The 56,711-nt window shown below is 61.6% G+C and carries 53 protein-coding genes (2 of these 53 running past the window's edge); 13 read left to right on the top strand and 40 right to left on the bottom strand.

Annotated features, from left to right (window positions below):
- The 3 genes in view from pcaF to HHL26_RS02280 are tightly spaced (at most 16 nt apart) and all read right to left on the bottom strand, a layout consistent with a single transcriptional unit that may run on beyond the window.
- Positions 1-583 carry the 5' end (the start) of a 3-oxoadipyl-CoA thiolase gene (gene pcaF, locus HHL26_RS02290; RefSeq protein WP_066562275.1) on the bottom strand. The gene continues 626 nt to the left of window position 1, outside the view, so 583 of the gene's 1,209 nt are visible here — the first part of the coding sequence; its start codon is at positions 581-583; its stop codon lies beyond the left edge, outside the window.
- 12 nt (positions 584-595) lie between these two features.
- Complete coding sequence (locus tag HHL26_RS02285) at positions 596-1,237, bottom strand: 3-oxoacid CoA-transferase subunit B (RefSeq protein ID WP_066563732.1); 642 nt, start codon at positions 1,235-1,237, stop codon at positions 596-598.
- Positions 1,238-1,253: 16 nt separating this feature from the next.
- Positions 1,254-1,943: a 3-oxoacid CoA-transferase subunit A gene (locus HHL26_RS02280; RefSeq protein ID WP_066562273.1), complete on the bottom strand. Its 690-nt coding sequence runs from the start codon at positions 1,941-1,943 to the stop codon at positions 1,254-1,256.
- A 102-nt stretch (positions 1,944-2,045) separates the two neighbouring features.
- Here HHL26_RS02280 and HHL26_RS02275 point away from each other — a divergent pair, with 102 nt between their 5' ends.
- Positions 2,046-2,816: an IclR family transcriptional regulator C-terminal domain-containing protein gene (locus HHL26_RS02275; RefSeq protein ID WP_066562272.1), complete on the top strand. Its 771-nt coding sequence runs from the start codon at positions 2,046-2,048 to the stop codon at positions 2,814-2,816.
- 64 nt (positions 2,817-2,880) lie between these two features.
- Here the strand turns inward: HHL26_RS02275 and HHL26_RS02270 are convergent, their stop codons facing one another.
- The 5 genes from HHL26_RS02270 to HHL26_RS02250 form a co-directional block, all read right to left on the bottom strand.
- On the bottom strand, positions 2,881-3,672 hold the full coding sequence (locus HHL26_RS02270) for a class II aldolase/adducin family protein (protein ID WP_066562271.1): 792 nt from the start codon (positions 3,670-3,672) through the stop codon (positions 2,881-2,883).
- An 82-nt stretch (positions 3,673-3,754) separates the two neighbouring features.
- Entirely contained in the window at positions 3,755-4,699 is a 945-nt protein-coding gene (locus HHL26_RS02265) for an ABC transporter substrate-binding protein (protein WP_206377305.1), read from the bottom strand.
- Positions 4,689-5,945 carry a TonB-dependent receptor gene (locus HHL26_RS02260; RefSeq protein ID WP_066562266.1) on the bottom strand — a complete coding sequence of 419 codons (1,257 nt, stop codon included), beginning with the start codon at positions 5,943-5,945 and terminating at the stop codon, positions 4,689-4,691. Before HHL26_RS02260 ends, HHL26_RS02265 begins: the two co-directional genes overlap by 11 nt.
- A gap of 347 nt (positions 5,946-6,292) precedes the next feature.
- Positions 6,293-6,628, bottom strand: a complete 336-nt coding sequence (locus HHL26_RS02255) for a hypothetical protein (protein ID WP_066562264.1) — start codon at positions 6,626-6,628, stop codon at positions 6,293-6,295.
- A gap of 1,125 nt (positions 6,629-7,753) precedes the next feature.
- On the bottom strand, positions 7,754-7,927 hold the full coding sequence (locus tag HHL26_RS02250) for a DUF6771 family protein (RefSeq protein ID WP_169575794.1): 174 nt from the start codon (positions 7,925-7,927) through the stop codon (positions 7,754-7,756).
- Positions 7,928-8,463: 536 nt separating this feature from the next.
- On the opposite strand from HHL26_RS02250, the gene HHL26_RS02245 reads away from it, so the two are divergent.
- Complete coding sequence (locus tag HHL26_RS02245; RefSeq protein WP_066562932.1) at positions 8,464-9,684, top strand: cytochrome P450; 1,221 nt, start codon at positions 8,464-8,466, stop codon at positions 9,682-9,684.
- Positions 9,685-9,795: 111 nt separating this feature from the next.
- Here the strand turns inward: HHL26_RS02245 and HHL26_RS02240 are convergent, their stop codons facing one another.
- Complete coding sequence (locus HHL26_RS02240) at positions 9,796-10,638, bottom strand: NAD(P)-binding domain-containing protein (protein WP_066562934.1); 843 nt, start codon at positions 10,636-10,638, stop codon at positions 9,796-9,798.
- Between the two features lie 129 nt (positions 10,639-10,767).
- Positions 10,768-13,227, bottom strand: coding sequence for a TonB-dependent receptor (locus HHL26_RS02235; protein ID WP_082749131.1), 2,460 nt, complete (start codon positions 13,225-13,227; stop codon positions 10,768-10,770).
- Between the two features lie 453 nt (positions 13,228-13,680).
- Between HHL26_RS02235 and HHL26_RS02230 the strand changes: the two genes are divergently transcribed.
- On the top strand, positions 13,681-14,565 hold the full coding sequence (locus HHL26_RS02230) for an AraC family transcriptional regulator (protein WP_145907668.1): 885 nt from the start codon (positions 13,681-13,683) through the stop codon (positions 14,563-14,565).
- Between the two features lie 103 nt (positions 14,566-14,668).
- Here the strand turns inward: HHL26_RS02230 and HHL26_RS02225 are convergent, their stop codons facing one another.
- On the bottom strand, positions 14,669-15,892 hold the full coding sequence (locus tag HHL26_RS02225) for a cytochrome P450 (RefSeq protein ID WP_066562938.1): 1,224 nt from the start codon (positions 15,890-15,892) through the stop codon (positions 14,669-14,671).
- 116 nt (positions 15,893-16,008) lie between these two features.
- Here HHL26_RS02225 and HHL26_RS02220 point away from each other — a divergent pair, with 116 nt between their 5' ends.
- Entirely contained in the window at positions 16,009-16,374 is a 366-nt protein-coding gene (locus tag HHL26_RS02220; protein ID WP_066563889.1) for a hypothetical protein, read from the top strand.
- A 35-nt stretch (positions 16,375-16,409) separates the two neighbouring features.
- On the opposite strand, the gene HHL26_RS02215 is transcribed toward HHL26_RS02220, so the two are convergent.
- The 3 genes from HHL26_RS02215 to HHL26_RS02205 form a co-directional block, all read right to left on the bottom strand.
- Entirely contained in the window at positions 16,410-17,210 is an 801-nt protein-coding gene (locus HHL26_RS02215) for an SDR family oxidoreductase (RefSeq protein WP_082749133.1), read from the bottom strand.
- Between the two features lie 78 nt (positions 17,211-17,288).
- On the bottom strand, positions 17,289-19,682 hold the full coding sequence (locus HHL26_RS02210) for a TonB-dependent receptor (RefSeq protein WP_169575793.1): 2,394 nt from the start codon (positions 19,680-19,682) through the stop codon (positions 17,289-17,291).
- A gap of 149 nt (positions 19,683-19,831) precedes the next feature.
- Complete coding sequence (locus tag HHL26_RS02205; RefSeq protein ID WP_066562941.1) at positions 19,832-20,710, bottom strand: AraC family transcriptional regulator; 879 nt, start codon at positions 20,708-20,710, stop codon at positions 19,832-19,834.
- Positions 20,711-20,954: 244 nt separating this feature from the next.
- On the opposite strand from HHL26_RS02205, the gene HHL26_RS02200 reads away from it, so the two are divergent.
- A complete protein-coding gene (locus HHL26_RS02200; RefSeq protein ID WP_066562942.1) occupies positions 20,955-22,244 on the top strand; it encodes an MFS transporter in 1,290 nt (429 codons plus the stop codon).
- Between the two features lie 53 nt (positions 22,245-22,297).
- Here HHL26_RS02200 and HHL26_RS02195 read toward each other — a convergent pair whose 3' ends face one another.
- The 3 genes from HHL26_RS02195 to HHL26_RS02185 all read right to left on the bottom strand — a co-directional run bounded on the left by HHL26_RS02195 (position 22,298) and on the right by HHL26_RS02185 (position 25,138).
- Entirely contained in the window at positions 22,298-22,693 is a 396-nt protein-coding gene (locus HHL26_RS02195) for a hypothetical protein (protein WP_066562944.1), read from the bottom strand.
- Positions 22,690-23,538, bottom strand: a complete 849-nt coding sequence (locus HHL26_RS02190; RefSeq protein ID WP_066563895.1) for an NAD(P)-dependent oxidoreductase — start codon at positions 23,536-23,538, stop codon at positions 22,690-22,692. The genes HHL26_RS02195 and HHL26_RS02190 overlap by 4 nt, the downstream gene beginning before the upstream one ends.
- 127 nt (positions 23,539-23,665) lie before the next feature.
- The gene (locus HHL26_RS02185) at positions 23,666-25,138 is read right to left on the bottom strand and encodes an MFS transporter (protein WP_240962273.1); all 1,473 of its coding nucleotides are present in this window, start codon (positions 25,136-25,138) and stop codon (positions 23,666-23,668) included.
- Here HHL26_RS02185 and HHL26_RS02180 point away from each other — a divergent pair, their 5' ends adjacent.
- On the top strand, positions 25,139-25,411 hold the full coding sequence (locus HHL26_RS02180; protein ID WP_066562946.1) for a PRC-barrel domain-containing protein: 273 nt from the start codon (positions 25,139-25,141) through the stop codon (positions 25,409-25,411). It begins immediately after the preceding gene.
- 70 nt (positions 25,412-25,481) lie between these two features.
- On the top strand, positions 25,482-26,111 hold the full coding sequence (locus HHL26_RS02175; protein WP_066562947.1) for a TetR family transcriptional regulator: 630 nt from the start codon (positions 25,482-25,484) through the stop codon (positions 26,109-26,111).
- Here the strand turns inward: HHL26_RS02175 and HHL26_RS02170 are convergent.
- From HHL26_RS02170 to HHL26_RS02115, 12 genes are all read right to left on the bottom strand, one after another.
- Positions 26,076-26,648 carry a VOC family protein gene (locus HHL26_RS02170; RefSeq protein ID WP_066562950.1) on the bottom strand — a complete coding sequence of 191 codons (573 nt, stop codon included), beginning with the start codon at positions 26,646-26,648 and terminating at the stop codon, positions 26,076-26,078. The genes HHL26_RS02175 and HHL26_RS02170 overlap by 36 nt on opposite strands.
- Positions 26,645-27,913 (bottom strand): hypothetical protein, encoded by a 1,269-nt coding sequence (locus tag HHL26_RS02165; RefSeq protein ID WP_066562952.1) that lies wholly within the window; start codon positions 27,911-27,913, stop codon positions 26,645-26,647. Before HHL26_RS02165 ends, HHL26_RS02170 begins: the two co-directional genes overlap by 4 nt.
- Positions 27,910-28,686: an SDR family oxidoreductase gene (locus HHL26_RS02160; RefSeq protein WP_066563898.1), complete on the bottom strand. Its 777-nt coding sequence runs from the start codon at positions 28,684-28,686 to the stop codon at positions 27,910-27,912. The genes HHL26_RS02165 and HHL26_RS02160 overlap by 4 nt, the downstream gene beginning before the upstream one ends.
- A 16-nt stretch (positions 28,687-28,702) precedes the next feature.
- Positions 28,703-29,896, bottom strand: a complete 1,194-nt coding sequence (locus HHL26_RS02155) for a sulfotransferase (RefSeq protein ID WP_066562954.1) — start codon at positions 29,894-29,896, stop codon at positions 28,703-28,705.
- Between the two features lie 121 nt (positions 29,897-30,017).
- Entirely contained in the window at positions 30,018-31,148 is a 1,131-nt protein-coding gene (locus HHL26_RS02150) for a phosphotransferase family protein (RefSeq protein ID WP_169575792.1), read from the bottom strand.
- Positions 31,149-31,150: 2 nt separating this feature from the next.
- Positions 31,151-32,233, bottom strand: coding sequence for a TIGR03857 family LLM class F420-dependent oxidoreductase (locus tag HHL26_RS02145; protein WP_066562959.1), 1,083 nt, complete (start codon positions 32,231-32,233; stop codon positions 31,151-31,153).
- A gap of 60 nt (positions 32,234-32,293) precedes the next feature.
- The gene (locus tag HHL26_RS02140; protein ID WP_066562961.1) at positions 32,294-32,749 is read right to left on the bottom strand and encodes a nuclear transport factor 2 family protein; all 456 of its coding nucleotides are present in this window, start codon (positions 32,747-32,749) and stop codon (positions 32,294-32,296) included.
- Positions 32,750-32,760: 11 nt separating this feature from the next.
- On the bottom strand, positions 32,761-33,954 hold the full coding sequence (locus HHL26_RS02135) for a DUF1214 domain-containing protein (RefSeq protein WP_237230090.1): 1,194 nt from the start codon (positions 33,952-33,954) through the stop codon (positions 32,761-32,763).
- Between the two features lie 93 nt (positions 33,955-34,047).
- On the bottom strand, positions 34,048-34,812 hold the full coding sequence (locus HHL26_RS02130) for a tyrosine-protein phosphatase (protein WP_066562965.1): 765 nt from the start codon (positions 34,810-34,812) through the stop codon (positions 34,048-34,050).
- Positions 34,813-34,816: 4 nt separating this feature from the next.
- Complete coding sequence (locus HHL26_RS02125) at positions 34,817-35,329, bottom strand: VOC family protein (protein ID WP_102999864.1); 513 nt, start codon at positions 35,327-35,329, stop codon at positions 34,817-34,819.
- A 33-nt stretch (positions 35,330-35,362) separates the two neighbouring features.
- The gene (locus HHL26_RS02120) at positions 35,363-36,154 is read right to left on the bottom strand and encodes an SDR family oxidoreductase (RefSeq protein WP_066563899.1); all 792 of its coding nucleotides are present in this window, start codon (positions 36,152-36,154) and stop codon (positions 35,363-35,365) included.
- 122 nt (positions 36,155-36,276) lie between these two features.
- Positions 36,277-37,155, bottom strand: coding sequence for an AraC family transcriptional regulator (locus tag HHL26_RS02115; protein WP_066562968.1), 879 nt, complete (start codon positions 37,153-37,155; stop codon positions 36,277-36,279).
- Between the two features lie 150 nt (positions 37,156-37,305).
- Between HHL26_RS02115 and HHL26_RS02110 the strand changes: the two genes are divergently transcribed.
- The 3 genes from HHL26_RS02110 (at position 37,306) to HHL26_RS02100 (ending at position 39,547) form a co-directional block, all read left to right on the top strand.
- On the top strand, positions 37,306-38,595 hold the full coding sequence (locus HHL26_RS02110) for a sulfotransferase (RefSeq protein WP_066562970.1): 1,290 nt from the start codon (positions 37,306-37,308) through the stop codon (positions 38,593-38,595).
- Positions 38,596-38,685: 90 nt separating this feature from the next.
- Entirely contained in the window at positions 38,686-39,003 is a 318-nt protein-coding gene (locus tag HHL26_RS02105; RefSeq protein WP_066562971.1) for a 2Fe-2S iron-sulfur cluster-binding protein, read from the top strand.
- 40 nt (positions 39,004-39,043) lie between these two features.
- Positions 39,044-39,547, top strand: a complete 504-nt coding sequence (locus tag HHL26_RS02100; RefSeq protein WP_066562972.1) for an ester cyclase — start codon at positions 39,044-39,046, stop codon at positions 39,545-39,547.
- Between the two features lie 32 nt (positions 39,548-39,579).
- Here the strand turns inward: HHL26_RS02100 and HHL26_RS02095 are convergent, their stop codons facing one another.
- Entirely contained in the window at positions 39,580-40,233 is a 654-nt protein-coding gene (locus tag HHL26_RS02095) for a TetR/AcrR family transcriptional regulator (RefSeq protein WP_237230091.1), read from the bottom strand.
- A 78-nt stretch (positions 40,234-40,311) separates the two neighbouring features.
- On the opposite strand from HHL26_RS02095, the gene HHL26_RS02090 reads away from it, so the two are divergent.
- The 3 genes from HHL26_RS02090 (at position 40,312) to HHL26_RS02080 (ending at position 43,483) form a co-directional block, all read left to right on the top strand.
- Positions 40,312-41,250 carry a Rieske (2Fe-2S) protein gene (locus tag HHL26_RS02090; protein ID WP_066562974.1) on the top strand — a complete coding sequence of 313 codons (939 nt, stop codon included), beginning with the start codon at positions 40,312-40,314 and terminating at the stop codon, positions 41,248-41,250.
- 14 nt (positions 41,251-41,264) lie between these two features.
- Positions 41,265-42,338, top strand: coding sequence for an aromatic ring-hydroxylating dioxygenase subunit alpha (locus tag HHL26_RS02085; RefSeq protein WP_066563901.1), 1,074 nt, complete (start codon positions 41,265-41,267; stop codon positions 42,336-42,338).
- A 62-nt stretch (positions 42,339-42,400) separates the two neighbouring features.
- A complete protein-coding gene (locus tag HHL26_RS02080; RefSeq protein WP_066563903.1) occupies positions 42,401-43,483 on the top strand; it encodes an LLM class flavin-dependent oxidoreductase in 1,083 nt (360 codons plus the stop codon).
- A 182-nt stretch (positions 43,484-43,665) separates the two neighbouring features.
- On the opposite strand, the gene HHL26_RS02075 is transcribed toward HHL26_RS02080, so the two are convergent.
- From HHL26_RS02075 to HHL26_RS02030, 10 genes are all read right to left on the bottom strand, one after another.
- Positions 43,666-45,321 (bottom strand): FAD-dependent oxidoreductase, encoded by a 1,656-nt coding sequence (locus HHL26_RS02075; protein ID WP_066562975.1) that lies wholly within the window; start codon positions 45,319-45,321, stop codon positions 43,666-43,668.
- 73 nt (positions 45,322-45,394) lie between these two features.
- On the bottom strand, positions 45,395-46,315 hold the full coding sequence (locus tag HHL26_RS02070) for a TIGR03619 family F420-dependent LLM class oxidoreductase (protein WP_066563905.1): 921 nt from the start codon (positions 46,313-46,315) through the stop codon (positions 45,395-45,397).
- Between the two features lie 213 nt (positions 46,316-46,528).
- A complete protein-coding gene (gene npdG / locus HHL26_RS02065; protein WP_066562976.1) occupies positions 46,529-47,185 on the bottom strand; it encodes an NADPH-dependent F420 reductase in 657 nt (218 codons plus the stop codon).
- The gene (locus HHL26_RS02060) at positions 47,182-48,012 is read right to left on the bottom strand and encodes an SDR family oxidoreductase (RefSeq protein WP_066562977.1); all 831 of its coding nucleotides are present in this window, start codon (positions 48,010-48,012) and stop codon (positions 47,182-47,184) included. The genes npdG and HHL26_RS02060 overlap by 4 nt, the downstream gene beginning before the upstream one ends.
- Entirely contained in the window at positions 48,009-50,348 is a 2,340-nt protein-coding gene (cofH, locus tag HHL26_RS02055) for a 5-amino-6-(D-ribitylamino)uracil--L-tyrosine 4-hydroxyphenyl transferase CofH (protein ID WP_066562979.1), read from the bottom strand. The genes HHL26_RS02060 and cofH overlap by 4 nt, the downstream gene beginning before the upstream one ends.
- Positions 50,345-51,346: an LLM class flavin-dependent oxidoreductase gene (locus HHL26_RS02050; RefSeq protein WP_240962272.1), complete on the bottom strand. Its 1,002-nt coding sequence runs from the start codon at positions 51,344-51,346 to the stop codon at positions 50,345-50,347. The genes cofH and HHL26_RS02050 overlap by 4 nt, the downstream gene beginning before the upstream one ends.
- A 105-nt stretch (positions 51,347-51,451) precedes the next feature.
- Positions 51,452-53,833: a TonB-dependent receptor gene (locus tag HHL26_RS02045; RefSeq protein WP_066563907.1), complete on the bottom strand. Its 2,382-nt coding sequence runs from the start codon at positions 53,831-53,833 to the stop codon at positions 51,452-51,454.
- A 190-nt stretch (positions 53,834-54,023) separates the two neighbouring features.
- Positions 54,024-55,118, bottom strand: a complete 1,095-nt coding sequence (locus HHL26_RS02040) for a CaiB/BaiF CoA-transferase family protein (protein WP_066562981.1) — start codon at positions 55,116-55,118, stop codon at positions 54,024-54,026.
- A complete protein-coding gene (locus HHL26_RS02035) occupies positions 55,118-56,047 on the bottom strand; it encodes a 3-keto-5-aminohexanoate cleavage protein (protein ID WP_066562982.1) in 930 nt (309 codons plus the stop codon). Before HHL26_RS02035 ends, HHL26_RS02040 begins: the two co-directional genes overlap by 1 nt.
- An 83-nt stretch (positions 56,048-56,130) precedes the next feature.
- Positions 56,131-56,711 carry the 3' portion of a LuxR C-terminal-related transcriptional regulator gene (locus HHL26_RS02030; protein ID WP_237230092.1) on the bottom strand. The gene runs 2,101 nt beyond the window's last position, so the window shows 581 of its 2,682 coding nt (coding positions 2,102-2,682); its start codon lies beyond the right edge, outside the window — the gene reads right to left on this strand; the stop codon is at positions 56,131-56,133.

The following is a 56,711-nucleotide window of genomic DNA, read 5'->3' as shown; positions in this document are numbered from 1 at the left end:
CAGCACCGGCGCGCTGCTGGCTGCGCAGGGCGAAGGCGTCCTGATCCTCGCGGCTGATGCCATGATCCTGCGCCACATTCTCGCCCGTGCGCGGCATCGTCTCCGTGCCGTAGAGCGCATCGAGCGCCGGGTTGACGAAGCGCCAGCCCATCGTCGTATCCTCCAGCTTCTGGGCGCGGCCGAAGGCGCTGTCCGACTTGCCCATGACGAAGGGCGCGCGCGACATGCTCTCGACGCCGCCCGCGACGGCAAGGGCCATTTCGTCGCTGCGGATCGCCCGCGCCGCCGCACCCACCGCTTCCAGGCCGGACGCGCACAGGCGATTGAGCGTAACGCCCGGCACTGTATGAGGCAGGCCTGCCAGCAGCAGGCTCATGCGGGCGACGTTGCGATTATCCTCGCCGGACTGGTTGGCGCAGCCATAGAAGACTTCCTCGATGGCCGAGGCGTCGAGACCGGGATTGCGCTCCAGCAGCGCCTTCATCGGCATCGCCCCCAGATCATCGGCGCGAATCCTGGCCAGGCCACCGCCATAGCGGCCGATGGGGGTGCGGACGGCATCGCAGATGAAGGCTTGCGTCATCCGAAAATCCTTTCAGGCGGAGAGATCGAGCGACAGGCCGGTGAGACGGCGCAGCTCTTCAAGGGTGAGACCATCGACCAGTTCGGTCGCGCGCGCGCCCTGCGGACCGACGTCGAAGACGGCAAGGTCGGTGTAGACCCGCGACACGCAGGCAAGGCCGGTGAGGGGGTAGGTACAGCGTTCGACCAGCTTGGGTTCGCCCTGTTTGGTCAGCAGTTCCATCATGACGAAGGTCTGCTTGGCGCCGATGGCAAGGTCCATCGCCCCACCGACGGCGGGAATCGCGTCCGGCTCTCCGGTGTGCCAGTTGGCAAGGTCGCCGTTGACGGAAACCTGGAACGCCCCCAGCACGCAAATGTCGATATGACCGCCGCGCATCATCGCGAAGCTGTCGGCATGATGAAAGAAGGCGCCGCCGGTCAGCAGGGTCACGGCCTGCTTGCCCGCGTTGATCAGTTCCCAATCCTCCTCGCCGGCGGCGGGTGCCGGCCCCATGCCGAGCAGGCCATTCTCGCTCTGCAGGAATATCTCGCGTTCCTGTGGCAGATAATTGGCGACCTTGGTGGGGAGACCGATGCCAAGGTTCACATAGGCGCCCTCTGGAATGTCGCGCGCAACGCGCTGCGCCATCTGGTCACGATTGAGACGGTTCATGGAATATCTCTCCGGTTCAGGCTGCATCGGCATGGACGGTGACGGAATCGATCTGGACGACGCGCTGGACGAAGATGCCCGGCGTCACGATCACTTCCGGGTCGAGCGCGCCCAGCGGCACGATCTCACTGACCTGCGCGATGGAGGTGCTGGCGGCCATCGCCATGATCGGGCCGAAATTACGGGCCGTCTTGCGATAGACGAGATTGCCCCAGCGGTCGCCCCGCTGTGCCTTGATCAGCGCGAAATCGGCGTGGATGGGATATTCCAGCACATGGTTGACCCCATTGATCTCTCGGGTCTCCTTGCCCTCCGCCAGCAGCGTGCCGTAGCCGGTCGGGGTGAAGATCGCGCCCAGCCCCGCACCGGCAGCCTGAATACGCGCGGCAAGATTGCCCTGTGGCACCAGTTCCAGCTCGATCCTGCCTGCGCGATAGGCCGCGTCGAAATGGTGCGAGTCAGACTGGCGGGGGAAGGAGCAGATGATCTTCCTCACCCGGCCTTCACGGATCAGCGCAGCGACACCCTGCTCGCCATTGCCCGCATTGTTGTTGATGATCGTCAGATCGCCCACGCCGCGCGCGATCAGCGCGTCGATCAATTGGTCGGGCATCCCCGCCGTGCCAAAGCCGCCGATCATCACGGATGCGCCGTCGAAAATGTCGGCGACCGCCGCCTGTGCCGACTCGATGCTTTTGTCGATCATGATCCTCACTCCTGATGGCGGGGATGTGCGACTGGACAGGAAGAGCGTCAACCGATAAACGATCATATAACCGATAATCGGTCAATATATGGAGGACGGACCATGGGCGAATTCGGCGAACTGGATCGATCCGGAGACCCGGAATTCATGGCATCGCTGGCCCGTGGCCTGGCGGTCATGCGCTGCGTCGCGGAGGCGCAGCGGCCAGTCACCATCGCCGATGTCGCGCGGCGCACGCAGCTCAGTCGGGCGTCGGTGCGCCGCTGCCTCTATACGCTCGCGATGCTCGGCTATGTGGGACAGGACGAGCATGGCTATGCCGTCCGGCGCAAGGCGCTGGTGCTGGGCCATCCCTATCTTTCCCTGAACGCGCTCGCCGCGCGGGCGCAGCCGTTGCTGGATGCATTGCGCGACGAACTGGGCGAGTCCTGCTCGCTCGGCATCATGGAAGAGGATCAGCTTTATTATGTGGCGCGCGGCGAAGCGATGCGCATCATGTCGGTCGGCCTGCGGGTCGGCAGCCGCCTGCCGCTTTATTGCACCTCCATGGGCCGCGTGCTGCTGAGCGGCCGGTCGGACGAGGAGCAAGAGGCCTATCTGGCCCGCACGGACATCAAGGCGCTGACACCGCGCACCGTCACCGATCGCGCGCGACTGCTAATCCTGTTCCGCAGTGTGGGTCGGGAAGGCTATGCGCTGGTCGATGAGGAACTGGAAATGGGTCTTCGTTCGATCGCGGTCCCGGTGACGGATCGCGGCAAGGTGGTCGCCGCGCTGAATATCGGCACTTCAGCGCAACGCATTTCGGTCGAGGAGATGCGGCAGCGCTTTCTGCCGGCATTGCAGGCGACCGCTGAACGATTGAGGTTGTGAACGACGCTTCGCAAACCCCATTCCGCCCTCTGCGGCGGCGATACTTTTTGTCCGCTTGTGTCCTTCAGGCATCGAAGCCGGGCGATTGGCGCTCCGCCTTGCGAAGCGCCGCTTCCCAGACGATGTCATAGTGCGGCTTGGCACCCTCGGCGGGCTTGCGTTCGCGGCTCATCTGGCGGCGGACTTCCTCCTGAGCGGCTTCCGGGGCGATCAGCACCTTGTCGCGGCCGGCGGCAAGGCTGCGGACCTGCGCCTTGCAGGCTTCCTCCAAATGATAGATGCCGCTGAACGCCTCGCCCGGCGTCGATCCCAGCGCCAGCGTGCCGTGATTGCGCAGCAGCATGACCTTGGTATCACCCAGATCGGTCACCAGTCGTTCCCGCTCGTCCAGGTTGAGCGCCACGCCCTCATAATCATGATAGGAGAGACGCGGGATAAGGCTGAGCGCCCGCTGGTTGAGCGGCAGCAGCCCTTCGGCATGGGCCGACACCGCCACGCCGTCGGCGCTGTGGAAATGGGCGATATAGTGCGCATCTTCCCGTGCGCCGTGGATCGCGCTGTGGATCACATAGCCCGCATAGTTGATGCCGTAATCGCTCTCCCCGATGACATTGCCGTCGAGGTCGACCTTGACCAGGCTGGACGCCGTGATCTCATCGAACATCAGGCCGAAGGGGTTGATCAGGAAATGATGTTCCGGCCCCGGCACGCGGGCGGAGATGTGGGTGTAGATGAAATCGTCCCAGCCATAGAGGGCGGAAAGGCGATAGAAAGCGGCAAGATCGACGCGGACCTTCCATTCCGCTTCGCTGATGCCCGACTGGCGGAAACGGTCATCCTTCAAGACTGTAGCCATGGCGATGCTCCTTTGCGCGGGATTTTAGGGAAGCGGCAGGGCGCCGCCCAATGAGAATGGCTGATGAATGGATTGGCGCTGCTCATACCGGGAATATGCCCGCGTCCACGATCGAGGCGACATCGATATGGGCGGGCAGTTCGCCATCGGCATGGAAACGATCGACCACCCGTTGCAGCAGCTTCACCACCGCCGCGTCGGGCGCGATCAGCAGCGGGTTCTGTCGCTCTACGATCAGGGCGGCGAGCTTCGGGTCAACCTTCGTCTGCCGCGCGAAGAGGCAGGCATAGTCGGCGGGATGCGCCCGCGACCATCGGCCCGCCTTGCGGAGGCGGCCAAGGACGTCGCGCAAGGCTTCGCGCTTCGCCGGGTTGTCGAGCGCGGCCTGGGACGCGGCGATCAGGGTCAGGCCGCTATTGATCCCCTCTCCGTCGCGCAGCACCCGAGCGCCGCGTTGTTCCGCGGCAAGCTGGTAGGTGCCGAAGGTCGCCCAGGCTTCGATCCGCCCGGCGGCAAAGGCGGCGGCGGCGTCATTGGGCAGCATGAAGCCGATATCGACCTTCCGCCGGTCGAGCTTCGCTTCCTTGAGCGCTTCGAGCAGCAGATAATGGGATATGCTGCCCCGCGCGCTCGATACGATCACGCGCTTGCCCGCCAGCCCGGCAACCGATCGGATCGGAGAGTCGGCGGGGACGATGATGGCGATATCCTTGGTCGACGAAATCGAGCCCGCAATGATCTTCAGCGGCACCCCTGCCGAGGCCGCCAGCACTACCGGCAGGTCGCCTGCCGGAGCGGTATCCACCGCTCCCGCGTTGAGCGCCTCCAGCAGCGGCGCGGCGCCAACGAAATTCGCCCACTCGACATCATAGGACAGGCCGTTCAAGGCGCCTGCCGCCTCCGCCTTCGACTGGAGGAGGTGGACCTGATCGCCCAGCACCAGCTTGGTGCGCCCGCCCTGCCCCGCGCAGGCGGTCAAGCTAAGCGCAGCGGCTCCAGCAAGGAAGGTACGGCGATCAGAAAGCAAGCGCGATCCGTCCATAATAATAGCCTCCCGCCGGATTGAAGGGCGACGGACCATAATAGCCCTGCCCCGTCTGGGGATTGCCCGGCCCGTTGGTTTCGGGGCGGACGTCGAACAGGTTGGTGGCACCGGCCGAAAGCGTGGCGAACTTCGTCACTTTGGCGCTGATGCTGGCGTCGGTGATGATCTTCGCGCCGAAATGCCGGTCGTCGCCCGCCGCCGTGCGCTGCGTATATTTGCCATAGCGGGTGGCGGTGAGGCTGAGGCCGAAAATGCCCTTGCTCCAGTTGAGCGTACTGACCAGCTTGCTATGCGGCTGGAGCACTTCCAGTTCACCGATCTTGTCGCCGCCGAAGAAGACCGATCCCGCGCCCAGCAACGAAGCGCCGGTGGGGCCGAACAATTGCGACGGGGTGGCGACGACATCCGTCACCTTCGTCTTCGAATAGTTGAAAGCGAGGGTCAGGCCCAGCTTGCCCAGATCGCCAAGGCTCTTCGAATAATCGGCGACCAGATCAAAACCCTTGGTCGTGGTGTCGGCGGCGTTGATGAAATATTCCGCCTGCTCGATGTCCGACAGACCGTTGGCGGCAAGGATGGCGGAAATGCCCGTGCCGAACAGGCGGCCGGTACGCTCGATCCGGTTCTTGATGCGGATATAATAGCCGTCGAGCGTCACCGACAAGGACGGCGCAGGCGTGAAGACGAAACCCAGCCCTGCATTCCAGGTCTTTTCCGCCTTCAGCGGCTTGGCGCCGAGCAATTGGCCGACGGTGGAATCCGCCGTCACCAGCTTTGCTACGGTGGGCCGCAATTCCGTCTGGCCAGTCGCCGCGTTGAAGAAGGAAGAGGTGCGCCCATCGGTCTGGGCATAGCCGATCTGCGTCAGCGACGGCGCGCGGATCGCGGCGCCGATATACCAGGCGTCGAGCGGATAGATTCCGTGATCGATATAGCCCGCATAGACTTTGCGGCTGATGTCGGCTTCATCGGCGGGCGACAGAACAATCGCCCCCTGCACCACGGGCGAGGCCGTGACGCCGACATTCCAGTCATATTGCTGGTCGCCGGGCCGGAAGCTGTAGGTCGCCGGTTGATAGGCCAGCGGGTCGCCCGCAAAGGTACGAAAACGGTCGAGCCGATATTCGCCGCCGATGGAGATTTGCAGCGGCTTGGCCAGACCGATTTCGACTTCCCGGTGCAGATCGACATTGTGGGTCCATTGCCGGGATACTAAATTTCGACGCACATGGTTGAAGATTAAAGATTTGCAAAATTCCAAAATTTGCAGATCCAACAAGATTACCAACAACCTTATGGAACCTACTTCGACTTCTATAAATCCCTTGGTTCTTTGGGTCAATACCAACAAATTTTCGTTCTTGTCGAGGTGATGGACGAATCCCGAATTTAGACCTAACTTCCAAGCCGGGGGACTTGATGCCGAAGATCTAAATCTCGGAAGGCTACGCCCAACAGACCAGCTAGACCGCTTTGAATGAAACGCAGCTGGCGCAACGATACTCGCCCGTCGCGATCTCGATTGGACTTTCCCGGGCCGGGCCACATCGTCAACCCGATGGAGCGCTAAGTGCCTCATGCACTTGGTCGGCTGATGATCAGTACGCTCATCGATCCGATCTGGCGCGGAACATAGACATCGTCGACATAGACGGCCAGCACCGGTTCCTGGATAGGGTCGCTTTCGCCCACGCTGGTGAGATTGCGCTGCTCCAGCAAGTCGGGCGTGAAGGCCGAAATGGCGATAGCTGTCTTTTGCAGATCAGTCGCCCGGCGTTCAGCGGTGACGATGATTTCACCCCTGGCATGAGCATTGTCTGTGGGCTGTAGCTGGGCTTGGGAGGTTTCAAGGACCATAGGAAACAAGACACATAGGGTGCCCGCCAGAAGAAGCTGATCGGAAAATTTCATACTTTGCCCTGCCAAAGCTGCCCCGCGCAGCACAAATTATCTACTATATTAATAGACAATTTGGTCAATTGATTCGTGGCGGTTCACCCATAAGCTACGCTCAAGGTTGCGCGGGTTAGCCGATGCCTTCGCCATTCTTGGATTTAATGTAATTTTGGTCCCTAGCAAGCGACCGATGATGTTTTTCGCGTGAGCGCAAGTTTCTAGGAGTGGCGGTCAGCTTAGGCTTCCCTCGCGCGCAAGCGGAGGTCGCGCTCGTTCGTGATAAACGTCAGTCATAGGTGGAACGCAAGACCGCAGCCGAAATCGCGAAATTCACTAAATCTTAGAGACGAATTTCCGCTACTGGCTGGGAACGCAAAGTCTTCCGCACAATCGCAGGACGGCGAGACCGTATGCCAGCGACTGGGCAGCGATGTGGCTGAAACAACAGTATTAGACTTCCTGAAACGTCTTGAGACGGAGGCAGTATTCAAAAACGCACGTACATCGCTGCATATTCAAAATAAGTTAATAACATTAAATGTCGAGACCAACAAAATATCCAAGAACTATATTGTACTCTTAACGAGCTAATGAAGCCACATGATACCGAAGTCAATATTTTCTCGCTCCACGTTTTTCACGAATGGATTTTTGATATCCACCGATACTCAAAATCCGTCTCCCAATTTCTTTGATCGATTGCAAACCTCTGGATCGCAACGGCGCCCGGTTTGGAGATTTCAAGAGATCGCCTCGCCGGCACCCGCATGATCAGATGGCGTCCCACGACCCCCAGTTCGCCGCGATCCACACGCTACAATGTATCAAACCACGAAATCTCGCCATGGCTCATCTCCACCACCGTCATAAGCGCGTCCTCACTGCCAAATCGTTGCCCTAGTGAAGAGCCCCTCCGCTTCAATAGCAATGGCATTGTGCCTAAACGAATGATCGCCCGCTCTCCATCGATCCGCAGCAGAAAGCGTCGCTGCTGAGCGCATTCGACCTGCAAAGCCACCGCCGATCTTGCTGCGACTGGGTGAAACGGGAATAAGAGCAGTGCAGCCATAACGGAGCAGAGAAATTGCCTGGAACCGACCACTACTCGCACCTTTCATGGCTTCGAAATAGCGTGTCGCCTTAATCCCCAGACGTTTCAGGGGTGCCATTCGCCAATGCATCCGTAATCATGGCTGCCAAGGTTTCTTCTGCTCGACTGCGTACGCCGACGTCCTTGGAAAGCAGGTCGCTGCGCACCCATTGTGGCGCACGCTCGACCACGCGCAATATTATCGCCTGTGTCTGATCGCCCATTTCCTACGCCTATGGCCGCATGGCGTGCTTGACGCAACAAGGCATTACTATTCAAACCAAAAGACATCCGCAAATCTGCGATCGCCTCGGCCCTTATCGCCGAAAGCTGCTGACCACAGGCTCCCACTCATTTTATCCAGCGCGCCCGCAAGGACCGCGTCTGTCGAGATATTATAGCCCATAAGAACGAATCAGTGGCCCGTGCGAGAGTTAGCTCGATGCCAAGCTGCGCCGTACAGAGGATAACATCCATGACGAGCTTTACGCTGTGACCACTCCAACCGGTAGCCAGCTTTTTTGGCGCTTTCGAGACAGCCTGTCATGCTGAAATATATTGTCGCGATTTACGGCTTATCGGGCACAATCTATGATCTGCGTGAGGCAGCAACGACGTTTCCCAGTTTGCATTGCCCACTTTGTCTCGTGAGAGATACTGAGGCAAAGGTGACATTGGAGAAAATGGTACCGTTAGCTCTATATTGAAAATAATCTGATGAAATAATATATATTCAGTTATAATCAAAGAGGTAAATTCGATGTCAAATTGCGACTATGATCTCATTCCTCCCCATGTCGCCGAAGAAGCGGCAATATCCCTTCGACTATTCGATCGTGTCACAATTTCGGAATGTCCGCAGGAAACCCTTATTCCCCAAATACATGAAACTTTAGGTCCTATTACTTGGGTAACCAATATCTTTATGGCTCATCAAGGGGGCTGGCTGCTGACCCGCATGGAGGACATACAGACAATTTTGCGGGATGGAGAGAATTTCACAAAGCGTGGGATGGGCAAGTTCGCGCAATCCATTGGCGAAGACTGGCTGGTCATCCCTACCGAGACAGACCCGCCCGCTCACGGGCAGTATCGCGAAGCGCTCAATCCCTATTTCGCGCCCCAACGCATGGCCGCGATGCGCGACAATCTGCACGAGCGTGCCATCACGCTGATCAACAGCTTCAAGGATCGCGGCCATTGCGATTTCGTGCATGAATTTTCCGAAAAATTTCCGATTTACATCGTGCTCGATTTACTCGGCTTGCCTCAAGAAAGATTGGAGGAGTTCCTTCAATGGGAGAAGGAGATTCTGCACACCAAAACGCTGGAAGCCCGTGCGAGCGGCGTGCGTAAGGTAAAGGCCTATCTTGAAGAACAAATCGCCGACCGGCGCGCTAATCCGCGCGATGATTATATCAGTCGCATTTTCGACTATGAGATAGACGGCCGGAAATGGAATGATGCCGAAATTTTCGGCCATTGTTTCAACCTTTTTATCGGTGGACTCGACACGGTTACCTCGATGCTCGGCAATATCTTCACCTTTCTTGCCCGTTATCCGGACCGGCAGGAAGAACTGCGTGAAAATCCAGGCAAGATCGTGCTCGCCGTCGAGGAGTTTTTCCGCGCCTTCGCACCGGTCAGCGTTTTCCGGATCGCGGCGCGCGAAATGGAAATCCACGGGCAAAAGATCATGCCGGGCGATTATGTGGCGGTTTCTACGCCCGTCGCGGGACGCGATCCAAACTTCTACGACAATCCCAATGAAATCCGCTTCGATCGCCGTGGTCAGCATATTTCATTGGGCTATGGCATCCACAAATGCCTGGGCATGCACCTCGCACGACTGGAGCTTCAAACCGCCCTTGAGGAATTTCTCAAGGCGATCCCACCATTCCGTATCAAGGACGGCTTCGAGGTCGGCTATTTCGTCGGAAACATTCTTCATGTCCCCGAGCTTCATCTTCAGTGGGACTGAAAGTGAGATAGCGATCATTCAAAATGAATAAAACGCTGCCGGCTTCATGGCCGGCAGCGTTTTATTCATTGAACGAAAACTCTCTAAATTCGCGGCCGATTTTGGTAAAATCTAGCTCTCGCAGATTGCAAGCAGCGTCTTCTTGAGCAGCGTCTTGGTATGGCTGGTGATCGGCGATACCGCATCGGCGCCCGCCGCCAGTTCTTCAGCCAGCGCGAGGTCCTTTTCGCCGATGCCGGCTTGGCTGGCGAAGAAGGCACGCCGGGCTGCATCCCCCGGATTATTGCGGAAGTCGACGAAACCCGCCATCGGCGGGGTGAGATTGCCGTTGCGCTTCATCACGGTGAGCAGCTTGTCCATCGGCACGCCCGACGCCTCCGCCACATTGGCAACCTCTATACCCAACATGATGCCGCACCAGGAAACGAGGTTGTTGCAGATCTTGAGGGCCATTGCCGATCCGAGCGGACCGATATGCATCGTGTTCGTCGAAAAGGCGTTGAGCACCACCTGGACGCGGGCGGCGACGGACTCCTCGCCACCAGTCATGCAGAAGACGAAGGGACCGTCCTTGCTCATTTCGGTGCGCGTAACCGGAGCATCGATGACGTCGATACCCAGGGGGGCAGCGCGCTCGGCGATATGCTGCGCGGTCTTCGGCTTGATCGTGCTGTGGATGAGCAGGATCGCTCCCCGCTTCATCGCGGGCAGCAGTGCATCGACGCATTCCAGTACCTGCGTGTCGTCCCGCACGCAGATGCCGACGGCGTCGGCATCCTCGCCGACCTCCGCCATGGAAGCGGCGAGCTTCGCGCGGCCCTCGAATTTCGCCAGTGCCTCGGGAAACACGTCGTAAACGGTAAGGTCAAGCGGCAGTTTGGCAAGTTCCCGCGCCTGATCGCCGCCCATGCTGCCCAGACCGATGAAACCAATTTTCCTGATAGTATCTGTCATGAAATATCCCTCAGGCCTTCTCCAAGTTCGCGAATGAGGTAACCACTCCGAACGACCTTCGTAAATCCCAAACGGGGGCTGCATGAATGCCAAACCATTGCGGAAGCGCCAAAGCCGGTCGCTCCGGGACTAGCTTTTCGGTCCGAAACGAAAGGTCGCGCCGATACCCCACGTAAAGGGATCGCCGATATAATCGATCGCCGTGCCCAGTGTCGGCAACTGATCGGCGAAGGCACGGGTTACATATTTCTTTCCGCCAATATTGCGGCCAAAGATCGACAGCTCAAGATTGGGATCTTCGATCTGCAAGGCGATGCGCCCACTCAAAAGCCCATATCCCGGAATGCTATTGATCCGGTTGGCAATGGCAACCGCATCACGATAGGCTTGCGGACGCCGCGGATCGGCGGTGAACAGACCGAAATTCTGTTTGCCGATATAGGCGTAGTTTGCGTAGATCGAGAGTTCGCCAAATGGGGTCGGCACCTTCTGCGTGGCCGATATGCCGAACTGCTTCTTGGGCATTTGCGGCAGAGCCTCGCCGCTGCGATCGACCGAACAGCGGACCGAACCTGCGGCGGTGCCGGCGACGCAATCCGACACGTTGGCGCCGGCGACGGGAACGAACTGCTGCTGTTCGACGAAAGTGCCGGAGACATATTTGCCGTCGAGCAGGGCGAGATTGCCGGAGAGCAGCATCCCTTCCCAGGGAACGGCGCTTATTTCAAGTTCGCCGCCATAGACACGCGCATCGCCCGAGTTGCGGAGGAATTGCGTGGTTGCACAGGCAAGCGCGCCCGGTGGGGTGATGCAGTCGGAAGCATTGCGCTGAACGTCCGACTGCCAGGAATGGAAAGCGGCGGCATTGATGCGCAACCGGTTATCCAATGTGCTGAACTTGACGCCGAGTTCAACGTCCCTGACCTTCTCCGGCTTGAACGGCGGTGTCGCGGCCGAACCATTGCGCATATTGAAGCCGCCGGCCTTGGATGCGGCGCTCGTCTTCACATAAGCAAAAAGGCTGTCGGTGATTTCCACATCGATACCCGCCGTCCAGGCGGGGTAATTATATTTGACCGAACGTGGCAGGCTGCAAGGCGCAACGAAGTCGGGATTCGAGACCAGTTCGGGCGCGCAGGTGTTGGCGGCAAGGTTCGTTCTGTTCATCAGAACAACCTCCCGCTTATCCCATGTCCAGCGGACGCCGCCGGTGAGACGGATCTTGTCGGTCAGACGGTAATAGCCCTGGCTGAACAGGCCGACCGAGACATTCTTCACTGTGCCGTAATTCAGGCCGAAACCGAAATTGGGTGCGGGGGCTGCGGGTGCAAACGACCCGAAGGTCTGCGATACGGACGATTCACGGCCGCTTTCCGTCGAATAATAGCCGCCGAGAATATAGCTGAAGCGGTCGCCCAATTCCCCGGAGAACTGAAGTTCCTGCGAATATTGATCGGACTTGTAGGCGCTTTCGGCCGCCAGAATCTGGGCAGGAGTGCCATCGAGTTCGTTCAGGCCGATCGCGTTGCTGTAACGATAGGCAGAGATCGATTTCACGGTGACGGAACCGATTTCGCCATCGATCGTGAGATTGCCGCCATAGGCTTCCAGCCTGTTATAGGCGTTTCGGCCGCCTGCGGTCAGAAAACCGTAATTGGACCCGACCGGCGGATTGGTGCTGAATGGAATGCCATAGGCATCGTACCAATGGGCTTTGCTGTGCAGATAGGGCGCGAGGGGGGTTGCGGCGTTGATGGCGCTGATCGCCGCGCTCGCGCCCGGATTGACCGCTGCAAGACCGACGAACTGGCCATGATCCTTGATGATATTATAATCGCCGCTAAGCGTGGCGGACCAGTTGTTGCCGGCGGGCGCCCAACGTAATTTGGCGCGGGCATAATGGCTGTTGCGGTCCTTAAGTTCGCTGTTCGAGGTCAAATTCCGGGCATAGCCGTCGTGATCCACGAAATCATAGACGAAGCGCGCCGCCAACTCCTCGCCCATCAATGGCACGTTGAGAACCGCGTCGACATTGCGATAATCATAGTTGCCGCCCTGAATGCGGAAATGCCCTCCGAAATCGCCCGTAGGATTGGCCGTGACGATGTTGAGCGCGCCGCCGGTGGTGTTGCGACCGAACAACGTGCCCTGGGGGCCACGCAGAACCTCGACCCGCTGCAGGTCGATGAGATCGGCCGAACCCTGCGAGGGGCGCGGAATATAAACGCCGTCGACATAGGTTGCGACGGAAGGATCGTTGGCGACGCCCGGATTCAATGCCGGCATGCCGCGGATGGAGATATAGACGAAGCCCGAACCGCCCGGGGCGCCGGTCGCGATCGACAGGCTCGGCGCGGTGCGCTGCAGGCCCGCCACATCGCCGACCTGCGCCTGTTTGATCATTTCGGTCGACAGTGCGGTGACGGCGACCGGCGTGGTCTGGATATTTTCTTCGGTCCGCCTGGCGGTGACCACAATGTCCTCGATTCCCACAGGTCCGGTCTGGTCCGCCGCCATTGCCGGCACGCTAGCCGCGAAAACCGACAAGCTCGCCAATGCGGTCGTCTGGAACCATTTACCTGAAGCCATTTCATCCCCTCCCTGAGCGTTGAATTCGGGCAGGATGCTTTTTCACCTCATGCCCATGCGACAGAGCGCTAACATCAGGAACCGGCGCGGAGAACCGGCTTGAGCGCCATGTCATGCCGGCGATCAAACTAATGTCCTCTTCGCGATGCTTTGGAGATTTTCCGACCAGTCGGCCATGAACGCAATGACGGTTTCGCGATGGGATGTCCGGTTTGCGCGATATGATTGCGAGTCGACGTGCTGCGGACAAGGCCCCATAATGTCCGCTCATGACCGGGTCCAATGACCAGCATGGAAGGCAAGCTCTGAACGCAGGCGCGACACACATGGATCGGGTGCAGTCGCCTTTGCATGCTCCGCGTTCGAACCTGCCGATTTTGTCATATCCTGCTTTGCGGCGCAAACAGGCGCGAATGGAAAGGGACGGAAGGAGCAATGGCAGGCGGGCGACCTATGATGCAGTCAACGGGCACCATCCTTCCATGCCAGCCGCTCACCGTCTCCTATTTCCATGTCGAGAACAGCATCATCGCGAACGGCATTCGTGCCGATATCCGGCATTTTGCGTGGGAACGCAGCTGTGACGCCAGGTTCGAGCCGAACAGTCACTATCTCGACTATTCGCTCGGCCCGCGCGCGCGCGGGGCGCGTCTGCTGCCCGACGGCAAGCGCCATGCGCCACCCTTTGGCGAGGTTTCCTACCTGCCAAAGGGGAGCCAGTTTGAAGCGCGCTGCGAACCCAGCGAATATCGCATATTCTGTTTGACCTTCGAAAGCCTGACAGCCGATCAGCTCTTTCAGAATGAGGTAATGCCTTCGTCATTGCCCCCCTGTTTCGACGTCAAGGCGCCGTGGGTCCGTCAGGGCCTCGCCCGCCTCGCCCAGGAAGTGCGCAATCCCGGTTTCGCGCCCGACATCATGGTCGAAACCATTGCGTTGTCGCTGGTCATCGACCTGTCTCGTCACCTTCAGATCGCTCACAAATGCGATGACACCGCCGATCCACGAATGGCGGGCTGGCGCCTGCGCCGCCTTCAGGAGCGTATCGAGGCGGGACTGGCGGGGCCATTGTCGATCGTCGATCTGGCCGAAGAATGCGGCGTCAGTTCACGGCATCTGATGCGGACCTTCAAGAACACGGTCGGGAAGACCCTGGGCAGTTACATTGCCGATGCGCGGATTGCGCAGGCCAAGCGAGAACTGGTTCAGGATGGCGCCCTTATCAAGGTCGTCGCGGGCAATTGCGGTTTCCAAAGCGTCGCGGCCTTCAGTGCCGCCTTCCGCAAGGCGACCGGCCTCAGCCCCCGGGGTTTCCGGCACGAGATGCTGCGCGGTTGACGCTGGAGCGGTTATCCGATGCAATCAGATAACCGCTCCAGAACCAATTTGACCGGTCAGACCTCATGCGCCCACAGATCACAGTCCCGGGCCATGGGAATATTCAGTCCCATTGCAGGTGGAGATCCGGCACATGCAGAATATTGCCCACGAAATACGGCACTTTGAAGCCGTCCTTGATCCGAAATTCCGGCAAAGTCGTGACGAATTCCTCGACCGCGATTTGCAGTTCCAGCCGCGCGAGATGCATCCCCAGACATTTGTGAATACCGCTGCCCAGCGACATATGCGGCGCCTTACGGTCGAAGCGAATGGCCTGAGGATCATCGTAGAAGGCCGGATCGCGACCAACCACGGGTGAGCTGAAGGCCACATAATCCCCAGGCATAATCTTCTGCCCCTGAATTTCGATGACCTTCGTCGCGATGCGGAAGGCCGTGACCGGCGCGAAGGCGCGGAGGAATTCTTCGACCGCGAGGACGATCAGCGACGGATCAGCGCGCAGTTCGTTCTGCTTATCCGGGTGAGACGCCAGATAGTTGAAGATATTGCCGAGCAGCGACGTAACCGTGTCCAGTCCACCGATATACAGGTTGAAACAGTGCCCCAGAACCTCGTCATCATTCCACAGGCGGTCATCCACCTCAAAGGTCAGGACCTTGCTGATATAGTCATCGCGCGGCTGCTGGCGGCGGGCCTCAATCTCCTCCAGCAGATAGTCTTTCACACAGCGCACGGCGTTGCCGCGGACTTCCCAGTCATTGGAGTGGAGCATTTCCTTTTCCCATTTGAGGAATTGCGCCATTCTTTCCTGTGGTAGCCCAAGCAGATCGAGGACGATGAAGATAGGGAATTTCTCCGAAAATTCCTCGATGAAATCGCACTGACCCCGATCCTTGAAGGCATGGATCAAGGTCCGCGCACGCTCGCGCACCTGTTCCTTCATCGCGAACATCTTCTGCGGCGCGAAATGACTGTTCAGCGCCTTGCGGTAACCGGTGTGAATGGGCGGGTCGGCTTCGGTCGGAATGACCAGCCAGTTCTCGCCGATATTCTGCGCCCATTTGCCCATGCCGTTCTTGGTGAAATTGTCGGCGTCGCGCAGCATCGCCTGCACATCCTCGGCATTTTTGAGCAGCCAGCCGGGTTGGTCACCGGGAAAGATGTTGGTGACATAGGTGACCGGCGGCAGGTCCGCATGCATGGCCGGGATCAGCACCTCCTGCGGATTGTCGTAGATCACCTGCCGGGAAAAGAGCGGCAGCGCCATCGCCAGTTCGGGTGGCACATGATCCGGAAGGGGCTGTTGCGCAGGTTTGGTCATCATATTCTCCGAAGCAAAAAGAGATAATTTCCACCCTTGCCAAAGACAGGTGCGGTCCTGGTCATCCGATCGAGACTGGCGGCCATGCGGATGATCCGCAATGACAGGAGGCGATGCGCATGAGCGAGGTAGAAGTGCCGGATCTGGAACAGGCGATCCGCGACAATTACCGGCTGTGGAACGAGGGAAAGCGTGACGAACTCGACCGGCTTTTCCGGGCGCTGGGCCCCCAAGGCTTTACGATCGAATATGTCGGATCGCCTGCCGTCGACGGTAGCACCGCTATGGCGGAGATGTGGGCGGAATATGGCGGAAAATGCACGACCGAGCCGCTGGAGGTGATTGTCAACGGATCGGAGGGCGCGGCCTATGTAGCCAATCGCCTGCAAACCAAGGATGGCATTGTGACGCTGCCGAGCCTCGAAACCTACAAGGTCGCCGATGGCCGGCTGACGATCCGCTATTTTCATCGGACCGCTCATTAACCCCCTGAGAACCGAAGTGCAGGCGTTGGACACAGCTAGTCCTTCGCCTGCATGAAGGCCAGCAAATCGGCATAATGGGGCTGGTGGACAAGGCCGCCGCCAGAAATGGATATATTCTCACCCGTGATGTAGCGCGCCTCGTCCGAAGCAAGAAAGGCGACCAACGCGGCGATATCATCGGGCGTACCGAATTCGGGCGTCAATATATGCCGCTGAATAATCTCCTTCAGGCCCGGCACGGTTTTTTCGAGGGCTTCAGTCAGCACCACGCCCGGCGCGATGCTGTTGCAGCGGATATTCTGCCGCCCATGCTGGGTCGCCACATATTTGGTGAGGCCGATGATCGCCGCCTTGGACGAACCATAGGCAATGCGCGCAAGATCCCCGGCGGTGCCCGAATTGGACGCGGTATTGATGATCGAACCGCCACCACCGGCGACCATATGCGGGATCGCATATTTGCATCCCAGCAAATAGCCGGTGAGATTGACGTCGAGAATCTCGCGCCAGATCCCGATCGGAATGTCGACGGCGGTGGTGTCCTGCGGACTTTTGTCCGGATCGGTCATCGCCGCATTATTATGTAATATGTCGAGCCTGCCGAAATGGTCGACGGCGCGATCAACCATCGCCTTTACCGACTGCGGATCGGCGGCATCGAACTGGACCGCCAGCGCCTTGTCCCCCAACGGGGCGGCCGCACGGACGGCCGCCTCCTCGAACAGATCGGCGATTACGACGCGAGCCCCCTCCGCAACGAGGCGCCGCGCGACGGCGGCACCGATACCACCGCCGCCGCCGGTGACGATCGCCACCCTGTCTACCAACCTCATCATCTTTCAAGTTCCCCGGTCATGGGCTGGCGGGAAAAAGCCGTACTGGCCATAGCTTCTCCCGCCATCCGCGTTATCCGATCAGAATTTAAACGTCGTTTCCACGCCATAGGTGGCCGGCTGACCAACATAGGCGGCTGTGATGCCCAATGTCCGATAGAGATCGGGGAAGCGCCGCAGCAGATACTTCTTGTTCGTGATGTTGCGACCATAGACGGCGATTTCAACATTGGGATTTTCAAGCTGGAAAGCGATACGGCCGTTGAAAATGCCATAGCCGGGCACACGACCAAAGCGGTTTTCCGTATCATAGGCGGCCTTGGTCGCAGCCGACGCCTGGTCCGCCGCCCTGACGGCATCGAAATGCTGAGCGCCGACATAGGAATAGGCGCCGGTGACAGCAAGCGTGCCCGCTCCCAACGGAATTTTCTGCGTGGCGCTGATATTGAGCTGCTTCTTGGGCAATTGCAGCAGCGGCAAACCACTCAGATCGACGACGCAGCCATTGACGACCCCAGCGCCGTTCGTGCAGCCGCTGCCAGCCACCACCTGAATTTCGCTGAAGCTACCCTTCACATATTTACCGTTTTGCAGCGAACCGTTGACGCTGAGCGTCATGCCTTCCCACGGCACAGCCGTGATTTCATTTTCCATGCCCCAGATACGGACCTTGCCGTTATTCTGAATATATTGGGTGACGCCGATGCCGGTGACGAAGCTGTTGACGATCGCCTGATTGTCATCCTTCCACGTGTGGAAGACCGCGGTGTTGAAACGCAGCCGGCGGTCGAAGAGATCGACCTTCAGGCCGGCTTCGACGTCTTTCACCTTTTCGGGGGCGAAGGCGGGCAGCCCCCCTGCCCGCAGGTTCCAGCCACCGGCCTTGGCCGCGCCACGGGTCGCGAGATAGAGGAAGAGATTGTCGCTGGCCTGCCAGTCGAGACCCAGATTCCAGGCCGGATAATTGAACTTGGCATTCTGCGCCTGATTACAGGTGGTGGCCGTAACCGGTTCCGTCGGGGTCACCGTACAGTTGATGCCGGTCGGCGTCCCCGCCACGGCGACATTATAGGGTCGGCCATATATCTGCGCATTATGCAGCAGGCTGTCGCGGGTGTCCCAGGTATAGCGGAAACCGCCCACCGCGCGCAGCTTCGGCGTCAATTCATAATAGGCCTGGGCAAACAGGCCGAAGGTCTTGTTGGTGACATCGGCGTTCGAATCACGGATGAGTCCGCCGAAAATCTGCGACCGACTGAATTCGTAGCCGCTCTCCTTGCCCGCATAGGCGCCCGTGATGAAGCTCAGGCTGTCGGTGATATTGCCGGAAAGCTGAAATTCCTGAGAAATATAATAGGAACCAGACCCCGCGAAGGTCGCCAGCAACGGGACGGCGGTGCCATCCGTGTCGTTCTGACCATAGTTCATCGAGTGGCGATAGCCGGTGATGGACTTGAAGTTCAGGCCGCCCAATTCAACATTCAGGGTGCCGGAAAAACCGTATACTTCGAGCGTATTAAATGGCCGCACGCCATAGAGTGCCTGCGCCTCTGGAGTCAGCGTACCGATGGTGGCCGGGATCGACGTGCCGGTCGTTGTATTGCCCCACCAGTTTTCCTTGGTCAGCAGGCCCGCGGTGAGCCCCGGCTGGAAGGCCGCAGGAACGATCGCCGGATTGAAGGCCCAGAGCGCGATCTGCTGACCATGGTTGGACTGGCGGTTCCAGTCGCCCGACAGGGTCAGATCCCAGCCATTGCCCTCATATTTGAGCTTGCCGCGAACGAACTTGCTGTTGTTGTCGGAAAAGTCGCGCTTGGTGAGAAGATTGTCGCCATAGCCGTCCCGGTCGTTGATCGCCCCGCTCAGACGAATCGCCAGGCCTTCCGCAAGCGGCACATTGATATTGGCATGCGCCCCCAGCGTACTGTAATTGCCAAATTCTGCCTTGAACGCACCGCTGAGCTGGTCGTTCGGATCGTTGGTAACGATGTTGATGGCACCACCAGTCGTGTTACGGCCGAACAGGGTACCCTGCGGTCCGCGCAGCACTTCCAGCCGCTTGACGTCCTGAATATCGGTCATGCCCGTCGATGGACGGGGAATGTAAATACCGTCAATGTACGTGGCGACGGCAGGATCGTTGGCGAGGATCGGCTGGAGATTGCCCTGACCGCGAATGGCGACGAAGACGATACCGTCGCCGCCTGCCGAACCACGACCGATGACAAGGCCCGGAGCGGTGCGCTGAAGATCGACGACATTTTCGACCTTGGCGGTCGTCAGCGCTTCGGGCGTAAGCGCGGTGACAGCGATAGGCGTGGTCTGAAGACTTTCCTCGGTACGGCGCGCGGTGACCACGATATCCTGAATGCCTTCGCTGGCACCCGATTGCGGCTGCTGCGCATAGGCAGGCTGTGCCATTGCGGCAATCAGCGCGCCTGTGGCGATCGCACCCAAAGTAGCGGTCTTGCTCATTTTTTCCCTCCCCATCATTTTATTCGGCTTCGATTTGTAAACGCAGAGTGCGTCTAGCTTGGAGATAATGCGCTCCATAGTGGTAGGCTCCTGTTTGACTGTGCGGCGACAGAATTTGGCCGCCGATCGATATTTTCTTACTTGCCGGGTCAATGGACCTGCGGCGGCTGGCAGCGGAAATCCTTGGGCGTCTGGCCCGTCGCGGCGCGAAAGGCAGCGGAAAAGGCCGAAGTGCTGCTAAAGCCGCAGCGCCAGCTGATTTCCTTGATCCGCGCGCCGTCGTTCCGCAGCAGTTCCTTGGCCAAAGCGATGCGGCTGCGCGCGACAAATTCACCCAGACTGACGCCGGTTCCGTCCCTGAACACGCGGGCGACATGGCGCACACTCATGTTGCAGTCGCGCGCAATATCCGCGACGCCAAGGGGAGCGGACAGATTGTCCATCACATAGTCGATGATATTGCGCACCTGCCGCGCACCGCGTGATGTCGTGCTGCCCAATTCCCGTGGACACATGTGCCGGACGAGTTCGACCGCCAGCCCCATGAGCATCGATTCGACAAGAGTCTGGCTCGCAAAGCCGGGCGCCCGCAATTCCGCCGCCAGTCCGGCAAAAAGGCGGCGCATGGAAATATTCTGGACATCGGCGCAGGGGTCCACCCTCTTCAGCGGCTGCTCGCCGTCGAACAGTTCTTCCAGAAATTCGTCCCCCAGCGCGACACACACCAGATGCCGTTCCTGAAGCGCGGGTTCGCCGACATATTGGCGATGCGGCGGCATGTAGAGAATGTCACCCGAAGCGACACGCCGATCGGGTCGGCCCATGCTGACCATGCTGCGTCGCGGTTGACCGTCGAGCGAATAATCCAGATAATGTTTCTCAGGGCTGAAGACGCCACTGCTGGGCAAAACCCAATCGAAATGACGCAAATCCACACGGGCATCGCGAACGGTCGCCACCGCTTCGATGTAGAAATTCTTGACCCCGAACCTGTCCTGGCCGGTCCAATCGCTCTCCGGACGAAACATCGCCACCTCTGCCTGTTTCTCTTCTCTCTGTGCATCAGATAGGCGCAGCACCCACTTTTACTTCTATCTTCGGATAGGTGGTCAAGACGCCCAAGGGCGGCACATCCATAAACCGTACTCGACACAATCTGGCCGAGGGCGGCATGGGGAACATATGCTATGCGTTTCTCACGCACCTCAGCCTGATATCCAAAAACAGGAGGCGCTCAATGTCCATCGCACCGCTCTTGCAGCAGCGGGCGCCATGAGAGCGCTGTCGGAAAAACCCGCCGCCGTCAGCCATTATCCCTGGTATGTGCTGGGCATATTGACGCTGGCGCAGACCTGCCATGGCATCGATCGCGCCATCATCGGGCTGGTGCTGGCGCCGGTCGGGCATGAATTTGCCCTGTCGGATGGACAACTCGGGATATTGGCGGGCTTTGCCTATGGCATATTTTTCGCTCTGGCCGCCCTGCCCTTCGGCGTAGCGGTCGACAACTGGAACCGTCGCAACCTGATGGCTGCGGCACTCACGCTGTGGAGCGGCGCGACCGCTTTGTGCAGCCTGGCGACCGGATTCTGGACATTGCTTGTAGGCCGTGCCGCGGTAGGGACGGCCGAAGCGGGCGGTTCACCGACCGGCATGTCGTTGCTGAGCGACTATTTCGGGGAGGACCGACGCGCAACCGCTATCGGCATCTGGTATCTGAGTTCGGGTATCGGCCTTGCCATCGCCTTCATCGTGGGCGGTGCGATCGTGCAGAACGCCGGATGGCGCTGGGCATTTGTGGCCGCCGGCGTACCGGGACTGGTGCTGGCGCCCCTGCTGCTGCTCACCGTCCGGGAACCATTGCGCGGCGCGCATGACGGGCCGGCCCCGCTGCAAGGAGAGACGCTGAGGCTGGTGCAGCGTATCCGCCTGCTCGCGGCGCGACCGGGACTGCTTTACTGCATCTTCGCCATCGTCCTGATCGCGGCGGGGATTTACGGCATGAGCACATGGCTCACCACTTTCCTGATCCGGGTCCACGGCATGCCCATTGCGCGGGCGGGTTTCCTCATCGCCATTGCCTATGGCGGCCTCGGCTCCCTGGGCGGATTTCTCGCGGGTTGGGTGATCGACCTCATCAACCGGCGCCGTGGCGGCTTCGATCCGGCAAGGACATCCCTGTTCGGCGCGGTGATCCCCTTGCTGACGGCAGTGACCGGCGTCGGCACCGTGCTGTTCCGGGACCTTGATCTGATGCTGGCGCTGCTGATGGCCTGCGGTTTCCTCAGCGCTTCCTATAACGGCCCGATCTACGCCGTCATCGTGACCATCGCCGGGCCGCGCCTGCGGGGCCTTGCGGTATCTCTGGTGCAATTGGGGGCAAACCTGATCGGCGTGGGCGCCGGCACTTATCTGATCGGCGCCGTCAGTGACTTTGTCGGGGGGACGGCGGGTGTCGCCTGGGGGATCGGCACCGCCATGCTGTTCACCTTTGCCGGGGGATTATTGCTGCTGCTGGCGTCCCGCGCGATCCGCCGTGCCCAAAATAGCGGCGAAGCATAAGAAAAGGGCGGCCTGGTTCTTCGACCAGACCGCCCTTTGTCATGCACGCCCTGTCATTTGGACGCGGCGTCGCGCTCCTTGCGCCGTGCCTTGGCGGCTTCGATCCCCCGGAACACGGTGGTCGTGTTGCCCGCCCCGGCATAGAACAGTATGAAGAGCGGCAGGAAGTCCAACTCCTCATCGGTGAATTCGTTATTGATGAGGGCGCCGTTCATCTGGATCTCGACCAGATCGGCGCGTCCCAGCATGGCGGTCGCGCCCAGCACCAGCAGGCGCTTCTCCCGCATCGAGAAGATATCGCTCGCCCACAGATTGGCGAACTGGTTGCCGACGATTTCCTGATTGAAGGAAGAGTCGCGATACGGACGGGTCATGTCCGACGATCCCGGTCCGTAGACCTTGTCGAACACTTCAAGTCCCTTCTGCCACTGCGCTTCGTCGATGCTCATGCCTTTTCTCCCATTACATTTTCAAGGCCGACGACCGCCTGATCGGTCCGGCGTGTCAGTTCGACCAAGGGCAACGCGATGCCATAGCTGCGCGCCAGATCGATGGCCGCATCCAGATCCTTGACCATCAGCCCGCGCGTATATTCGCGCACTGCCGCTTCCTGTTCGCTGGACGACGGATCGTCGCGTACCGCCAGCATCAACGGTCCGCCCACGCTGTCGGAGCTGGCGTCGATCACTTGCGCAAGTTGGCGGACATCCACCCCAGCATTGCGACACAATACGGATGCCTCATAGCCGGCGCGCAGGCAGCCAAAGACGATGACGTTACGCGCGATCTTCGCCGCCATGCCCGCGCCGGGGCCGCCCATATGCGCCACCAGCTTGGCAAAGCCGTCCAGCACCGGGCGCACATTCGCAATGGTCTCATCCGTGCCGCCGACCAGGCAGACGAGGCCGTGTTCGCGGGATTTTGGGCCACCGGTCACGCCGCAATCGACCAGTTCCACGCCCGCCGCGTCGGTCAGGGCGCGCACGGCGTCCAGATCCTCGATCGAGACGGTCGCCACCAACACCACGACCATGCCCGGCCGCGCGCGCGACAAAACCCCGTCGGGGCCTGACAGTACGTCAATCGTCTGCTTTGCGTTGACGACGGCGATGATGACGACGTCGGACTGCGCGGCCAGTTCCGCCGGACTGGCGACGACGGGCGGCACCCCTTCCAACGTGTCGGCAGCATCGGCACGAATGTCATAGACCGCCGCCAATTGATTTGTCCGCGCGAGGCATATGGCGACACCCGCGCCGATCTGCCCCAAGCCGATAACTCCTGCTCTTCCCATCCTCATTATCCTTTCCGCCGCCTGTACGCGGTCCTGTAATCGACAGGCCGGGAGGGTGGCATAGCCAAGACCGACGCGTCATCCCGTTCAGGGCCGCTTGGCCGAACCTCGACAGCTTTCCCGTCCTTCACGACGCATTTGCCTCCAGCGGTAGATTTTTTGCGGCGAGAAGATAGTGGAGAACCGCGATCAAAAGCACGGATGCGGATAGCTGCATGCTCAGTTGCAGACCGCTTGCCGCAGCCGAGAGACAGGCCGCCGGCGGTGGCCCCCTCCCCGCAGCGAGACAGTCCGCGGCATAATTCCCCTCGTAGAGAAACACGGCCAAACGATCGCTGAGATAGCCCAGCACCACCGATCCCAATCCCAGCCCGGCCACGGTCTGGCCGAAGGAGTGGAGCGCGGCGGCGGATGCCCGCATGCGCGGTTCGACCAGCGATTGTGTAATGGTCATGATGGCGGGGGTGAAGGCGTAGAGTAAGGTGGTGGCGACGAAGAGAAAGGCGACCAGCCATCGCCAGTCCGACTGATGAATCGCGAGCAGATAGAAGGGCAGCGCCAGCCCCACCGCGATCGCGGGCGCCCATCCGCCCCAGCGTATATCACGCCGGATCAGGCGTCCGATCAGATAGCCGCCGCTGACCTGCCCGACCATTGTCGCCAGACTGAACGAAAGCGCAAACATAAGACCTGCGTGGGCAAGCGGCAGATCGAAGCGGCGGACCAGCAAAGGGATCAGGAACAGGTTGGTCCCGAACCCGACCAGCCCTACGAAACCGCTGCCGAAGGTCAGGTGCAGGAAGGCGGGCGAATGGGCGAGCCGCCGCAACACCATGGCGAAGGGCGGCGTATCCACGCTTTGCCCCGCATCTTTCCGCTCGGGCTCGGGAATCGTCGCGATCAGCAGAAGCGCCAGCAGCAGACCGGGTGCGCCGACCGCCACGAGCGCGAGCCGCCAACCGAATGTCTGCGCGACCGCGCCACCAGCGATCGCCGCTATGGCGCCGCCCAGAGGTACCCCTATCGCTATCAGCGAAAAGACGACCGCGCGGCGACCGGCATCGAACCGGTCGGAAATCATCGAGACGAGCGCCGGTGTGAAGCCCGCTTCTCCGATGCCTACGCCCATGCGGCACAGCAAGAGCTGGACATAACTTCCCGCTGCGCCGGAGAGCGCGGTCATCAGCGACCAGAGCATTGTCACCACAGCGATGATCCGTACCCGGCTGTAGCGTTCGGCCAGCCGCGCCAGCGGAATGCCCAGCACGGCATAGAAGAGCGAGAAGGCCAGCCCGCCGAGCATGCCGAGTTGAAGATCGCTCAGCCGCAGATCGTGGCGAATCGCCTCGCCGACCACGGCGATGATCGTGCGATCGATGAAGTTGAACATGTAAATCGCGCCCAGAAGCAGCAGAAACCATTGGTCGCGTGCGCCTGACCCGCCCCTGCCCTTCATCGCCTCTCCGATTGCCATCCGGCTGCTTTTTTCATGCATGTAAGACAGATAGAACAGATTCTTTTCGATGTGTATTGGTTTTCTCTTGAAACGATCCTTCGACTGCGCCAACAGGTCGCCATCTTCGACAAAGGATTTCAGCATATGAAGACCATCATCATCGCGCTCACGGCTCTGGGCCTGGCCGCGCCCGCCTTTGCCCAGGCGCCTGCGGTGGATCGCAACGAGGCGATCTACTCCGCCGATGGAACCAAGATCGGCAAGGTCGATCGCGTGCTGACCGCCGGCGACGGCGCCGTGAGCGCGGTGCGCGTCATCTATCGCGGAAAGTTCATCACCATCCCCGCAACCACGCTGAGCGCGGGTGAGAAGGGCGTGACGACCAGCCTGTCGAATGCCGAGCTGAAGAAACTGTGATTTTTTGCCCCACGGTCTTGCAGGACCGTGGGGCATGGACCCGTGCCGCGCCTCGGCTTAAAGCGAAGGCATGAGGGCAAACCAACAACCGCTTGCACGGCTTCCCCGGCGCGGCCGACCGCCGCAATCCGAAGGGCCTGCGCTCGACCGCAGCCGGCTGGTCGCGACCTTGCTGGACATGGCCCGGTCGGGCGGAATCGAATCGCTCAATATCCGTCCGGTGGCGCAGCGTCTGGGCGTGTCCCCGCGTCTGCTCTACCATCATGTCCGCGACAAGGAGGAGATGCTCGGCCTGCTGACCGACGAGATTCTGCGCGGCCGGATGCCCGACCTGTCGGCGCCGGATTGGGAAAGCCGCCTCCGCAGCATCGCCCGCGCGGTCCATCTGGCCTATCGCGATTTTCCGGGGTCCGCCGCCTTCATCCTGTCACGCAGCGCCAACCGGCTGGAGCAACCCAATGCGCTGGCGATCCGCCGCGCCATCTTCGAGGCGCTGGCCGAGGCAGGGCTGACACGGCCGCAAAGCGAAGAGATGCTGGTGATTTTTTCCGTCATCGTGCTGGGCAATGTCGTCGTGTCGGAAAGCCTGACCGACAATGACGAACGGCTGGCGATGCAGCGCGATGTGGTGGAAGCCGCCTTCACCCGCGCGACGGACATGCTGCTAACCGCGATCCGCGCCATCGCGGGCGCGGCCTGAGCCTAAGGCAAGGTCGGCGATGGATCGGACGGGGCGGCTGATCCCGTCCCACGCGCGATGGGCGGCGTGCATCCGGTCGAGCGACGCTTCCATCGCAGGCGAAAGCTCCATCAGTTCGACATAGCCGCCATTGCCTGCGCGGGTATCGAACAGCGCGAACCTTTCACCCGACGCCATCATTCCGCTGAACGCCATGGCATAGCCTTCGCCGGACAGCCGCTCCACCCCCTCGTCATAGGGAATGCGCAGCATGACATGATGATAGCCATCGCCATGACGGTCGAGCATTTCGGTGAAGACCGAAGGCCCCTCATTCGTCTGCTGGAGCAGTTCGATCAGCAGTCCGCCGGAAAAGCCGAACGCGACCTTCATCGCCACCTGCGTCGGCGCGCCACGATAGATCTGGCCCGGCAGCACGGGCACGTCGAAAACGAAAAACGGTCCCGCCCCCATGACCCGCGTCCAGTGAGCCAATGCGCGCTCCATGTCGCGCACCACCTGACACAGTTCCAGTATCGAGCCCTTGGGCTGCATCATGCGTCTCCCCAGATTGCGGCATGGGTTCGCAGGCCATGCTGGCGCGCGCGATCGCGCAACTGCTGTTCTCGCAGGGCGAGATCGACCCGGGGAACGCCTGCGTCCACTTCGCGGTCGATGGCCGCCAGATCGACGACACGCACGTCGCGAATGAAGCGGGCGGGGTCGGCGCCTTCGGACACGCCCTGCCAGCGCAGCAGCACCCAGCCTTCTTCGAGGCCCGTCGTATCGATCCAGTTGGCGATGCCCGGATCGACGCCCGCCACCACATAGCTGACCGTGCAGTCTACGGCGGGCGTGACCTGCCCACTGTTGAGGCTGACCATGCGAAGCATCGGATCTGGCGAGATCGTCCACGGGTCGGCGATCTGGATGCCGGTATAATAGCTGCCCGCCGGATCGATGGTCACTAGCAACCCCTGCCCTTCCCCCAGTGCAAAGCGCCCACCGGCCAGATAGCCCCAACCCCCGTCGCGGCCATTGGGTCCGATCAGCCGATTGGGTTCGGGATGGCCGAGAAAATCATTTTTGAAACCCGACCAGAAGGCGACCCAGGCAGGCAGGTCGGCGATGATGGTCCGGGCAATCTCGCTCTCGCTGCGCGGGCGCCGGTCCGATGGCGGGTCGAGGCGACGGACGCTGACCTGTGCCGGCACCTGCCGCCAGTCGCGCTGACTGTCACGGGTATAGACCTGAATCCGCGCGCCCGGCTCGGTCCGCAAATGGGTCGCACCGCCTTCCTGCGGGCCGACGGTCACCGTCACCTGCCCATCGGCATCGCAGAAGGGCAGAAGTTGCTGAAGCGTCAGCGCGCCCAGATTACGGCCAAGTCCCGCATGATGCTCCGGCTCGACCTCGGCAACAATGCTGAACTGTGGCGGATCGGCGGAAAAGCGAATGTCGACGGCATAGTGCCCATCGCCATCGACCGGAATTTCACGATTGAAATTGTCAGGATTGTCGATCGCCACCGCCGCACCCGGATAGATGTGGCCGAACCAGCGCCGCGGGGCGTTGCTGATATTCCAGACGACCTTGGGATCGGCGGGATCACCATTGGCTTCGCGCATGGCGAGCCCCAGCACCCACTGATCGAGCGCACGATCCAGCCCCAGCCGTCCGTCGAGCGTAGCCGCCAGCGGATCGGCCAATAAGAGGAGGCGCGCCTCCTCGCGCGCGGCGCGGATGTCGGCCCGTTCGATCAGGCGTAGCGCCAGCCGTTCCGCCGCCGCCTGATCTTCGGTCCAGAGGGGGTTGGCGGTCATGAAATGGTCCCCACCCGGCCGCCTTCGGTGAAGATGGTGCTGCCGGTCGTGTAGCTGGAGCCGTCCCCCGCCAGCAATATGGCTGCGCCTACCGCCTCGTCCGCCGCGCCGAAGCGCTTGATCGCGTTGCGCTCGGCCAGGCCCAGCCCCTTGTGAATATCGGCCTCTTGTCCGTCCGGACTCATCGATCCGACGCACAGGCAGTTGATCCGCGTGTGCGGCGCCTGCGTCTTGGCCAGCTCGCGCACCAGAAAGAGCAGCGCCGCCTTAGACACGCCATAGGCGACGGCGGGCGGGATTGGCGTGAAGCCGCCGCAGCTCTGGACTGAAATGATGCTGCCCTTGCCATGCGCCTTCATATCGGCCTCGGTCAGTTCGGTCAGACGCCAGGTCGCCATGACATTGACGTCCATCGCCGTTTTCCAGACGTCGTCCGTGTTCGCCCAAAGCCCGCCATCAGCGGCATAGACCACGCCGGCCGCGGCATTGTTGAAAACGATATGGATCGGCCCAAAAGCCTCACGGGCGCCCGCCACCAGCCGTTCGAGATCGGCCTTCTCGCCTGCATCGGCGGCGATGGCGATCGCCCTGCCGCCGTCGGCCGCGTTGATCTCTGCGGCAATCCGGTCGAGCCGGCCCTGCGAGCGGGCGGAGAGGACCACATTGGCGCCCAATTCGGCATAGGCCTTGGCGACATGTTCTCCCACGCCCGGCCCTACGCCGGTCAGGATGGCGGTGCGCCCGTCGAGGCGGAAACGGTCGAGAACGCTCATGCTCATACTCCAGACATCAGGGTCGCGCGCGGTCGAACAGATGGCCGTAGCGCGCATAATAGCCGGCAAGCCGCTCATGCACCTCGCCCGGATCGATGCCGAACTGTTCCGGACTATGCTTGTGCTTGCCAAGGCGGCTGGCGGCCGGATTATCTGCCAGAAAAGCGGTGATGCGGTCGCGATGCTCGTCGGTGAAGGACAGAGCGAAGCGGTCGTAGATGCGCTGCATCGCCGCCATCGGATCGGCAACGATATCGCGATGGGCGAGGTCGAGAATGCGGCCCTCGATCGCCGGATCATTCGCCCGCGCCTCGGTCGCGCGGGCCATCGCCGCGCACCAGGTGTCGACCACCGACCGGCCGATCGCCTTCAGGTCGTCTGCGCCGCCCACGGCAGCGAGGAACCCCGCGATCATGCTCGACAACGAAGAGAAGGTCAGCACCGGATCGCGATGCGTCCACACCAGCATCGCGCCGGGATAGGCCTCCACCAGACCGGGCAGGTCCATCAGATGCTGCGGTGATTTCAGCGTCCAGCGGCCCTTGGGTCCTTTCCACTGATATTGCTGGAGCATCCGCTTGTGGGTGCGATATTGCCCTTCCGGCACGGTATCCTGCAACCAGCGGGCGAAATCGGGAACCCCCAGTTCGGCCGGAAAATTGGTGCTGGCGAAATGCAGCATCATGCCATGATTGCACTCTCCCGGCTGCGTGCAGTCCATCCGCTGGATATCGGCCAGTTGCGGCGCGTGTTTCAGCCAGTTTTCATAAATGGCCTGCACCTGCGCGATGCGCGGATCGCTGTCGAAACTCGCTTCTTCCGGGGCAGGCCAGGGGATATACCATTCCCATTCGCGGGGCGCGCGAGCGGCCGGATCAAGGCAGAGCAGGTCATAGGTGATCGTCGTCCCGGTGCGCGGCAGGCCGCAGACGATCAGCGGGTCCCCCACGTCCTGCGCGACAATGTCCGGATGCTGCCTTTCGTCTTCGGCGAAGCGCAACCGGGTCGCGAGCAAACCGACAATCTTGTGATGCGCGGTCTCGCGCAGCTGGGCAGGCGGGTCCATCGCCTCGACCGCTTCGACCAGCCGGCGAAAGCCCGTCATGAAGGACAGGTCCGGTCCGAAATCGGACAGTCCGGTCGCGGCGCCCGCCTCCGCGATCAGCGCATCGACGTCGAGAGGCGAGCGCTCCGCGACAGCTCCGTTCATGAATGCCCCTCGTCCGACCGCTGCCTCATGACTCGCCTCTCCACTATTATTCCACACTGTGTATTTAATAGAAGAGGCCGTGGTCAAGCAGGCAATTCACTTATGCCCGCAGCGAGCCGCGTCAGGCCGCCTTGTCTTCCACCGGCGTCAGATTCTTCATGAAGGCCACGAAATCCGGTCCCAGTTCGGGGATGGGCAGCCCCAGCTTTTCGGCCAGGTAAAGGGTCATGAAATTGTCGTTGAGCGATTTGTTCGTCGCAGAGATGTTGCCGATGCCGACCTGCCGGTCGAAGGCGCCCACCGCGACCAGCGCCATGCGGAGCGCCGCGACGATGTCATAATAATTGAGATGCCCGGCCTTCTGTCCGCTTGCCGCTTCCCAGATGGCAATCGTCTCGTCCTTGCTCGGCAGGCCTTCCAGCCGGGTGATACCAAAGCGGCGGCCGAACAGATCGTCGAAATAGAGCCACCAGGCGAGGTCAAGCTCCGCCGGCCCCAGTGCCGCGAGTTCCCAGTCGATCAGCGCGTTGACGCTACCGTCGGCCGCGAACATGACGTTCGACGGCGTGGGATCGCCCCACAACACATTCACCCCCGCATCGGCAGGCATGTTGGCGCGCACATAGGCCATGGCGGCATCGACGATGGGCATCGTCCGGCCGCGCCCCGCAGCCTTGTGCCACGCCTCCAGCGCACCGACATATTGATCGAGACCCGGCCGCCCATTTTCCGGCTGGGCGAGAAATTCAAAGCCGTCGCGCCAGTCGATCGTCGCCAGGCTGGCAAAAGCGTTGATGGCATTGGTGAATGTTTGCCGCCGCTGTTCCGGGGTCATCTCGACCAGCCAGCCTTCCAGATTATAATTGGGCTTTTGCTTGGCGCATTCCCCTTCCACCTTGCCCATCACCAGGAAAGGCAGGCCGAGAATATCGGGGTCGAGATGCATGCCGATCCAGGGCGGCACGGGCAGATCGCCGCGCGCATCGAGCGCCGCCATCATCCTGCCCTGAAGCGCGAGGCTGCTGCCGAACACCACTTCCAGATCCATCGGCTGACGGCGGACCACAAGCGTCTGGCTCTGGGCACCAGCCGGATCGTCATAGTCGACGTCGACAAAGAAGATGTCCGCCGAAAAGCCCGCGCCCAGCGTCACATTGAGCGGGCGAACGCGGATGTCGCGCCACTCGGGCTTTTCGCTCGCCAGCCAGTCCTGCAACTGGACGGTGATACGATCGGGAGTCAGCAATTCCATGATTACAGCCCCTTCGCCGCCAGCGCGCGCTTCAGTTCGGTGGTGAGCGGCCCCATATCCTTGGGCGACGAGCCGTGGAGCAGAATTTCATCGGCGCCAGCATCCAGGAACCCCATGAGCTGATCGGCGCATTGGGCCGCGGTCCCCACCGCAGCGCCCTCGTCCAGCCATTGCTGCGGAATGAGCCGACTGACGTCGACCAGCTCCTGCCGCGTATAGGCCTGATCCGCCGGCTTGCCGTTGAGGCCTGCAATCTTGGGATGGGCGCGGATATCCTCCAGCACCTTCTTGTCCCAGCCGTTGATGTCGACGATCAGGTCGCCAAAGCCGGGCAGTTCGAAATAGGTGATGGCGCGGCCGCCGACGACGGCCTCTTCCTCGTCCTTGGGCAGGTCCGGGGCGACGATGATATTGTGATAGATGCGCACGGACATGGGATCGCGGCCGGCCTTCTCCGCCGCGTCGCGGACGATCTTGGCGCTGTTCTTCACCCCCTGCGCCGACACGAAGGGATGCAGCAGCACGCCGTCGCAATGTTCGCCAGCGAATTCCAGGCTTTTGGGCCCGATCGCAGTGAAGATGATCGGCGGGGGCGTGCCGCAATGGCGATCGGTCAGATTGATGGCGGGGAATTTGCCCAGCACACCCTCATAATCGATCTTCTCACCCGCCCAGAGGCGCCGGCAGATCGAGATCAGATCGGCCAGCCGCTCCATGGTGATCGGCGGCGAACCCAGCATCTTCATATAGGCCGGAACCGCCCGCGCGAACATCAGGCGGAACCGCTCGCCGCTCATCGCCTGCATCATGTCGGCGACGCTGGCGGTGACGAGCGGATGGCGCATCGTCGCATATAGGGTGCCGGTGATGCGGATCTTCGACGTGGCCTCGGCCACCGCGCCCGCCAGCACCGCCGGTTCCTTCAGCGCATAGCGTTCGGATATCCACACGCAGCCAAGGCCGATGCGCTCCGCCTCTTTCGCTTCGTCGATGCCGCGGCGCGGATCATTGACCCGCCCGGGGAGGATATAGGTGCCGAACTTGTCGAAAAGTGCCTGCGCGCCGGGTTCCACCGCTTCCGTCATTCCCATGTCCTCTCAAATATATGCCACTGCATTGCCGTTGGGAGGAGCATTGGCAACCTGTCAAACGGCAGGTTCGGGATGCACCTCGACATAGAGGCGCGTGAGCTTGAGCGCAGCGATTTTCCACTGTCCGTCCTGACGCACATAGCGTTCGGTATAATGGCCGAAACCGGTGATCGACTGACCGCCGGGGATCGGACATTTGCCCGGCGCCCAGACCACCCGGTCCTGCATCGCCGTGATCATGTCCGCCTCATCGCCGCGCAGGTCGATTTCCGACGAGTGGATCTGATGCGCCGAGCATGCGTCGATGACCGCGGAACGCACCTGCTCCAATATGGCGGCGTGCCCGCTCATCGGGGGATTGCCGGTGTCCTCCTCCACATCCAACACCGCATCGGGCGTGAACAGAGAGAGGAAGCCATCCCAGTCCTTGGTGTCGAGAAAGCGGCAATAGCGCGCCTTCACATTGCGGATCGCCTCATAGTCGAGAAGTCTGGCCAGTTCGTCGCTCATTGGTTCCCCCCTCACCAGATGATGCGCGTGTGCGCGCGGAGCGTGCGTTCGCGAAGCGCTTCGGCGCGCGCGTCCGGTGTCACCAGTACAGTGTCGGCGGGCAGATGGCTGCGCACGTCGGCGAGCTTGACCTTCTTCATCGTCGGCGTGGGCCGCTCGTCGGTGTTGAACCAGCGCCCCTGCACAGCGCCGCTGGCATAGCCCGATGTGTCAAGCCAGTTGTGAACGCCCGGATCGTGCGCGGAAATGACCGCGCGAAAATAGCCGTCGCCATCGACCACGGCCTGCGCCGCATTGAGGCTGGACTGATTATGATACCAGTCGGTCGTCTCATAGAGTTCGTTGGTCAGGATCAGCGACCAATAGTCGACTTCCCTGGGGATCTGCACCTCAGTTATCAGCGCCTCGTCATCGGCCAGATCATAGGCGCCCTCATAATAGGACTGCCGGGCAAGGCCCGTCATCTGCGAGAAGTCGACGACCTTCAGCGTGTTGATCAGCCCCTCGTCGCGCAGTTTCTGCACCTTGTCGGGAAAGGCCAGCGCACAGACCGTCGCCGTGGCGGGAATCTCGGCAAAACGATGCGCCAGTTGCGCCAGCGTCGGGCGTCCCTTGGCGGCGTGATCGGCATCCAGACGCACGATGCCGAAGCGCGGCTCGCGCTCGACACCCCAGTCGCAGGCGACGATCCGGACCATCAGCTTCTCGGTCGCGGGTTTTAGTTCCCACCAGTCGCCATCATAGCCGGCGGGACGCGTCGGCGAGAGGATGACATCGAAGGCCCCATCGGCACCGATATGCAGATCATTGAAATCATTGGCGTCCTGTGCGGGATGATGCTGGCCGGTGCGCAGCGTGTCCGGGCCAAGCTGAGCCAGGATCATCATCCGCGTCGTGCCGCGATCGCCCCGGATGCGATAGGTCCCGCCCTTTTCGATCAGCGCCGCCTTGTAGATCGTATCCGCATTAGGCTGAAAGATATTCTGGCAGATATTGAGTTCGGGCACGAAAATCGGGTGACTGCGATCATGCATGATCGCGTCGTTGGTCGTCCGCAGCACGCCCGACAGCAGCAGGCGCATCGATTCCTGCATAAGCTGTGGATCGCCGCGCAGCCTTTCCGGGATACGGTCGCGCATCAACTGGCCCAGGGGGCGAAGCTGGTCGAGCAAGTCTTCCCATTCGAAAATGCCGTTGTCGCTCATCTCATTCTCCACCATCTTCTTCCGGTTGACGGCCGACGCCCCGGCAGCAGAAGCCCGGCCAGGGTGGCGGACACGCCCGCGCAGATTTCCCGCCTAGTCTGTGGCAAGCAATTGTCTCAGCGCCGCTCGCCGCCCCGCGTCGACACCTGCCGCCTCGAAATAGCCTTCGATCCCGCCCCAGCGCGTCACGACCATATCGAGCGCCCGCGTGAGGAAATCATCCTGCACACCGATCAACACCGCCACCATGTCGTCGGGCGGAACGAAGCCGAAGGTCTTTTGCAGATCGCGCTTGAGATGACCCGACACGCGCAGATTCTGGCCGAATATATCGGACTTGCGATAATCCTCGACAATCACGGGACGCGACACTGCGAGCAGGTCTAGGAACAGGGCGACGACGACACCGGTGCGATCCTTGCCTGCAGTGCAATGGACCAGCATCGGCGTGTCATGAGCCAGCAGCGCGTCGACCATCAGCGGCAGATGGGGCAGAAAGGCCTGCGGCATCAGGCCGTAATTATGCGCCATCACCTCGGCGGCGCGCGCGGCGGTCGGCTCGTGACCGAGCGACATCCACATATCTTCCCCCTGCGCGCGCAGGTCCGTATTCATGTCGAGGTCGAGCATCCGGCAATCCGGGCCGCACCAGTCATGAGGCGCCGCATCCCTCTCGATCGTCGATCGGAGATCCGCCACCGAGCGAAAGCCCAGGTCCGACAGTTCCGCATGATGATCCTCGAAAAAACTGGCCGGGCCTTCGGACCGGAACAGGATGCCGGACCGGACCTGCCCTCCGCCCGCGGTCGGCAGGCCGCCAATGTCGCGGAAATTGAGGCGGGACAGGGCGATGGTCATGCAATCAGTCCTTTACTGGCGGATAGGTGGGGACGACGGCGCGCATCTGCGCCAGAAGGTCGGGCGCCATCCAGACATGCTCGACATAATGGCCCAGCGTCGCGCGCTCGTCGGTATAGATATATCGCAGCACGTCGCCTAATGCGCCCTCGAACACAACCGGGTGCCGCGCCAGGTCGAGCGAGGCGACATGCGCCTCCCAGTGGGCAAGCGGTCCGTCGATCCGGGTCGCGACATGATGAAAGCGAATGGCCAGGTCATCGCCCTCGGGCAGAAAATCGCTGAACAAGGGGGCCGTGTCGCCCACCGGTTCGATCAGTTCGACCTCCACGCCGCCGACCACCGCCAGCGCGATCTTCAGCACCGGCTTGCCGGTCGGGTCTTCGCCGGGCTGGATGTTCGACAACTCGAAGAAGCCGGGCGTGCCATAAGCGTCCTTGAGCGCGGCCATCGCCGCGTCGAGATCGTTGGTGACATAGGCGACCTGGCAATGCTGGCTGTTGGGCCGGGCGAACATGCATATCTCCTGCTATTATCGACAGTCCGTCGGTCAGTTGGCGGACATCTTCCCCCCGTCCACGACCAGCGTGTCGCCAGTGTGATAGGCCGCCATGTCGCTCGCCAGATAGACGACCGCGCCTTCCAGATCGGCCGGCTTGCCCGCTCGCCCGAGCGGCGCCTTCGCGGCGACCACGTCCGCAATCATCTTGCCAACCTCCGGGTCTGCAAATGTCATCTCGGTTTCGATGAAACCCGGTGCGATGACATTGCAGCGCACGCCGATCGGACCGAGTTCGGCCGCCAGCGCCTTGGCGAGGGCATTGAGCGCGCCCTTGGCAATGCCATAATGGGCCATGGTCGGCACGCCCTGGAAGATCGAACCGCTGCCGCAGATGATCAGCGAGCCCCCCGGATCGCCCGCCTCGGCGCGCGCCTTCATATGCCGCGCGCCCTCCCGCAGGGTGAAGACCGCGCCATCGAGATTGACGTCGATCAGCTTGCGATAGGTGGCGACGTCCATGTCCGTGAACGGCACCCGGCTGGCGATACCGGCATTGGCGACCACCGTGTCGACCCGGCCCATGGCATCGAGCGCGCGGGCGAAGCCGGCAACGATCGCGGGTTCGCTGGCGACATCGACCACGTCAGCGAACACCCGCACCCCATGCGCGCGCAACGCCGCTGCCGCCTCCTCATTCCTGTCGGCGCGCCGCCCCCAGAGGATGACGTCACTGCCCGCGCGGGCGAGGCCGCGGGCAAAGCCGAACCCCAGCCCCGAATTGGCGCCCGTGATCAGCGCCACCTTGCCGCTCAGATCGAACAGGTTTTCCGGCACGTCCAATTCTCCCGTTGGCCGCTCGAACATAGGCGGCGCTTTGGCGCAACATTGCTGGCGACCGCGCCGATGGACAAGGGGGGCCAGTTTCGCGATCGCGCCAATGCCATCGCGAAACGGCCCTGCCTTCAATGCATCATGCCTTCACGAAACTGCCGGGGCGTCAGGCCGGTCGCCTTGCGGAAGGCGGCTGAAAAGGCGGCCGCGCTGTCGAAGCCGCAATCCCAGGCGATGACCTTGATCGCCGGGCCGGCCTGGCGCAACAATTGCTTTGCCCTGTCGATCTTGCGGTCGGCGACATAGCGGGTGAGCGTCTGCCCCGTAGCAACCTTGAACTGGCGGAAGAAATGACGGGTGGAAAGGCCGCATTCCGCCGCCAACTCGGCGACGGATGGGGGCTTACCCGGCTGCTCGATGCGATCGCCGATGCGTTGAAGCTGGGCCCGGGACATGCCACTCCCCCGTATTCCGGTATCGCCGCCCGAAACGCGCAGATAGCGCTGTAACTCGATCGCGGCCTGAAGCCATATCGCCTGTGTCAGCATCTCGCTGCAAAAGCCGGGCTGCGCAATCTCACCCGCAATGCGCCGGAGCGCCTCACGCACGGCGGGGCTGCGAACGTCGAGCGATGCCTGCAAGGCGTCGTTCGACAGATCCGGCTCGTCATGATCGAATCCCATCCCGTCGAAGCCGCAGCATATCGATGTCTGCTCGCCCTCGCCCCACTCGGTATGAAGTTCGCTTCGGGCCGGGACGAACAGCACGTCACCCAGGGCGCTGGCTCTGCCCTCTCCGATCCCGCCATAGCCGCCACAGGGACGACCGGGGCGAGGAGACAGCGCGAGATCCAGAAAGCTGCGGGGCGACGAAAATATCCCGCCCTGCAGGCCACGGAAGCGATAATGGTGCAATTCCATCACCACGCCGGGCAGCGCGATCCGGCCCCGAACCGTACACTCCATGGCCGGTGTGACGGGCAGATCATAGACCTGGGAAACAGCGTTCATCTAAACTCTCCGAACAGTTTCGCGTGCCGCGATGCCATCCTGCGCAGCATGGCGCTTTTGCGGAGCATTTGGCGCAGTGGCGATGGCTGCGCACCTTGCGGAAGAAAGGGTCCGTGCTTTTAGATGGCGCATCGATAAAAGGAGAGCGACATGGGCAGTCCCGCGCAGGAAGAGGCCGCGCGCCGTAACATCATTGACATTACCGACCTGCATCACCCCGTGCTGACCGATGTCCAGATGCAGGTGATGGCCGGGGCCGAAGCGGCGGCGGATCAGATCGTCCTCCAGCCGGAGGTCATTTTGACTGCGGCGCAGGCGCAGACCGGGCTGTCGGATTTCGGCGCGGACGATTTTCGCGAACGGCTGGCCGTATGGTGCCAGGCCGTGGACGAGGATGCCAACGCCTCGGCGGTCACGCGCGCCAATCTGTTCCAGATGATGATCCGCTTTGCCGCGACCCGCCTGCGGATCGAGGACATAGTGAAGCGCCACCCGGAGATATTGGACATCCAGATCGTCCGGCCGATCATCGTCGCGGGCCTTCCCCGATCGGGCACGACGCATCTCCTCGGTCTGCTGTCGGCCGACCGCCGGTTCCGCTCCCTGCCCTGGTGGGAAGCGATCGCGCCGGTTCCCGCCCCTGACGAAACCCCGACACCTGAGGATAGCAATCCCCGCTGGACCAAGGCGGAACAGGGCTGGCGGATGATGGAATCCATCCTGCCCCATATGGCGATCATGCACGAATTTTCGCCCGATCATATCAGCGAGGATATCGAGCTTCAGGCGGTCGACTTCTCCTCCTATCTGATCGAGTGGCTCGCGCATGTGCCGCGCTGGCGCGATTATTATCTCAGCCACGACCAGTCGGGCACCTATGCCTATCTGAAGAAGGGCCTTCAGGTCCTGACATATCTGAATGGCTCGAACCGCTGGGTCATCAAATGCCCGCAGCATATGGAGCAGTTACCCGCCCTCTATAAGACCTTTCCCGACGCCACCTTCGTCCTGACCCATCGCGATCCGGTCGGATCGATCCGGTCGCAGCTCACCATGTATAGCTATGCGGCGCGCATGTTCCGCAAGACGGTCGATATTCAGGAACCGCTTGGCTACTGGCCCGACCGTTATGAGAAGCTGCTCCGCGCCTGCGTGCGGGATCGCGACATCCTGCCCCCCGACCGGACGATCGATGTCTATTTCCACGACTGGATCAGAAATCCCGACCCGATCCTGAAGGAAATCTATCGTATTGCCGACATCCCCCTGACCGATCAGGCGCTGGCCGATATGCACAGCTATCTGGCCGAGCATGGCGAGCAGACAAAGGGCAAGATCGTCTATGATCTGGAACGCGATTTTCATGTGACCGGCGAGGAATTGCGCCGCCCCTTCGCTTTCTATTTCGATCGTTTCCCGGTCCAGGTCGAGGTGAAATAGCCAATCTCACAACCTGCCTTTCGACAGGAGGGAAATCAGTGCGCCCTGATTAGGAGGGGGCATCGATTCCGATTCCAGCAGAGGAATGCCATGCCCGAATTGAATGTCATTACCCGTGACGGCGCCCAGCAGACGATCAAGGCATCCGCCGATACGTCAGTGATGGAAGCCATCCGTGATTCCGGTTTCGATGAGTTGCTGGCGCTATGTGGCGGCTGTTGCTCCTGCGCGACGTGCCATGTCTATGTCGACCCGGCCTTCGCTCAGTCCCTGCCCCCGGTATCGGACGATGAAAGCGATCTGCTGGATGGATCGCCGCATCGCAACGACTATTCGCGCCTGTCCTGTCAGGTCATGATGTCGGAAGCGCTTTCGGGCCTTACGATCACCATCGCGCCTGAAGACTGAGCATAACGCACCACCCCTGAATGAATGAGAGAGGACTATCATGGCCTGGAAAGAAGATATTCGTGAACAGCTCGACGTGTCGGATTCGACCGTACTGACCGACAAGCAGAAGCAGATGGTCAAGCATTGGACCGACCTGCAGGAAACCCTGAATGCCGGCGACTTTGACGGCATGGATCGATTTTTCCATCCCGAATTTCGCTACGGCAACCCCAACCGGCCGGATCTGGGCACCTATGAGCAGTGGAAGACCTCGCCGGTCGCGCTCTACAAGACCTTCTTCCCCGCCGCCTACAAGACCATCGACGCGGTCGGCAAAGGCGACGATGAAATCTGGATCTACGCGACCCATTATTGCAAGCATGTCGGCGGCCCCTATATGGGCGTGCAGCCGACCGGCAACGAGTTTCAGGTCAACTGGTTCTCGATCGTCAAGTTCAAGGACGACAAGATCATCAGCATCTTCAGCATTTCCGACGTGCTGACCATGCTGAAGGACATCGGCGTGGTGGAAGTCCCCCAGCCTGTCGATCCCTATAAGTAAACAGATGTGCCACTGCCCTTCTTCCGCGTCGGTCAGGCGACCGGAGGAAGGAGGGCGGCGAGCAGGAAGGCGGCCAGGCGATCGGCATGCTCGGCCGCATGCATATCATCCACTTCCTGCCCGGCCCCCAGCCGCTGCTGCATCGGCACGGCACAGAAATAATAGCCGACCCCCTGCACCAGCAGCGCCATCAACGCCGCCGTCGACAGGCCGTGAACCGGCCGCTGCAACCGCACCGCGTCGAGCAGACCATCGAGCCGCCGCTGGAACGGCAGCACAAAATGTTCGACGATATGGTCAAGCCGCCAGGTCGAACGGCAGCCTTCCACATTGGTCAGCGACACGATGTCGCCATTGCTCGTCGCCCACAGGCAGAAACGCTGGATCAGATGGCGCAGCCGCACTTCCGGATCGGCCGGCTCGTCAAAAGCGGCTTCGACGAAGGGCGAGGCCTGCGCCATGCGCCAGTCGACCGCGCGTATCCACAGATCCTCCTTCCGGCCGAACCGGACATTCAGGAGATTGTGGCTGACCCCAAGCCGCTTCGACAGATCGCGCAGCGTCGTTCCCTCATAACCGCGCTCCGCGAAGGTTGAGAAAGCCAGGCCCAACAGCTTGTCCTCATCCACGGCCTGGGCGGCATTGAGGGCGGGACGGCCGCGGGTGCGCTGGGGACGATCGAGCATCTGCAGATTCATAGTGAAAAGACGTTGACATATAAATTGTCATCCGTCAATTTAATCGAAAGGAGAGTGGATAGCGCTATGAGTCTCGATTCTGATCTTTGGTGGGCTGTCGCACGGTCCGAGGAAGTGACCTCCGAAAAGCCGCTGTCCGTCGATATCGGTGATCAGCCGGTCGTGCTGTGGCGCGACAATCACGGTATCGCCCGCGCGCTGGAGGATCGCTGTCCCCATCGTCGCGCCCCGCTATCGCTGGGCTGCATCCGCGACAATGGCTGGATCCAGTGCGGCTACCATGGCTGGAGCTATGACGGCGAGTCGGGACGCCTGAAGGAAATCCCGAACATGAAGGACCAGCAGAAATTCCCGCCGATCTACAAGGCCAATGCCTTTGGCGTCAGCGAGCAGGCGGGCTTCGTGCGGGTCTGCCTCAATCCCAAGGCGGAAGCGCCGCTCAGCGCCGATCCCAAATACAGCTATATCGGCACGGTCAACGTCAGTTGCAGCCATCAGGAATATCTGAATGCGCTTTATGACGATCCGAGCCTCGTCATCGCGATCCGCGGTGTCCGCTTCAGCCCCTATCTGATGTCGGAACTGCATGAGGAAGGCGGGATGCTGGTGATGGAGCGCAATTGCCAGTGGCACCCGCTGCATTGGCCGTCGCATTTCGTGGCCGAATTTCCGCTTACCCTGCTGACGCGCACCCATCCGCTGACTGGCGAGACGCAGTTGACGCTGCGCGACGACCAATTCAACGATCTGCTCCACGCCGTTCTTTCGCCCGTCCCCTCGGCGCGGGGGGTGACAGCCGTCCGCTGGCGGGCCGAACTGGGCGTTCGCCATCCGGGCGTGCGCGGCGCGGTGCTGCGCGGGATCAACCCGCTGTCGGTGCTCGCATCGGTCGACGGATCGAAACTGCGTGCCACCAAGCCCACCGTCTCGCTGCATGGCGAGGATCTGCGCAAGGCAATGCTGGAAAGCGCCCCCGCGACCCATGATCAGACCGTAGCGGCCTGAAGGAGGATTTGAAGATGCTCGAAACCGCCGATCGTCCCGTTTCGCACGACGACAATTCCGCCGCGCCATCAGGTGGCAACCCGATCGCCCTGAACGCCATCAACCGCTGGGTGCCGCATAATCTCGTGATGCGCGACAGCTGGTTTCCGGTGGCGCATGATTATTCCGTGACGGGGAAGCCCGTCCGCCGCGCCATCTATTCGCACCCCATCTTCCTGTGGCGCGACAATGGCGTCGCCGTCGCCAGCGAATTCCATCCCAATGAGCGGATCGCACGCGACAAGAGCGAATTTACCGACGCACGCGGCCGGTATCCGGTGATGGAACATTATGGCGTGGTCTGGGTGTGGTTCGGCAACCCGCTGGCGGCAGACCCGGCCCATCTCCCCAGCCTGCCCTTCCTCCCTCCCAAGGGTGGCCTGCCGCGGCACATGACCGCGACCGTCCGCTTTGAGAGCGCCGCGCCGATCAGCCTGGAAAATCTGATCGACCTTACCCATGCCGACTTCCTGCATGCCGACGTCGTCGGCGACGAACGGTCGGACAGCGAAACCGTGGAAACCTTCTACGACAGCGAGACCGTCACCATGGTCCGCACCTGCGTCAACAAGTCGGTCGCCCCGGTGATGAAATTCTTCAGCGGCATCAAGCAGCCGACCCAGAATGTGCGGCAGGTGATCCGCATCTATCTGCGCTCTCACTGCGCCATCGCCTATGGCCGGTTCAGCCCCGGTGACGATGTGCCGCTGTTCCACCCCTGCACGCCCGAAACGCGGGACCGCACGCGGATGGAAATGGTCATGAACACCTCCAACGCGGGCCTGATGTTCCGCCATGTCATGCCCAAGGCGGGTTACAAGGTGTCGCGGCAGGACAGCTACATGACCTCGCCGCAAAGCCCGCGCTATATGCGCCATACCGACCGCAAGGACCTGCACAGCAAGTTCGACCAGGCCGGGCAGCGCTATCGCATGGCGATGATGGAACTTGCCGACCGGCAGGCGAAGGGCGACTTCGCCTATCGCGACAATGTCAGCGCCGATTGCAGCGACATCATCGGCCTGCGCAAGGAACTGTTCCAGTTCTGATCTGATCTCTCCCCATGGGCGGACGGCAGCGTCCGCTCCTTTTTTCCTTTTCCGGAGTCGCCATGTCCAAGCTCGTCAATGCCGTCGGCGGTGAACGCCGCTGGTGGGCCGTCATGCCCACCCTGCCTGCCCCCGCCATGGCGGGTATCGGCCAGCAGATGGAACAGGCGGGCTTCGAGGGCTGCTTTTCGCTGCAAATTTACGGCCCGCCCTTCGTTCCGATGGCTGCGACCGCCGCGCTGACGAGCAGCCTGAAGGTCGGCACCGGCGTCGCTATTGCCGGGACGCGCAGTCCGGTGGAAACCGCCTACGCGGCGATGGACGTCGATCGCATTTCCAATGGCCGCTTCGTGCTGGGGCTGGGCTCCAGCATCAAGAGCTGCGTCACGGGCATGTATGGCGAACCCGAACGCAAGCTGCTGTCCCACCTGCGCGAAAGCGTCAAGGTGATCCGCTATGTCATCGCCAACGCGCATAAGGGGCTCGATCCGATCGAGGGGGAATATTTCTCCGCCGATTTTGAGGAAATGATGCTGACCGCGCCCCCGGTGCGGGAAGAGATTCCGATCTGGATCGCGGCGCTACAGGACAAGATGACTGCGCTTGCGCTGGAAATCGGCGACGGTCTGATGGTCCATGCCCTCTGGTCCGCGGCCTATACCAGGAGCCGACTGCCTTTCATCAACGAGAAGCTGGCCCAATATGGCCGCAGGCGCGAAGATATCGAAATCAACGCCTGGCCTTGGATCGCGGTCAATGATGACAAGCAGAAGGCGATCGACGACAGCCGCGCCACCGTCGCGGCCTATTCCGGATACAAGGAATATGAGCCCTTCTTCGAGGCGATCGGCTTTGGCGATCAGGCGCGCGCCTGCCAGTTGAGCCTGGGTGAGCATGGCGACATCGCCAAGGTCATCGGCAATGTGTCCGATGCGATGGTCGAAGCCTTCGTGACCTGCGGGCCGGTGGACGAAGTTCTCGAAAAAATCGAGCCGTTCTGGGATGTGGTGGACTCGCTCTGCCCGATGACGCCCTATCGGGATCTGACCATGGACCAGCTGACCGACTATAATGCGGGTCTTTTCAAGCTGGTGGCGACGGCTCGGGCGCGGGCCGGCATGGTTGCCGAACCGGCGTACAGCTAGAGCGCGCTGCGTTAAATTCGGCGCAGGTCGCGCGCTCTAAGTTTCTGTTGTCGCATCGTTTATGCGGAAAACCGGTTTCCACTTTTCCGCACGATGCTTTAAGGTTGATCTCAGTAGTTGCTACGGCAGGAGCCGGGGCCAAGGATAACCTTGACCCGGCTCCTGCCGTCCCCCCCAAAGAATCAGGCCGGCACCAGTGACTCGGCCATGGCTTTGCCGGCGATGAACCCTGTCACCATGGCCGGGCCGACATTGCAGCCATGCGCCGGCGATTTGCCGCGCCAGATGGAATTGGCATCAAGCCCGGCCGCAAACAGTCCTGCTACCGGCGCGCCATCTGTTCCGATCACGCGGCATTGCGCGTCGATCTTGAGGCCCACCGTCGTGGACCCGTCGCCCGGATAGATTTGGATGGCATAGAAGGGTGCCTTTTCCACCCGACCAAGACACGGGTTGGGCTGATGCCTGGGATCGCCGATCTCGATATCGATCTGCGTGTCGCCCTTGCCGAAATCCAGATCCTTGCCGGTCTCGGCATAGCGGTTCATTTTCGCGACCGTCGCCACCAGCCCGTCGGCGTCCACACCGATCTTGTCCGCCAGTTCGCGCAGGCTGGGCGCCGCTGTGACATAGCCCGCCGCGATCAGTTTCTTGAGACCGCCGCCGCCGGGATACACCATGCCCATGCCATATTTCTTGATGAACGCGGCATCCCCGATGATGTGGGCGGGCACGGTGCCGCTCTTGTGCATGGCCTCGACAAAGTGGACGGACGCCTCATTCCCGAAACGCTCGCCCTTGGCATCGACCGCGATGCAGCCGGGCTTCGACATGTCGATCAGATGCGCGTAGCGCGCGACATAGCCGTCCGGCCGCGTCATCTTGGAAACCACGGCCCAGACGGCATTGACCAGATTGTCGCCGTCCAGCGACGCCCCGGCATCCAGCCCCATATTCATCCCGTCACCGGTATTTTCATAAGGCAGGATCGAGATATGCTCCTCGGCATAGGGGATATAGGCCTTGCGCAACTGCTCACTGGCCGAAAAACCGCCGGACGCCAGCAGGACGCCAACCCTTGCTTCGATGTCCTCGCCGCCGACGCGCACGCCGGTCACGCGGCCGGCCTTCACCAGCAGCCGATCGACAGCGGCGTCCTTGCGGAGCGTGACGCCAGCATCGATGGCCGACCGGATCAGCCGCGCCGCCAGCGCATTGCCCATGGTCAGCCGCGTACCGCGCGGATAGCGGCGCACCTTGTCCAGGCCGAATTTCGCGGCCAGCTTGCCGAAATGGAACAGCGACCTGGGCGACGGCATTTCGGCCAGATAAGGAAGGTCGAACAGATCGATCATGAAGCCGCCCGGCGCGTTGAACTCCTCGCGTGCCGGACGAAGCTCGGCGAAGTGATCGCCCAGTTTCTTGCCGTCATATTCCTGCGGCGAAAGCAGTCGGCCATGATCGGCGGCGCCGCCGACTTCAGGGTACCAGTCACTGCTGGGCGGCGAGAGAAGGAAATGAACCTCGCTGTTCTTGTCCAGCCATTCCACCATTTCCGGACCGGCGTCGAGATAGGCGTCGATCAGCGCGGGATTGGCCGTCGGTCCGATCACGTCCAGCACATATTGGCGCGCCACGGCGCGGCTGTCCTCGACACCGGCGGCCTTGGCCTGCGGGCTGTCGGGAATCCAGATGCCGCCGCCCGAAACCGATGTCGTGCCGCCGAAATGTTCGGCCTTTTCAAGCACGAGGACCGACAGCCCGGCGGACGCGGCCCTGATCGCCGCAGTCATGCCCGCAGCGCCCGATCCCACCACCACAACATCATATTGGGCCATCAAGTCCTCCCGATCAGTCTTGCGATGTCCATGAGGAAAAGCGCGCCAGCTCGCGCCTTTCCCCCGGCAGGTTTCAGATTTTGGGCATGATTTCCTCGGCCACCCACTGGAGCCGCTCAAGATATTCGGTCAGCCCGGATATGCCCGGCGGCAGCGGAACGATGGTTTCATTGACCCCCAGTTCCTTCAGCCAGCCCACCTGATCGATGACCTTTTGCGCGTCCCGCGTCCCGGGCGCGCGCGGGTCATCCATGATCTCATGATGCGCGCCGACATTGAGCATTTCGAGCGCAAAGAACATGTCGATCGGCCGTCCGTCATATTCAGGCTGCGAACGGATGAAGTCGAGGCATTCCGGGAATTTTTCCGGCGGGGTGCGGAAGGGCGACCAGCCGTCGCCGAATTTCGCCACGCGCCTGAGCACCGGTTCGGCATCGCCCCCGAACCAGATCGGCAGACGCGGTTGCTGCACCGGCTTGGGCGCGAACCCGACATTTCTGAACCGGACGAACTCGCCCTCGAATTCGGGCTTTTCCGATGTCCACAGTTCCATGATCGCGGCGACATATTCATCGGCCATGCGCCCGCGCTGGTGGAAATCCACACCCAGCATGTCGAACTCTTCCTTCAGCCAGCCGACCCCGAACAAGGCCGTGGCCCGGCCGCCGCTCAGCCAGTCGAGCGTCGACCAGGCCTTGGCATGAACGATCGGGCTTTGCAGAGGCAGGATCGACACCGAGGAACTGAGCTTCATGTTCCTGGTACGACCGGCGAGGAAGGCGAGTGCAACCGTCCCATGAACATAATGGTCGCCCGACAGCGCTATATGTTCCTGTGGGATGATGAAATGTTCGCCCAGCATGCATTTGTGGAAACCAAGTCGATCGGCCGTCGCCACCGCCTGTCCGATGTCATCTCCGGTCAAAGCATATTCCCAGGGCTGCGTCATCGCGGCGACGTGCATGCTGTTGGGAACGCCGATGTTGAGCTTCATGATGATCCTCCCATATTCTCCGGGCGAAAGGATAGACGGGGCGGGGTGCGCGGCACCTTCCCGCCGGAAGGGGAAGCCGCCCTGAAATCTGTGCCCGACGATTTTCGGCACGGCAAAATGCCCTTCCCCCATCCTCACCATCAGCCGTGCCCTGTCCGAAGAGAGGGTCAGGGCTTTCGATGGGCGGATTCCTTCGAACCCGTCAAGGCAGCGTCACGCCTCCAGCGGCACGAGTTCGCCCGTGATGCGAATGCCCGCGCCGTCGACCTTATAAGTCTTGTTCATGAAGATCAGGATCGACGTCAGCGCTTCGGCAGCGGCGGAATTGACGAGCGCACCACCATGCAGCCCCCGCAACCCCATGGCATCAGCCAGTGCCACAACGCGCGCCCGGGCATCCTTGTCATCGCCAAATACCAGCACGTCGCACCCGACATCGACATCCTTCGCCAGCTTGTGCGCGGCGACATTGTGGAAAGCGGAGACCAGCGTGACATCCTGTCCCAGCACGTCCTGCGCCTTCTGGGCGGCGGAGCCTTCATCCGGCAACTGGACGCGCATCACCTTGGGCGGAACGAGCGGGACAGTCGTGTCCACGACCAGCTTGCCCGCGACATGGGGGGCAATGTCGCGAAGCGTCGCCTCCTGTGCGGCAAAGGGCACCGTCACGATGACAATGTCCGCTTCCGCCGCGACATCCGCATTGGCGCCCCCGCGCAGACCGTGCCCCAGTTCCGAGGCTGCCTTTTCCGCACTTTCGGCTTTTCGCGATCCGATCGTCACGGGATAACCGGCACGCGCCAGCCGCCAGGCGATCGCAGCGCCCAGATTGCCGGTGCCGCCGACGACGGCAATGGCAGGAAATGTCATAGAATGTCCTTCGATTGGTTGGCGGTAAAGCGCATCATGTCTGCAAATACCGCGGAATGGGACGTGAACCCGCCGTCGGCGACAATCGAAGCGCCGGTGATGTAGCGGGATTGATCGGATGCCAGAAACGCGACTACCTCTGCAATATCCTCCGGCCGACCGAGATAGTCGACCATATTATGCTCCCGCATCAGCGCCTGTGCCTCCGGCGGCATGTTGCGGTCCAGAGCCTCCGTCATCACCAGCCCGACAACGACGACATTGGACCGGATGCCCTGCTTTCCATATTGCGTGGCGATATAGCGGGACAGGCTGAGCAGGCCGGCCTTGGTCGTGCCATAAGCGGGAAAGTCGAGATCCCCGGCGAGGCCCTTGCCCGATCCGGTAAAGACGACCGAACCGCCGCCCGCAGCGATCATGCGCGGGATGGCATGTTTTGCGGTGAGCATCGCCCCGCGAAGGTTGACCGCAAAGGCACGGTCCCAGAAGTCGGCATCCATATCTGCGATCAGCCCATCACCGGCCAACATACCGGTCTGCGCTGCATTGGCGTGCAGGATGTCGAGCCTGCCGAAACGATCCACGACCTGGGCGATGCCGTTCGCCACCGTCTCCTCGTCGGTGACATCCATGATGAGGGCGATCGCCTCTCCGCCAGTTGCCTCGACCCGCGCGACGGCTTCATCGAGCGGCGCAGCCTCCGGCCCTGCCACGGCGATCTTCGCCCCACGGCCCGCCAGCATGAGCGCGGTGGCCAGACCGATGCCGGTTCCTCCGCCGGTGACAATCGCAACCTTGTCCTTCACCGGATATTGCAGGTCGGTCATAGCGTCTCCGATAAGGCAAGGGGCCGTGGCGGCACCGGTTGATAAAGTGTCGTGCGCTGGCGGACAGGCCGTCCCACCGAGGCCGCCAGAGCCTGCATTTCCTTAGGCCCGAATTCCTGCCCATTGACGCCACCGGCAGCCCGGGTAATCGATTCATCCATCAGCGTGCCACCCATGTCATTGGCGCCTGCATTCAGGATCGCCGCGGCCCCTTCCGGTCCCATCTTCACCCAGGACACCTGGATATTGGGGATCACCGGATGCAGCACGATGCGCGCCACCGCGTGCATCAACACGGCCTCCCGATAGCTTGGCCCGGACCGTGCCAGCCCCTTGCGCCAGATCGGCGATTCCATATGCACGAACGGCAGCGGCACGAATTCGGTGAAGCCGCCCGTCTCCTCCTGCAACCCGCGGATGCGGAGCAGATGGCGCGCCCAATGGCGATATTCCTCGACATGGCCGAACATGATCGTCGCCGTGCTGCGCAGGCCCACCCCATGCGCCACGCGCATCACCTCGATCCACTCATCCGCCGTCACCTTGTCAGGGCAGATGATGGCGCGAACTTCGGGATCCAGTATCTCCGCCGCCGTGCCGGGTAGCGTGGACAGCCCCGCTTCCCTCAGCCGTGCCAGATAATCCTCCAGCGGCAGACCGAGCGTGCGCGCACCGTGCGTCACCTCCAGCGGCGAAAAGGCATGGATATGAATATCGGGCGCGGCCTCACGCACTGCCTTCAGGACATCAAGATAGGTGTGACCGTCATAATCGGGATGAATCCCGCCCTGAAGGCAGACTTCGGTCGCGCCGCGATCCCAGGCTTCGGCCGCGCGGCGTCCGATCTCCTCCATGTCGAGCCTGTAGGCCGGACCGCGCATGGCCTTGGTGCTGCCCTTCGAGAAGGCGCAGAAACCACATTTGTAGAGGCAGATATTGGTATAGTTGATGTTGCGGTTGACCGCATAGGTCAGCATGTCGCCCACGGCCTGCCGCCTCAACCGATCGGCCTGGTTGACGATGGCGGTGAAATCATCCTGCTCGGCATCGAACAGGGTGACAATGTCCGCTTCGCTCAGCCGCTCACCCTCCTCCGCCGCGGCAAGGATGGAGAGGACCGATCGGGAGGCCAGAACGGGCTCCACGGCCATGATGTCGGGCGCGGGATCGCCATGCCCTGCGGACCAGTCGTCGACCTTGGGCAATCCCCGCCCGTCGATGGCACGCAGGATCTGGGTGGCGATGGCTGGCGCTACCCAATCCCGCGCGGCGAGCGCATGACGCGGACCGATGGCGAGCCGCTGCATCAATATGCGGCCCGCGGCTTTGGTGGCGTCCTCCAATATCTCCAGATGCGGCCAGGGCGCCTCCGGGTTTACATGGTCCGGCGTCACGGGCGACACCCCGCCCCAATCATTGACGCCGGCCCGGATCAGCGGCGCCAGATCGACGCGATCGTGGAGATTGGGCGGTGCCTGGATCGTCATCTCAGGCCCCAGGATGATCCGCGCGGCGGCGATGCCCCAAAGATGATCGTCAAGCGACGGTTCGGCATGATCCGCCATCCGCGTTCCCGGCTTTGCGCGGAAATTCTGGATGATGACTTCCTGAACATGGCCGTAGCGGCGATGCAGATCGCGAATGGCGACCAGCGCTTCCACCTGCTCATCGCGGGTTTCGCCGATGCCGATCAGCAGGCCGGTCGTGAATGGCACGCGCGCCCGTCCGGCCTCCTCGATGGCGGCCAATCGCAGGGCCGGCTCCTTGTCGGGCGAACCGAAATGCGGGCCGCCGCGTGCGCACAGCCGGTCGGAACTGCTTTCCAGCATGATGCCCATGGAAGCGGAATGCGGCCTCAACAGCGCATAGTCGGCGCTGTCCATCAGACCGGGATTGAGATGAGGCAGCAAGCCCGTCTCGCGGAACACCAGTTCCGCCATTTCGGCAAGATAGGACAGGGTCGAGTCATGCCCAAGCCCCGCGAGAGCCTCACGCGCAGCGGCATAGCGGGCCTCCGGCCTATCGCCGAGCGTGAAAAGGGCTTCCCGGCATCCGGCCGCCGCCCCCGCGCGGGCAATGGCCAGAACCTCGTCTCTGCTGAGATAGGCATCACCGGCGCGGGCCGGCGTGGTGGCGAAGGTGCAATAATGGCAGACGTCGCGGCACAATTTGGTGAGGGGGATGAAGACCTTGCGCGAATAGGTCACGCGACGGCCATGCGCTGCGACCGTCATCGCCTCCGCTGCCTCCATCATGTCCGCAAGGGACGGGGATCGCAGCACCGCCGCAATCCCGGCCGCTTCGTCTTCGCTCAGATGCAGTAGATCCAGTGTCACATCGCACTCCTCGCCAGGGCAAGCCCGCGAATGGTTTCTAGCGGCGCCGCATGTCCGGGCAAGGCCGCGATGAAGGTCGAGACGCCCATCGCCTCAAGTTGCCGCAGCATGTCCGTGGCCGCGTCGACGGGTCCTGCCAACGTATCGAAATCCGCCAGAAACCCGGTCAGCCCCAATTCTTCCATCAAGGCCACATTCCTGCCGCCGACGACCACATGTTCGGTCGGGTCATAGCGCGCGTGCAGTTCATCGATCTTGCCGCGAAACTGCGTCGGGACACGCGCCAGCGTTTCGGGCGTGCGGAAGGCCATGCCGTTGACGACGATGAACGCCTTGAGATCGTCAATGGCTTGGTCCCGGCTGGGACGGATCGAGGCGAAGGAAACGACCCAAATATCGATCGACAAAGGGTCCCGCCCCGCCGCCTGCGCCGCTGCCCGGACCGTATCGATCCGGTCCTTCAGCGCGTCGAGATGGCGTTCACCCGCGAACAATATGACGCCATCGGCTTGCTCGCCCGCCAGAGCCAGCGCCTTGGGACCGAAGGCGGAATAATAGATCGGAATCGGCCGGGCAAAACGGAGCGGCTTGATCTCCGCTCCGTTCAGCTCCGCCGGCCGTCCGGCAAACAGGTCCCGAAGCGCCGCCAGTTCCGCCCGTATTTCCTTTTGCGTGGCGGGCGGCCGCCCGATGGCCAGAACCGTGCTGCCGCCCGTCGCCAGGCCCAATGCCACGCGCCCGCCGGAAAGATCGTCGATCGTGCTGAGCGCGGAAGCCGTTACCAGCGGATGCCGCATGAAGGGCGATGTGACAAGCGGCGCCAAAGTCGCTTTCGGGGCGTCCAGTGCAGCGAGGGTAAGCGACACATAGAGTTCGTGCCAACCCGCTGGCGAATCGCCCACAGTGATCAGCTCGAAACCGAGATCGGCAGCAAGACGGACTTCTTCGCGAAATCCGTCCAGCCTGTCCCCCCACATGCTGCATATGCCGAGCTTCATGGCCATCCTCTCGGGAACTTCCTACGCCCTGCCGCCTCGGCGCAAACCTGTCCTTGTAGAGGGGGAAGGCGGACGGATCGCTCACCCTCCCCCCTCACAGGCGTTTTAGAATGTATATTTGGCCGTGACGCCCCAGGTCCGCGGATCGCCCGCATAGACCGAACTGGTGGGGAAGGACGGCAGAAGAACGCTGGAGGCCGAGAAATATTTCTCGTTGAAGAGGTTCTTCACATAGACGCCCAGATCAAGGCCCGTGCCCCCGATCCCGCGCCAGTCCAGCCGTGCATTGGCCAACTGGTAACCCGGCAGCTTTTCGCCGTTCTGACCGCCGAAATCGTCGGTCATGAACAGGTCGGCGTTGAGCACGACATCGCCGTCAGCCGGACGGATCGGCAGGGTCCAACTGACGCTGGCCGTGCCGGAAAAGCTGGGCGAATATTTGTTGATCTGGCCCTCGCCCAGCACGATCGTCGAAGGCAGCCCCGCTGGAACGGTCAGGCTTTCCACCTTCACATTGGTATAGGCGGCGTTGAAACCGACGGTGAGGCTCCGCACGGGGCTGATCGATGCTTCCAGTTCCACGCCCCAAATCCGCAGATCCGCGACATTGGCGGCCAAAGACCCGTTGGTCGGCGAATCCGGGGTGCCATTCGGAACGGTCGTCTGCGTGTTCAGGAACTGAAGGGCATTTTTATATTTGCTGTAATAGGCGGCGATATTGAGGCGCCCGCGTGCCGATCCGACATGATAATCATATTTGGAACCGATCTCGACGTCGGTGATCTTTTCCTCTCCCGTTTTCTGGAAAGGACGAAGATCCGCGCACACGCCTCCGGTCGCGACGCAGGCCGGGTTTGTGCCGCCCGTGGTAAAGGGCGTTTCGAACAGCGGCGTGTTCACATTGGCGCCCCGATAGCCGCGCCGCGACACGATATAGAGTAGCCAGTCCGGCGTCGCCTTGTAATCGAGCCCGATGGTCCAGCTCGGCTCCTGCCCCTTGTTGGATACCGTGCCGACGCCGTCGGCCAGACCTAGGGCGGCGGTGTTGAGGCAAGTGGCTTCATCGACATAATTCGTGCCGATGGTGCCACCGCAGGCCGATACCTTGTCCCAGCTGTAACGCGCGCCCAGATTGAGCTTCAGCTTGTCGGTAAATTCATAACCGATCTGGCCATAGACCGCCCAGTTCTTGTTGCGAACATGCGCCGTCACCGCCGGAGCAGGGACGCCACCAACGGAAAATGCCGTGAACTGCGACCCGCTGGGACCGTCCGGCTTGTCATTATTGTAAAATGCGCCAACGATGAAATTGAACGAACCAAAGTCGCCCAGCAACTGGGTTTCATTCGTCAGATACTGCCGATCCAGCACGGATGACGCTGTGAACAGGGTGAACGGCACGGCCGAAGGCGCGGGAGACGGTAGACCCGTGGGTATCTGCAGCAGCGGCAGGCCGCCGGTGTTGATCAGCTGATAACTGTAATTCTTGCGATAGCCGAAAATGTTGCGCAGCGTCAGATCGCCAAAGCTGAAAGACGTATCATTGGTGATAGACGTGGTCTTGCGATAGGCCGCACCGCCGTTGATGCCGCCATCGAACGATCCGCGACGATTGGCCTTCTGCGCCTGCAGCGCCGCCTGCACCTGCGGCTCGACTACCCCCAGCCCCAGCGCGGCGAAGGGGTAATTCTCACGCAGCAGATAAAGGCCGCCGGCCAGTTCATCGCCCTTGAAATATTCATAGATGGTCGTGCTCTTGAGGCCCTCGACCGGCTCGACCAGCAGCGACAGGCGGAAGGCGTCCTGATGGATATTGTCGAAGCCCGGGCCACCGTCGAAGGCGATCCTGCGCGGGTCCTGCCGGCGGATCTGGCCCGCCGCGCGGAAGGCGATCTTATCCTCGATGATCGGGATATTCACCGCGCCTTCCAGCTCGCGATAATCGAAGCGGCCGTAAGTGCCCTCCACATAGCCTTCGAACGCGTAACTCGGCTTCTGACTGCCGATCACGACCGCCCCGCCCAACGTGTTACGGCCGAACAGCGTCCCCTGCGGCCCCTTGAGCACCTGAATGCTGCCGATATCATAGGTCGGCACGTTCGACCCGACGGACGGCAAGGGGGTGTCGTTGAGATAGATGACGACGCCCGGCGTCACTTCGCCCAGCGGCAACTGGCCAATGCCCCGCAGGGTCAGGGCGACGTTATCTTTGCCCCCTTCGGATGAGAAGGTGAAACCCGGCGCGATCGTCTTCACGTCGCTGACCGTCTGAACGGTGCTGCGTTCCAGCGCCTCCGAAGAGAAGGCGGAAATGGAGACGGACACATCTTGCAGCCGCTCTTCCCGGCGACGGGCTGTGACAACTATGTCACCCGCATTCGCGCTTTCCGCCTGCGGTTCGGCCGAGGTTACGGGCTGAGCCCATGAGGGGAAAACAACAGCCGCGGCGCTCGCAACCAATGCCAATTTCAGAGCAGCCAATCGCATAAAAATCCTCTCCTTGAACCAGTTATCGCTGCCACCTGCGCGCGGCGCAAGCGTGATGACCTGCGGCAAATTCAGCGTTCAGCCTCATTAACCACCTATCGCCGGATAGGATTTGCGCCAATCCAGAACAAACGGCTCAGATGTTGTATTTGCGCCGCACCGATGCGCTATGCATGGCTGCGATGGCAGATCAGGACCAGGCTGCGATCAGGTCGGCGACCGGCACGGCCGAAGGCTCGCAGATGCCGCCCGCATTGAGGGACAATCTCGGCGCGGGCGCTGGCTGGGCCATGCCGTTCCGCCGCACAAAAGTCCCACGCGCCGCATTATGCGCATGCCGGGGCGCTTCCTCCATCGACAGGACGGGCGTGACGCAGGCATCGCCGGCCGCAAACAGGGCAGCCCATTCGTCGCGGCTTTTCGTCAGGAACACCGTGGCAAAGTCCGCCTGCATCGCGGGCCAGCCTTCCCGATCATTCTGGTCATAGTGCCGATCGGAAAGACCCAGTCCTTCCACCATCTGGGCAAAGAATTTCGGTTCCAGACATCCCACCGCGACATGCCGCCCATCGGCACATTCATAACAGCGATAAAAGGGTGCCGCGCCGTCCAGCAGATTGGAGCCGGGCGCATCTTCCCACAAACCCTTGGGCTGCCACGCATAGAAAAGGCTCATCAACGACGCGACGCCGTCGGTGATGCAGGCATCGACGACCTGCCCCTGCCCCGTCCGTTGCGCCGCAAGCAGCGCGCTCAACAGGCCGAAGATCAGGAACATCGCACCGCCGCCATAATCGCCCACCAGATTGAGCGGCACCGGCGGCGTCCCCTGCCGCTCACCCATGGCGTGGAGAGCGCCGGTGATCGACAGATAATTGATGTCATGGCCCGCCCGCAGCGCGAGCGGCCCGGATTGCCCCCAACCCGTCATCCGTCCGAACACGAACCGCGGATTGCGCGCCAGGCAGACATCGGGACCGACCCCAAGGCGTTCCATGACGCCGGGCCTGTATCCCTCGATCAACCCGTCCGCCCGCTCGATCAATGCCAGCAGCTGTTCGCGATCCGCGTCCCGCTTGAGATCGAGATAGGCCACCGCCCGGCTGCGATGCAGGATATCGCCCCCCACATCGTCCCAGTCCCCCACCCCCGCCGATGGCGGCCGGGCTATGCGGACGATCTCGGCGCCCATATCGGCCAACAGCATCGCCGCGAGCGGCACGGGGCCGATCGCGTCGATCTCCAGCAGGCGAATACCGGCCAGCGGCCCGCTTTTTTCCGCCATCAGATATTCGTCCGGTCCGCGCCCTTGAGGTCGAGCATGGCGCGCGCCTCATCAGGCGTGGCGATTTCAAGACCCATGCCTTCGACGATCTGCCGTGCGGTCTTCACCTGCTCCGCGTTGGTTTCAGCGAGCCGGCCCGGACCGCCCCACAGCGAATCCTCCAGACCGATGCGAACATTGCCGCCCATGGATGCCGCCATGGCGATAATGCTCATCTGGCGCGCGCCAGCCCCCAGCACGGACCATTCATATTGGTCGCCGAACAGCCGGTCGGCCGTCCGCTTCATGTGCATGATATCGTCGGGATGGCTGCCGATGCCGCCCAATATGCCGAAGCAGGTCTGGATGAACAGCGGCGCCTTTACGAGACCGCGGTCGAGAAAATATTTCAGATTGTAAAGATGGCTGGTGTCATAGCATTCGAATTCAAACCGCGTGCCCAGTGGTGACAAAGTTGTCAGAAGATATTCGATATCAGCATAGGTATTCTTGAACACCAGGTCGCGCGACGCTTCGAGCGCTGCCGGTTCCCAGTCATGCTTGAACGATTTGTAGCGATCCAGCATCGGGAACAAACCAAAGCCCATCGTGCCCATATTGAGGCTGGCAACTTCAGGAGCGAAAGTCTGGGCGGGACGAATACGTTCCTGCACCGTCATGGAGGGGTGCCCCCCCGTGGTCAGGTTCAGCACCGCGTCCGTGCGCTGCTTGATGACCTTGAGGAAGGGTTCGAACAGATCGGGATTCTGGTCCGGCCGCCCATCGACAGGATTGCGCGCATGCAAATGGATGATGGCCGCGCCCGCCTCCGCCGCGCCGACCGCCGATTCCGCAATCTCCTCCGCAGTCACGGGCAAATAGGGCGACATGGAGGGCGTGTGGATTGCGCCTGTAATCGCGCAGCTGATGATGACCTTGCGTTTTGCCATGATATTTCCTTTCGCGCAGATTGCGCGGTTCGCAGGTTGCGCGAACGGCGCAATCTATCCTTCGATAGGAAGCCGCGCGCGCTTCAGGGCAAAATACCCAGTTGCCGCGCCCTCAGAACCGCCTGCGGCCGGCGCCGCACGCCCAGCTTGTCATATATTTGCTGCATATACCATTTGACCGTGCCTTCGGTCAGACCCAGGCGGTCGCCGATTTCCCGGTTACGCAAGCCACCGCTCACCATCGTCAAAATGTCGACCTCGCGGTTGGCGAGGCGCCCGGTCAGACCGAAATCATCCTCCTCGTCCTCATCCGCTTCGATCTGCGGTCCTCTGCGCAATAGCGACACGAGGCGAACGGCGAAGCGATCGGCGGGCGTTTCCAGTTCCGGACCCTGCGAATAGGCTTCGATGATGAGAGACGCGATCACCTCGCCCTCATCGATGAAGACCCGCACCCATCCGGCAGGTTCGGCCATTTCGACGGCGGCGCGAACAGCCCTTCGCGCCTCGGACCGATTGCCCTGAAGCACGGCGATTTCCGCCAACAGCAGTTCGAAGATCACGGCCGAACGCACCGCCCCCGCGCGCTTGACGAATTCGAGCCAGCGATGGGCTACCTTGCGCGCCCGTCCAAGCCGGTGACGTTGCATCTCGATCCGGAGCC

It is taken from the genome of Sphingobium sp. TB-6, from assembly GCF_012927365.1.
GTDB lineage: Bacteria > Pseudomonadota > Alphaproteobacteria > Sphingomonadales > Sphingomonadaceae > Sphingobium.
This window is presented reverse-complemented; position numbering and strand designations above follow the sequence as displayed.

What these genes read in the sequence shown, in the direction of transcription:
- HHL26_RS02160 (WP_066563898.1), bottom strand. Translation starts at nt 28,686, where the DNA reads ATGAGCGTTCTCGACCGTTTCCGCCTCGACGGGCGCACCGCCATCCTG.
- HHL26_RS02140 (WP_066562961.1), bottom strand. Translation starts at nt 32,749, where the DNA reads ATGAGCGACGAACTGGCCAGACTTCTCGACTATGAGGCGATCCGCAAT.
- HHL26_RS02270 (WP_066562271.1), bottom strand. Translation starts at nt 3,672, where the DNA reads ATGGCTACAGTCTTGAAGGATGACCGTTTCCGCCAGTCGGGCATCAGC.
- HHL26_RS02090 (WP_066562974.1), top strand. Translation starts at nt 40,312, where the DNA reads ATGAGTCTCGATTCTGATCTTTGGTGGGCTGTCGCACGGTCCGAGGAA.
- HHL26_RS02040 (WP_066562981.1), bottom strand. Translation starts at nt 55,118, where the DNA reads ATGGCGGAAAAAAGCGGGCCGCTGGCCGGTATTCGCCTGCTGGAGATC.
- HHL26_RS02195 (WP_066562944.1), bottom strand. Translation starts at nt 22,693, where the DNA reads ATGAGCATCGACGAAGCGCAGTGGCAGAAGGGACTTGAAGTGTTCGAC.
- HHL26_RS02230 (WP_145907668.1), top strand. Translation starts at nt 13,681, where the DNA reads ATGATGCAGTCAACGGGCACCATCCTTCCATGCCAGCCGCTCACCGTC.
- HHL26_RS02075 (WP_066562975.1), bottom strand. Translation starts at nt 45,321, where the DNA reads ATGGCCCAATATGATGTTGTGGTGGTGGGATCGGGCGCTGCGGGCATG.
- HHL26_RS02165 (WP_066562952.1), bottom strand. Translation starts at nt 27,913, where the DNA reads ATGACCGCCAACCCCCTCTGGACCGAAGATCAGGCGGCGGCGGAACGG.
- HHL26_RS02085 (WP_066563901.1), top strand. Translation starts at nt 41,265, where the DNA reads ATGCTCGAAACCGCCGATCGTCCCGTTTCGCACGACGACAATTCCGCC.
- HHL26_RS02035 (WP_066562982.1), bottom strand. Translation starts at nt 56,047, where the DNA reads ATGGCAAAACGCAAGGTCATCATCAGCTGCGCGATTACAGGCGCAATC.
- HHL26_RS02275 (WP_066562272.1), top strand. Translation starts at nt 2,046, where the DNA reads ATGGGCGAATTCGGCGAACTGGATCGATCCGGAGACCCGGAATTCATG.
- HHL26_RS02225 (WP_066562938.1), bottom strand. Translation starts at nt 15,892, where the DNA reads ATGATGACCAAACCTGCGCAACAGCCCCTTCCGGATCATGTGCCACCC.
- HHL26_RS02115 (WP_066562968.1), bottom strand. Translation starts at nt 37,155, where the DNA reads ATGAACGCTGTTTCCCAGGTCTATGATCTGCCCGTCACACCGGCCATG.
- HHL26_RS02060 (WP_066562977.1), bottom strand. Translation starts at nt 48,012, where the DNA reads ATGACCGACCTGCAATATCCGGTGAAGGACAAGGTTGCGATTGTCACC.
- HHL26_RS02105 (WP_066562971.1), top strand. Translation starts at nt 38,686, where the DNA reads ATGCCCGAATTGAATGTCATTACCCGTGACGGCGCCCAGCAGACGATC.
- HHL26_RS02220 (WP_066563889.1), top strand. Translation starts at nt 16,009, where the DNA reads ATGAGCGAGGTAGAAGTGCCGGATCTGGAACAGGCGATCCGCGACAAT.
- HHL26_RS02125 (WP_102999864.1), bottom strand. Translation starts at nt 35,329, where the DNA reads ATGTTCGCCCGGCCCAACAGCCAGCATTGCCAGGTCGCCTATGTCACC.
- HHL26_RS02205 (WP_066562941.1), bottom strand. Translation starts at nt 20,710, where the DNA reads ATGTTTCGTCCGGAGAGCGATTGGACCGGCCAGGACAGGTTCGGGGTC.
- HHL26_RS02135 (WP_237230090.1), bottom strand. Translation starts at nt 33,954, where the DNA reads ATGAGCGACAACGGCATTTTCGAATGGGAAGACTTGCTCGACCAGCTT.
- HHL26_RS02215 (WP_082749133.1), bottom strand. Translation starts at nt 17,210, where the DNA reads ATGATGAGGTTGGTAGACAGGGTGGCGATCGTCACCGGCGGCGGCGGT.
- HHL26_RS02180 (WP_066562946.1), top strand. Translation starts at nt 25,139, where the DNA reads ATGAAGACCATCATCATCGCGCTCACGGCTCTGGGCCTGGCCGCGCCC.
- HHL26_RS02250 (WP_169575794.1), bottom strand. Translation starts at nt 7,927, where the DNA reads ATGGGCGATCAGACACAGGCGATAATATTGCGCGTGGTCGAGCGTGCG.
- HHL26_RS02185 (WP_240962273.1), bottom strand. Translation starts at nt 25,138, where the DNA reads ATGCTGAAATCCTTTGTCGAAGATGGCGACCTGTTGGCGCAGTCGAAG.
- HHL26_RS02235 (WP_082749131.1), bottom strand. Translation starts at nt 13,227, where the DNA reads ATGGCTTCAGGTAAATGGTTCCAGACGACCGCATTGGCGAGCTTGTCG.
- HHL26_RS02175 (WP_066562947.1), top strand. Translation starts at nt 25,482, where the DNA reads ATGAGGGCAAACCAACAACCGCTTGCACGGCTTCCCCGGCGCGGCCGA.
- HHL26_RS02285 (WP_066563732.1), bottom strand. Translation starts at nt 1,237, where the DNA reads ATGAACCGTCTCAATCGTGACCAGATGGCGCAGCGCGTTGCGCGCGAC.
- HHL26_RS02050 (WP_240962272.1), bottom strand. Translation starts at nt 51,346, where the DNA reads ATGAAGCTCGGCATATGCAGCATGTGGGGGGACAGGCTGGACGGATTT.
- HHL26_RS02130 (WP_066562965.1), bottom strand. Translation starts at nt 34,812, where the DNA reads ATGACCATCGCCCTGTCCCGCCTCAATTTCCGCGACATTGGCGGCCTG.
- HHL26_RS02245 (WP_066562932.1), top strand. Translation starts at nt 8,464, where the DNA reads ATGTCAAATTGCGACTATGATCTCATTCCTCCCCATGTCGCCGAAGAA.
- HHL26_RS02155 (WP_066562954.1), bottom strand. Translation starts at nt 29,896, where the DNA reads ATGAACGGAGCTGTCGCGGAGCGCTCGCCTCTCGACGTCGATGCGCTG.
- HHL26_RS02190 (WP_066563895.1), bottom strand. Translation starts at nt 23,538, where the DNA reads ATGGGAAGAGCAGGAGTTATCGGCTTGGGGCAGATCGGCGCGGGTGTC.
- HHL26_RS02210 (WP_169575793.1), bottom strand. Translation starts at nt 19,682, where the DNA reads ATGAGCAAGACCGCTACTTTGGGTGCGATCGCCACAGGCGCGCTGATT.
- HHL26_RS02150 (WP_169575792.1), bottom strand. Translation starts at nt 31,148, where the DNA reads ATGGAATTGCTGACTCCCGATCGTATCACCGTCCAGTTGCAGGACTGG.
- HHL26_RS02200 (WP_066562942.1), top strand. Translation starts at nt 20,955, where the DNA reads ATGAGAGCGCTGTCGGAAAAACCCGCCGCCGTCAGCCATTATCCCTGG.
- HHL26_RS02280 (WP_066562273.1), bottom strand. Translation starts at nt 1,943, where the DNA reads ATGATCGACAAAAGCATCGAGTCGGCACAGGCGGCGGTCGCCGACATT.
- HHL26_RS02110 (WP_066562970.1), top strand. Translation starts at nt 37,306, where the DNA reads ATGGGCAGTCCCGCGCAGGAAGAGGCCGCGCGCCGTAACATCATTGAC.
- HHL26_RS02170 (WP_066562950.1), bottom strand. Translation starts at nt 26,648, where the DNA reads ATGATGCAGCCCAAGGGCTCGATACTGGAACTGTGTCAGGTGGTGCGC.
- HHL26_RS02100 (WP_066562972.1), top strand. Translation starts at nt 39,044, where the DNA reads ATGGCCTGGAAAGAAGATATTCGTGAACAGCTCGACGTGTCGGATTCG.
- HHL26_RS02240 (WP_066562934.1), bottom strand. Translation starts at nt 10,638, where the DNA reads ATGACAGATACTATCAGGAAAATTGGTTTCATCGGTCTGGGCAGCATG.
- HHL26_RS02070 (WP_066563905.1), bottom strand. Translation starts at nt 46,315, where the DNA reads ATGAAGCTCAACATCGGCGTTCCCAACAGCATGCACGTCGCCGCGATG.
- HHL26_RS02145 (WP_066562959.1), bottom strand. Translation starts at nt 32,233, where the DNA reads ATGACGGAAGCGGTGGAACCCGGCGCGCAGGCACTTTTCGACAAGTTC.
- HHL26_RS02255 (WP_066562264.1), bottom strand. Translation starts at nt 6,628, where the DNA reads ATGAAATTTTCCGATCAGCTTCTTCTGGCGGGCACCCTATGTGTCTTG.
- HHL26_RS02095 (WP_237230091.1), bottom strand. Translation starts at nt 40,233, where the DNA reads ATGCTCGATCGTCCCCAGCGCACCCGCGGCCGTCCCGCCCTCAATGCC.
- HHL26_RS02080 (WP_066563903.1), top strand. Translation starts at nt 42,401, where the DNA reads ATGTCCAAGCTCGTCAATGCCGTCGGCGGTGAACGCCGCTGGTGGGCC.
- npdG (WP_066562976.1), bottom strand. Translation starts at nt 47,185, where the DNA reads ATGACATTTCCTGCCATTGCCGTCGTCGGCGGCACCGGCAATCTGGGC.
- HHL26_RS02045 (WP_066563907.1), bottom strand. Translation starts at nt 53,833, where the DNA reads ATGCGATTGGCTGCTCTGAAATTGGCATTGGTTGCGAGCGCCGCGGCT.